This window comes from Tardiphaga sp. OK246 (genome assembly GCF_900188215.1).
Taxonomy (GTDB): domain Bacteria; phylum Pseudomonadota; class Alphaproteobacteria; order Rhizobiales; family Xanthobacteraceae; genus Tardiphaga; species Tardiphaga robiniae.
Window position 1 is genome coordinate 1 of sequence record NZ_FZOX01000011.1, and the last position, 57,671, is coordinate 57,671.

The 57,671-nt window shown below is 61.9% G+C and carries 51 protein-coding genes (1 of these 51 running past the window's edge); 33 read left to right on the forward strand and 18 right to left on the reverse strand.

Annotated features, from left to right (window positions below; genetic code table 11):
• Positions 1–457: 457 nt before the first annotated feature.
• The 3 genes from CHC01_RS30165 to CHC01_RS30175 all read right to left on the reverse strand — a co-directional run bounded on the left by CHC01_RS30165 (position 458) and on the right by CHC01_RS30175 (position 4,018).
• On the reverse strand, positions 458–2,044 hold the full coding sequence (locus tag CHC01_RS30165; RefSeq protein WP_089268035.1) for an MFS transporter: 1,587 nt from the start codon (positions 2,042–2,044) through the stop codon (positions 458–460).
• Entirely contained in the window at positions 2,031–3,212 is a 1,182-nt protein-coding gene (locus tag CHC01_RS30170; protein ID WP_089268096.1) for an HlyD family secretion protein, read from the reverse strand. The genes CHC01_RS30165 and CHC01_RS30170 overlap by 14 nt, the downstream gene beginning before the upstream one ends.
• Before the next feature lie 125 nt (positions 3,213–3,337).
• Positions 3,338–4,018, reverse strand: coding sequence for a MarR family winged helix-turn-helix transcriptional regulator (locus CHC01_RS30175; RefSeq protein ID WP_176454753.1), 681 nt, complete (start codon positions 4,016–4,018; stop codon positions 3,338–3,340).
• Between the two features lie 143 nt (positions 4,019–4,161).
• On the opposite strand from CHC01_RS30175, the gene CHC01_RS30180 reads away from it, so the two are divergent.
• Together CHC01_RS30180 and CHC01_RS30185 are read left to right on the forward strand one after the other, a co-directional pair.
• Positions 4,162–4,743 (forward strand): amino acid synthesis family protein, encoded by a 582-nt coding sequence (locus CHC01_RS30180; protein ID WP_068738529.1) that lies wholly within the window; start codon positions 4,162–4,164, stop codon positions 4,741–4,743.
• Positions 4,744–4,792: 49 nt separating this feature from the next.
• Entirely contained in the window at positions 4,793–5,992 is a 1,200-nt protein-coding gene (locus tag CHC01_RS30185; protein ID WP_089268037.1) for an amidohydrolase family protein, read from the forward strand.
• A gap of 186 nt (positions 5,993–6,178) precedes the next feature.
• On the opposite strand, the gene CHC01_RS30190 is transcribed toward CHC01_RS30185, so the two are convergent.
• A complete protein-coding gene (locus CHC01_RS30190; RefSeq protein ID WP_089268038.1) occupies positions 6,179–7,687 on the reverse strand; it encodes a 4-hydroxyphenylacetate 3-hydroxylase family protein in 1,509 nt (502 codons plus the stop codon).
• Between the two features lie 187 nt (positions 7,688–7,874).
• Here CHC01_RS30190 and CHC01_RS30195 point away from each other — a divergent pair, with 187 nt between their 5' ends.
• The 6 genes from CHC01_RS30195 to CHC01_RS30220 all read left to right on the forward strand — a co-directional run bounded on the left by CHC01_RS30195 (position 7,875) and on the right by CHC01_RS30220 (position 13,539).
• Positions 7,875–8,561, forward strand: a complete 687-nt coding sequence (locus tag CHC01_RS30195; protein ID WP_176454754.1) for a MarR family winged helix-turn-helix transcriptional regulator — start codon at positions 7,875–7,877, stop codon at positions 8,559–8,561.
• 494 nt (positions 8,562–9,055) lie between these two features.
• The gene (locus tag CHC01_RS30200) at positions 9,056–10,288 is read left to right on the forward strand and encodes an ABC transporter substrate-binding protein (protein WP_176454755.1); all 1,233 of its coding nucleotides are present in this window, start codon (positions 9,056–9,058) and stop codon (positions 10,286–10,288) included.
• An 86-nt stretch (positions 10,289–10,374) separates the two neighbouring features.
• A complete protein-coding gene (locus tag CHC01_RS30205) occupies positions 10,375–11,247 on the forward strand; it encodes a branched-chain amino acid ABC transporter permease (protein WP_089268040.1) in 873 nt (290 codons plus the stop codon).
• Complete coding sequence (locus CHC01_RS30210) at positions 11,247–12,083, forward strand: branched-chain amino acid ABC transporter permease (protein WP_089268041.1); 837 nt, start codon at positions 11,247–11,249, stop codon at positions 12,081–12,083. Before CHC01_RS30205 ends, CHC01_RS30210 begins: the two co-directional genes overlap by 1 nt.
• Positions 12,080–12,832: an ABC transporter ATP-binding protein gene (locus tag CHC01_RS30215; protein ID WP_089268042.1), complete on the forward strand. Its 753-nt coding sequence runs from the start codon at positions 12,080–12,082 to the stop codon at positions 12,830–12,832. The genes CHC01_RS30210 and CHC01_RS30215 overlap by 4 nt, the downstream gene beginning before the upstream one ends.
• Positions 12,832–13,539 carry an ABC transporter ATP-binding protein gene (locus tag CHC01_RS30220; RefSeq protein WP_089268043.1) on the forward strand — a complete coding sequence of 236 codons (708 nt, stop codon included), beginning with the start codon at positions 12,832–12,834 and terminating at the stop codon, positions 13,537–13,539. Before CHC01_RS30215 ends, CHC01_RS30220 begins: the two co-directional genes overlap by 1 nt.
• A 153-nt stretch (positions 13,540–13,692) precedes the next feature.
• On the opposite strand, the gene CHC01_RS30225 is transcribed toward CHC01_RS30220, so the two are convergent.
• Entirely contained in the window at positions 13,693–14,808 is a 1,116-nt protein-coding gene (locus tag CHC01_RS30225) for a DSD1 family PLP-dependent enzyme (protein ID WP_089268044.1), read from the reverse strand.
• Positions 14,808–16,274: a dihydropyrimidinase gene (gene hydA / locus CHC01_RS30230; RefSeq protein ID WP_089268045.1), complete on the reverse strand. Its 1,467-nt coding sequence runs from the start codon at positions 16,272–16,274 to the stop codon at positions 14,808–14,810. The genes CHC01_RS30225 and hydA overlap by 1 nt, the downstream gene beginning before the upstream one ends.
• A 99-nt stretch (positions 16,275–16,373) precedes the next feature.
• Between hydA and CHC01_RS30235 the strand changes: the two genes are divergently transcribed.
• Positions 16,374–17,033 carry an aspartate/glutamate racemase family protein gene (locus CHC01_RS30235; RefSeq protein ID WP_170849729.1) on the forward strand — a complete coding sequence of 220 codons (660 nt, stop codon included), beginning with the start codon at positions 16,374–16,376 and terminating at the stop codon, positions 17,031–17,033.
• Between the two features lie 249 nt (positions 17,034–17,282).
• Here the strand turns inward: CHC01_RS30235 and CHC01_RS30240 are convergent, their stop codons facing one another.
• Positions 17,283–18,212 (reverse strand): N-carbamoyl-D-amino-acid hydrolase, encoded by a 930-nt coding sequence (locus CHC01_RS30240; RefSeq protein WP_089268046.1) that lies wholly within the window; start codon positions 18,210–18,212, stop codon positions 17,283–17,285.
• A 212-nt stretch (positions 18,213–18,424) separates the two neighbouring features.
• Here CHC01_RS30240 and CHC01_RS30245 point away from each other — a divergent pair, with 212 nt between their 5' ends.
• From CHC01_RS30245 to CHC01_RS30270, 6 genes are all read left to right on the forward strand, one after another.
• Positions 18,425–18,967 carry a DUF4142 domain-containing protein gene (locus CHC01_RS30245; RefSeq protein WP_089268047.1) on the forward strand — a complete coding sequence of 181 codons (543 nt, stop codon included), beginning with the start codon at positions 18,425–18,427 and terminating at the stop codon, positions 18,965–18,967.
• An 80-nt stretch (positions 18,968–19,047) separates the two neighbouring features.
• A complete protein-coding gene (gene katE / locus CHC01_RS30250) occupies positions 19,048–21,165 on the forward strand; it encodes a catalase (protein WP_089268048.1) in 2,118 nt (705 codons plus the stop codon).
• Positions 21,166–21,391: 226 nt separating this feature from the next.
• Positions 21,392–23,005: an ABC transporter substrate-binding protein gene (locus CHC01_RS30255; protein ID WP_089268099.1), complete on the forward strand. Its 1,614-nt coding sequence runs from the start codon at positions 21,392–21,394 to the stop codon at positions 23,003–23,005.
• Positions 23,006–23,029: 24 nt separating this feature from the next.
• On the forward strand, positions 23,030–24,007 hold the full coding sequence (locus CHC01_RS30260) for an ABC transporter permease (protein WP_089268049.1): 978 nt from the start codon (positions 23,030–23,032) through the stop codon (positions 24,005–24,007).
• A 4-nt stretch (positions 24,008–24,011) separates the two neighbouring features.
• Positions 24,012–24,842, forward strand: a complete 831-nt coding sequence (locus CHC01_RS30265) for an ABC transporter permease (protein WP_068738869.1) — start codon at positions 24,012–24,014, stop codon at positions 24,840–24,842.
• The gene (locus tag CHC01_RS30270) at positions 24,839–26,473 is read left to right on the forward strand and encodes an ABC transporter ATP-binding protein (protein ID WP_089268050.1); all 1,635 of its coding nucleotides are present in this window, start codon (positions 24,839–24,841) and stop codon (positions 26,471–26,473) included. The genes CHC01_RS30265 and CHC01_RS30270 overlap by 4 nt, the downstream gene beginning before the upstream one ends.
• Before the next feature lie 135 nt (positions 26,474–26,608).
• Here CHC01_RS30270 and CHC01_RS30275 read toward each other — a convergent pair whose 3' ends face one another.
• Positions 26,609–27,913, reverse strand: a complete 1,305-nt coding sequence (locus tag CHC01_RS30275) for an NAD(P)/FAD-dependent oxidoreductase (RefSeq protein ID WP_089268100.1) — start codon at positions 27,911–27,913, stop codon at positions 26,609–26,611.
• 124 nt (positions 27,914–28,037) lie between these two features.
• On the opposite strand from CHC01_RS30275, the gene CHC01_RS30280 reads away from it, so the two are divergent.
• Positions 28,038–28,895, forward strand: a complete 858-nt coding sequence (locus tag CHC01_RS30280; RefSeq protein ID WP_089268051.1) for a VOC family protein — start codon at positions 28,038–28,040, stop codon at positions 28,893–28,895.
• Between the two features lie 189 nt (positions 28,896–29,084).
• Here the strand turns inward: CHC01_RS30280 and CHC01_RS30285 are convergent, their stop codons facing one another.
• The 6 genes from CHC01_RS30285 to CHC01_RS30305 all read right to left on the reverse strand — a co-directional run bounded on the left by CHC01_RS30285 (position 29,085) and on the right by CHC01_RS30305 (position 34,076).
• Entirely contained in the window at positions 29,085–30,470 is a 1,386-nt protein-coding gene (locus CHC01_RS30285) for a M20 family metallopeptidase (protein WP_089268052.1), read from the reverse strand.
• Between the two features lies 1 nt (position 30,471).
• On the reverse strand, positions 30,472–31,815 hold the full coding sequence (locus tag CHC01_RS30290; RefSeq protein ID WP_502695692.1) for an aspartate aminotransferase family protein: 1,344 nt from the start codon (positions 31,813–31,815) through the stop codon (positions 30,472–30,474).
• Positions 31,816–31,856: 41 nt separating this feature from the next.
• Positions 31,857–32,855, reverse strand: coding sequence for a phosphotransferase (locus CHC01_RS30295; protein ID WP_210421726.1), 999 nt, complete (start codon positions 32,853–32,855; stop codon positions 31,857–31,859).
• A 349-nt stretch (positions 32,856–33,204) separates the two neighbouring features.
• A complete protein-coding gene (locus CHC01_RS30300) occupies positions 33,205–33,441 on the reverse strand; it encodes a DUF6719 family protein (RefSeq protein WP_089268054.1) in 237 nt (78 codons plus the stop codon).
• Between the two features lie 5 nt (positions 33,442–33,446).
• Positions 33,447–33,587, reverse strand: a complete 141-nt coding sequence (locus tag CHC01_RS32810) for a hypothetical protein (protein ID WP_158596770.1) — start codon at positions 33,585–33,587, stop codon at positions 33,447–33,449.
• Positions 33,588–33,740: 153 nt separating this feature from the next.
• A complete protein-coding gene (locus tag CHC01_RS30305) occupies positions 33,741–34,076 on the reverse strand; it encodes a hypothetical protein (protein WP_139285855.1) in 336 nt (111 codons plus the stop codon).
• Positions 34,077–34,463: 387 nt separating this feature from the next.
• Here CHC01_RS30305 and CHC01_RS30310 point away from each other — a divergent pair, with 387 nt between their 5' ends.
• Complete coding sequence (locus CHC01_RS30310; RefSeq protein ID WP_139285856.1) at positions 34,464–34,718, forward strand: hypothetical protein; 255 nt, start codon at positions 34,464–34,466, stop codon at positions 34,716–34,718.
• Positions 34,719–34,757: 39 nt separating this feature from the next.
• On the opposite strand, the gene CHC01_RS30315 is transcribed toward CHC01_RS30310, so the two are convergent.
• The 3 genes from CHC01_RS30315 to CHC01_RS30325 form a co-directional block, all read right to left on the reverse strand.
• A complete protein-coding gene (locus CHC01_RS30315; RefSeq protein WP_089268057.1) occupies positions 34,758–36,077 on the reverse strand; it encodes a UDP-glucose dehydrogenase family protein in 1,320 nt (439 codons plus the stop codon).
• A gap of 71 nt (positions 36,078–36,148) precedes the next feature.
• A complete protein-coding gene (locus tag CHC01_RS30320) occupies positions 36,149–36,940 on the reverse strand; it encodes an FkbM family methyltransferase (RefSeq protein WP_089268058.1) in 792 nt (263 codons plus the stop codon).
• A gap of 126 nt (positions 36,941–37,066) precedes the next feature.
• Positions 37,067–37,834, reverse strand: coding sequence for a sugar transferase (locus tag CHC01_RS30325; RefSeq protein WP_068738572.1), 768 nt, complete (start codon positions 37,832–37,834; stop codon positions 37,067–37,069).
• Between the two features lie 818 nt (positions 37,835–38,652).
• Here CHC01_RS30325 and CHC01_RS30335 point away from each other — a divergent pair.
• The 9 genes from CHC01_RS30335 to CHC01_RS30375 all read left to right on the forward strand — a co-directional run bounded on the left by CHC01_RS30335 (position 38,653) and on the right by CHC01_RS30375 (position 50,308).
• A complete protein-coding gene (locus CHC01_RS30335) occupies positions 38,653–39,381 on the forward strand; it encodes a metallophosphoesterase (protein WP_089268102.1) in 729 nt (242 codons plus the stop codon).
• Between the two features lie 149 nt (positions 39,382–39,530).
• Positions 39,531–40,112 carry a polysaccharide biosynthesis/export family protein gene (locus CHC01_RS30340; protein ID WP_089268060.1) on the forward strand — a complete coding sequence of 194 codons (582 nt, stop codon included), beginning with the start codon at positions 39,531–39,533 and terminating at the stop codon, positions 40,110–40,112.
• 309 nt (positions 40,113–40,421) lie between these two features.
• The gene (locus tag CHC01_RS30345; protein ID WP_089268061.1) at positions 40,422–41,846 is read left to right on the forward strand and encodes an outer membrane beta-barrel protein; all 1,425 of its coding nucleotides are present in this window, start codon (positions 40,422–40,424) and stop codon (positions 41,844–41,846) included.
• On the forward strand, positions 41,827–44,139 hold the full coding sequence (locus tag CHC01_RS30350; protein WP_089268062.1) for a GumC family protein: 2,313 nt from the start codon (positions 41,827–41,829) through the stop codon (positions 44,137–44,139). The genes CHC01_RS30345 and CHC01_RS30350 overlap by 20 nt, the downstream gene beginning before the upstream one ends.
• Complete coding sequence (locus CHC01_RS30355; protein ID WP_176454756.1) at positions 44,136–45,557, forward strand: VpsF family polysaccharide biosynthesis protein; 1,422 nt, start codon at positions 44,136–44,138, stop codon at positions 45,555–45,557. The genes CHC01_RS30350 and CHC01_RS30355 overlap by 4 nt, the downstream gene beginning before the upstream one ends.
• Entirely contained in the window at positions 45,554–46,636 is a 1,083-nt protein-coding gene (locus CHC01_RS30360; RefSeq protein WP_089268063.1) for a glycosyltransferase family 4 protein, read from the forward strand. The genes CHC01_RS30355 and CHC01_RS30360 overlap by 4 nt, the downstream gene beginning before the upstream one ends.
• 67 nt (positions 46,637–46,703) lie before the next feature.
• Positions 46,704–47,810, forward strand: coding sequence for an acyltransferase family protein (locus CHC01_RS30365; RefSeq protein WP_176454757.1), 1,107 nt, complete (start codon positions 46,704–46,706; stop codon positions 47,808–47,810).
• Positions 47,811–47,835: 25 nt separating this feature from the next.
• Positions 47,836–48,867, forward strand: a complete 1,032-nt coding sequence (locus tag CHC01_RS30370; protein WP_244558576.1) for an acyltransferase family protein — start codon at positions 47,836–47,838, stop codon at positions 48,865–48,867.
• Position 48,868: 1 nt separating this feature from the next.
• The gene (locus CHC01_RS30375; RefSeq protein ID WP_089268065.1) at positions 48,869–50,308 is read left to right on the forward strand and encodes an oligosaccharide flippase family protein; all 1,440 of its coding nucleotides are present in this window, start codon (positions 48,869–48,871) and stop codon (positions 50,306–50,308) included.
• Positions 50,309–50,321: 13 nt separating this feature from the next.
• Here the strand turns inward: CHC01_RS30375 and CHC01_RS30380 are convergent, their stop codons facing one another.
• Positions 50,322–51,518: an endo-1,4-beta-xylanase gene (locus CHC01_RS30380; protein WP_349636636.1), complete on the reverse strand. Its 1,197-nt coding sequence runs from the start codon at positions 51,516–51,518 to the stop codon at positions 50,322–50,324.
• Positions 51,519–51,626: 108 nt separating this feature from the next.
• On the opposite strand from CHC01_RS30380, the gene CHC01_RS30385 reads away from it, so the two are divergent.
• The 7 genes from CHC01_RS30385 to CHC01_RS30415 form a co-directional block, all read left to right on the forward strand.
• Positions 51,627–52,421: a WecB/TagA/CpsF family glycosyltransferase gene (locus CHC01_RS30385; RefSeq protein WP_089268066.1), complete on the forward strand. Its 795-nt coding sequence runs from the start codon at positions 51,627–51,629 to the stop codon at positions 52,419–52,421.
• Positions 52,418–53,698, forward strand: a complete 1,281-nt coding sequence (locus CHC01_RS30390) for a glycosyltransferase (RefSeq protein WP_089268067.1) — start codon at positions 52,418–52,420, stop codon at positions 53,696–53,698. Before CHC01_RS30385 ends, CHC01_RS30390 begins: the two co-directional genes overlap by 4 nt.
• A gap of 8 nt (positions 53,699–53,706) precedes the next feature.
• The gene (locus CHC01_RS30395; RefSeq protein ID WP_089268068.1) at positions 53,707–54,897 is read left to right on the forward strand and encodes a glycosyltransferase family 4 protein; all 1,191 of its coding nucleotides are present in this window, start codon (positions 53,707–53,709) and stop codon (positions 54,895–54,897) included.
• Entirely contained in the window at positions 54,894–55,301 is a 408-nt protein-coding gene (locus CHC01_RS30400; RefSeq protein WP_176454758.1) for a hypothetical protein, read from the forward strand. Before CHC01_RS30395 ends, CHC01_RS30400 begins: the two co-directional genes overlap by 4 nt.
• Before the next feature lie 19 nt (positions 55,302–55,320).
• Positions 55,321–55,716 carry a hypothetical protein gene (locus CHC01_RS30405; RefSeq protein WP_089268069.1) on the forward strand — a complete coding sequence of 132 codons (396 nt, stop codon included), beginning with the start codon at positions 55,321–55,323 and terminating at the stop codon, positions 55,714–55,716.
• Between the two features lie 142 nt (positions 55,717–55,858).
• Positions 55,859–57,127, forward strand: coding sequence for an acyl-CoA dehydrogenase family protein (locus tag CHC01_RS30410; protein ID WP_244558578.1), 1,269 nt, complete (start codon positions 55,859–55,861; stop codon positions 57,125–57,127).
• Between the two features lie 364 nt (positions 57,128–57,491).
• Positions 57,492–57,671, forward strand: partial view of an ABC transporter substrate-binding protein gene (locus CHC01_RS30415; RefSeq protein WP_244558579.1) — the 5' end (the start) only. The gene runs 828 nt beyond the window's last position; the window shows 180 of its 1,008 coding nt (coding positions 1–180); the start codon lies at positions 57,492–57,494; its stop codon lies beyond the right edge, outside the window.

Consider the following 57,671-nt stretch of genomic DNA (forward strand, 5'->3'; position numbering starts at 1 on the left):
TCTTTCCATCCCAAGGTCGGCCGTCTCCTTGCCAGTGGCAGTGCTGGCGCAGATCCGTCCTGCCCGAAGACAGACGTTCCCCCATGAACCGCGTGACGCCGCATCCCACCCCGCGAACGTGACGATCGCGATCGCCCCTCTCGGTGGGGCAGGACGGAGGGGAATATAAACCTGATGAGGATGCTGTCAATGAGAAATAGGAAAAAATGTTTAGGCGCTGTCTTGCGGCCCCAAGCTGTCATTCCGGGGCGGCACCGGCGCCGAAGGCGACGGGACCGAACCCGGAAGCTCGACCTGTTTTGCGCTGAACATGTCGGGATTCCGGGTTCGCATTGCAGCGGCTTCGCCGCTTTCATGCGCCCCGGAATGACGAGCTTGGATCGAGATTCCGAGCTCAGTCCGGCCCCCAGGCACACCAATTGGTGTGCCTGGGGATGACGAGAGAGAAGCTGCCCCCTCACCCCCGCGGCTTTGGCGTGAACGGTCCCTTCGGTGCATTGCCGATCAGCGACACGACGATCAGCGCCGCCATCGCGAACCAGAAGGTGAGCCAAAAGCCGTCGATATAGGCCAGCGTATTGGCCTCGCGCTGCACAAGGCTTGCGAGCGTGCCGATGCCGCGGGCTTGGGCAAGGCCCTCGCCATGGCTGGCGAAGCGGCCGGTGAGTTTGGCAAGAATGCCGACGACATCGGCGTCGCCGCTGGCGACATGCTGGCCGAGCAGATTCGAATGGATCTGCTCGCGCACGCGCAGCCAGGTGCCCATCAGCGCGATGCCGATCTCGGCGCCGCCGAGTCGGAAGACCTGGATATAGGCCGCAAAGGCGGTGGCGCGCGACGGATCGGAATTCGACAGTGCGATGATCACGATCGGCAGCAGCGTGAAGCTTTGCCCAAGCGACTGCAACATCACCATCGGGATGAAATCGCCAAGCGCCCATTCATGGGTGAGCTGCGTGCCCAGGAGGGCGGCGGCGGCGAATGCCGCAAGGCCAATGATCAGCGTCAGCTTCACGTCGTAGTAGCGAATGAGCCAGATCGACAGCGGCACCAGCACGATCATCGGCACGACGGCATAGAGCAGAAACAACATGCCGGACTGCTCCGGCCGCAACAGCGCGATGTTGGTCAGAAAATTCGGCGCCAGCGATGAATTGGACAGGCTGGTCATGGTGTAGAGAATGATCGTCAGCAGCGCGAGACCGATATTGCGCGACAGCAGCACTTCGGCATGGGCCCATGGCCGTTTGACCACCGACTCATTGATGAAGAAGCCGACGGTCAGGACCGTGCCGCCGCCAAGCAGCGCCACCACCGTACCCGAGCCGAGCCAGTCCAGCCGGTTGCCCTGATCGAGCCCGGCATAGATCATGGCCATGCCGGTGCCGAGCAAGAGCATGCCGCCCCAATCCGCCTCGCACAGAACGAACCGGTTGATCGGCTCGCGCGGTGTGCCGAGCCAGACGAACAGCGCCAGCAGCGGCGCGATGATGACATCCTGCCAGAACATCCATTGCCAGCCGATGTGGCTGACATAGAAGCCGACCAGCGCGGTGCCGGAATTGAGCGAGAAGCCGACGCGAATGGAATAGATCGCAATGGCCGGTAGCCACCACTTCATCGGCAGATTGCGAAAGATGATCAGCAGCGTTGCCGGCACGAAGGTGCCGAGCAGCATGCCGTGCACGATGTTCAGCACCAGCAGCAGATTGTAGTCGCGCACCAGCGGGATCACCAGCGAGATCGCCGCATAGACCAGAGCGGGAATGCCGAGCACGCGGCGCAGCCCGAACACGGTGGCCATCCAGGCCACCGCCGGCGCGATGAAGATCTGCGACGCGGTGCCCGCCGTGGAGAGCCACGCGCCTTCGTCGAAACTCAGCCCCAGCGCCCCGCGCAGATCGGCGAGGCCGATGGAGAAAATACGCGTATCGAAATTGGCGAGGAACGCGCCGAGCAGCACCGCGCCGACCGCAAAGATCGGATGGTGCGAAACGCCCCCGGTCGAGACCGGGCCGCTTTCGATGACCTTACTTTCCGCCATTGCCGGCCGCCGGCGCGTCGGTGTTGATGCTGGCGGTCACCGACATGCCCGGCAGCAGCCGGTCCAGCAGCGGCTGCCCCTTGTCGAGCGTGATGCGGACCGGCACGCGCTGCACGACCTTGGTGAAATTGCCGGTAGCGTTATCCGGCGGCAGCAATGCGAATTGCGATCCCGACGCCGGCGAAACCCGCTCGACGCGGCCACGCAGCGTCTCCGCCGAGAACGTGTCGACCACGATATCGACGGGTTGGCCGGGCTTCACGCGGGTAAGCTGCGTTTCCTTGAAATTGGCGATCACATAGACGTCGGGCAGCGGCACGATGCTGATCAGGCTGGAGCCGATATTGACGTAATCGCCCGGCTGCACCTGACGCTCGCTGACCACGCCATCGAAGGGCGCCACGATCTTCGTATAACCGAGGCGTAGTCTGGCGGCATCGAGGGTCGCCTTGGCGCCGAGCAGATCGGCGGCGCGCTGCTTGCGTGTGCCGGCAAGAACTTCGAGCTGATGTTTCTGGGCGGCGATGACCGCACCACTCGCCTTTACATCGGCCTGCGCCTTGGCATAGGCGGCGGTCGCCTGTTCGAAGCGCTGCCGCGTGCCGGCTTCGGTCTGCGTCAGCGAAGCCTGACGTTCCCGCTCCTGCTGCGCCTGCACTTCCATCGCCTGCGCAGACACGCGCTGCGCCTCGGCCTGCGCGATGGTGGCATATTGCAGCTCGACCTGGTTGGCGAGATTGTCCAGCGCCGCCTGCGCACCGGCCACGCCGGCCTCGGCCTGTGCCACCTGCGCCTCGTAATCCGCGGGATCGATCTGGATCAGCAGATCGCCGGCTTTGACGTGCTGGAAGTCGTTCACCGGCACGGCTTTCACGGCACCGGCCACGCGGCTCGACAGCCGCGTTGTCTGCGCGCGGATATAGGCATCGTTGGTGGTTTGCACCGCGCGGTTGCCCATCCAGATGTCCCAGCGGGTGGTGGCCAGAACGATGAAGACAACCGCGGCAGCAACGGCTAGCAGCGGAATCGCAAGACGACGCCACGCCTGCTGTGCTGGCGTCAACGCCGCAGGCTGTGCGGGCGGTTGCGCAGCCGGTTGTGCCGGTGTCGGCGCAACAGGTTGTGACGGCGCCGGTTGCGGCGTTGGGGATGCATCAAGCTGGGACATGTCTTCCTCGCAGCGACTGAGTGACATTATGTCTCATGTCGTCGCACCCCATTCAATCGCCCGATATCGGCAATCCATACCGGTGCCGCAGCATTCGGGTTCGATTCGTACCAAAGACCGCAGATTTATATCTTTTTGCGGCGTGCCGGTTTGTCGCCGCCATCAGATGGCGCCGGATTATCCGGACCACGCGGCTGCAGATAGCGTTGCAGCGCAATGGCGCGCTCGCTGGATTCGACGAGTCGCTCGACGCTCCCCAGCAATTGATGAAATTCGTCCGCGTTGAGACAATCGAACTGCACGTCATTGACCTGACGCTGCGTGGGATTGAGGCTTGCCAGCAGCGCATCGCCGGCCTGCGTCACCGTGAGACGCAGGCGCCGGCGATCGGCGGGATCGACGAGCTTGTCGAGCAATCCCATCTGCTGCAGCTTGTTGGACACCGTGGTGACGAAAGCGCCGCTGAGATGCAGATGCGCTGCGAGTTCGCGCACGCTGACATCGCCTTCAGCGGCCAGATATTTGACCGAGATCAGCACAGTGTATTCGATCCCCGCCAGGCCGATCGCGGCGGCATGCCCCTCACGCACGGTCTCGTGACGCGCGAGGAACGCCAGCAATGTGTGCACGAGTTGCCGGAATGCATGATCGGAACCATCGACCAGCAGCGCCTTGCGCGACGTGGTCAGCGCCGGAGCCGGAAGTTTTGCCTTGAGCGCGGTTTTGGCTCCCGTCTTCACCGCGGGCTTTTCGGATTTACGCAGTGCCGTCGTCTTGGAGAGCGGCGTAACCTTGGAACGAGACATACCGCTTCCCAGTGAACGATCCACTACAGGATTGGCTGGCGCCCCCTGCTTCGTCAAGCGATTCTGCATACCTTCTTAACGAAGCTATTGATCAAATGCATTTACTGGGTCAGGATCGGCGTCAAATCTGACGGGAGAACATCATGAAACTCGATATCAGGCGCCTGCTCTGCTTCACCGACCACAAGGAGGTCGAGGCCGGCCACCGGCACGACCAACCGCTGCGCCGCGTCGCCGCCGTGGCCATCGTCGCCAATCCCTATGCCGGACGCTATGTCGAGGACCTCTCCGAGGCAATTGCCGCCAGCGTCGAAGTCGGCGCCGTGCTGGCGAAGCTCGCCGTCGAGGCGATGGGATCGTACAAGGTCGAGAGCTACGGCAAAGGCGGCGTCGTCGGCCTCGGCGGCGAACTCGAACACGCCAATGCGATGCTGACCACGACTTTCGCCACGCCGCTGCGCGAGGCCGTGGGCGGCGCCGAAGCGTGGATCCCCTCCTTCACCAAGCTCGCCGCCCCCGGCTGCCTGATCGACGTTCCCCTGGCGCACAAGGACGCGCTCTATGTTCGCTCGCATTACGACGGCGTCTCGGTGACGCTGCCACCCGATGCGCCGGCCGCTGACGAAGTTGCGTTGATCGTCTGCCTCGCCAACCGCGGGCGGCTCAATGCGCGGGTCGGCGGGTTGAATGCCAGGGATATCGGCGGCAAGGACGGCTTGCGCTAGGCTGCAGCTTTGTGCGGCCTTGGACGGCCTTGAGATTGCGGAGACGGGTATGAAAACGGCCATCGTCAATATCGGCACCATCGTCACCGGTGATCTCACAGCGCCGTTCACCGCGGGCGACGGGATCCTGATGCAGGACGGCCGCATCAGCGCGATCGGCACGCTGTCCTCGGATCAGGTGTCATCGGCCGATGTGGTGATCGACGCCGCCGGTACGACGGCAATTCCCGGCCTGATCGACAGCCATGTGCACATCACCTTCGGCGATTACACGCCAAGGCAGCGCGTGGTCGGCTATCTCGAAAGCTACGTGCATGGCGGCACGACGACGTCGATCACGGCATCCGAAGTGCACGTCCCCGGCCGTCCCAAGGATCCCGCCGGCGTCAAGGCACTCGCGCTGGCCGCCCGCGCCTGCTTCCTCGACTATCGCCCCGGCGGCATGCGCGTCCATGCTGGCTCGGTCATCCTCGAACCCGGGCTGACCGAGGCCGATCTGGAAGAACTGGTGAAGGCCGGGTTGTGGCTCGCCAAGGCCGGCTTCGGCGCATTCGACACGCCATACGACTATGCGCCCTTGATGCTCGCCGCACGCAAGCTCGGCATGGTCACGACCATGCATACCGGCGGCTCATCGATCCCCGGCTCATCCGGCATCTGGGCCGAGCACGTGCTGAAATCGAATCCGAGCGTCTCATTTCACGTCAATGGCGGGCCGGTGGCGATGCCGGAAGCCGGCTTCGCGCGCCTCGTCAACGAAAGCGACATCGCGCTGCAGCTCTGCACCGCCGGCAATCTGCGCACCGCCCTTCTGACGGCGAAGCTGCTCGACGAGGCCAAACAGCCGGAGCGCCTGCTGATCGCGACGGACACACCGACCGGCAGCGGGATCATGCCACTCGGCATGTTCTACACCATCAGCCATCTCGCCAGCCTGGGCGGCATGCCGCCCGAACAGGCAATCGCCGCGGCGACGGGGAACAATGCGACGGTCTATCGGCTCAACAGTGGGTTCCTAAAGACAGGCAAGGATGCCGACGTGGTGCTGATCGACGCTTGCGCCGGCGGTTCGCAGGATGACGCGCTGTCGGCGCTTGTGAATGGCGACGTGCCGGCGGTGAGCGCCGTGATCACCGACGGCGTGCCGCGCTTCGTCGGCCGCAGCCGCAATACGCCGGCGGGGATGCGGAATGTGCGGGTAGCGGAGACGAAACTGCCGCGGGATTTCTCGGGCGCGGCGGCGCATTGATTTAGCGACCACTCTCAGTTGTCGTCCCCGCCTAGCGCGCGAAGGCGCGCGCGGGGCGGGGACCCATAGCCACGGTCAGCTTAAAAGAGAGACGGCAGAGCCACGACTACGTCGTCTCAACCAGTATTTCAGCGTGTATGGATCCCCGCCTTCGCGGGGATGACAATTGAGGGGCCGTCGTGCCGACTAGTTGCTGCCCTTGAACTCCGGCAAATCATACTTCGCCGTCATCTTCTCGGCCATGCCCGCCGCGCGCTCCCAGTCATAGGTGCGATAGCTGTGACCGCGCGTCACGAACTGGGCGCCGGCATAGAACATCTCATATTGCAGATGGCGCGAGGCGAATTCGGAGCCGACGGCGTCCCAGGTCAGCTTCAGCAGCTTGACGCGATCCTGGCCCGACATCGCCGGCGAAATCTGGGTCAGGCCGATAATGTCCGCGATCTCCGGATTGCTGAAATCATCCACCGAGGACGGCAGCATCAAGAGCGCACCACCGGCGAGCTCGCGGATGGTCGAGATGATCTGCGGATACATCTCCTGCGACTGCACCTGCGCCGCATAGAGCAGATGCTTGTTCGGCAGATAGTAGTTGCCGCGCATCGCGCCGCCGGCTTCCATGCCGAGTACCATGCCCTCGATCAGCGCTGCCTGCGACGCGAGCTTGCCGAGCGTCTCCATGACCGGCGGGAAATTGATCGTGCCGATGGTCTTGGCGATGCCGCGCGCGAGGCCGACCAGGAAGCGCAGCTTCACCGACAGGCGGATCTGCGCCTGGTAGTTCTGGTAGACATGGGCCGGCGTGTCATGGAGCTGGGCGCGGCACATGTCGGTGTTGCGCAGCAGGAACACGCGCTCCCATGGCACTTTCACGTCGTCGAAGAACACCAGCGCGTCGTTCTCGTCATAGCGATAGGCCAGCGGATTGTCGTATTCGTTTGGCGCATGCGCCTCGAAGCTCTTGCGCGACAGCATCTTGAGGCCCTTGGTGCCCATCGGCAGCGCGCAGGAGAACGCCAGATGCTCCTCGCCCGGCCGCAGCGGCTGGCCGGAACCAACGAAGATCTCGTTGGCCATGATGGCGCTAGTGGCGAACAGTTTTGCACCGCGGATGGTGATGCCCGAGGAATCCTCATCGACAATGCGCGCGATCATGTCCTGCGCATTCTTGCCCTGATCGCCGAACGCCTTGGAGCGATCGCCCTGCACGTTGTTGATCACATAGGTCAGGAACAGGTCGCTCTTGCGGGCGTAGTCGTACCAGTCGCGGAACGCCTGCGCGCGTTTCGGATCGTAATTGTCGAACACCTCGATGCCCATCATCATGCCGGACATGGACGAGGCCACGTGATCGGGCGAGCGGCCGAGGAAGCCACCGGACAGTTCGGCCCATTCCACCAGCGCCTTGCGACGCTCGACCAGTTCCGCATAACTTTTCGGCAATTGCCAGGCGCGATTGACCCGGCGTCCACCGCCGACATCGAAGGTCATGCGTTCGATATTGGCGGGGTCGGCCTGATAGTCATACAGCGCGCCGGCCGAGGCGACGGCATGGCGATAGGCCGGATGGGTCGAGACGTCGTCGACCTTCTTGCCGTCGAGATAAACCGCGCGACCGTCGCGCACAGCGGCGACATGCTGTGCGCCGGTCTTGACGCCGGCGATGGCCGCCGCGGATCCAAATGCCTTGTTCATCACTCTTCTCCGTCATCGGACCCGGCATCGCCGTCGGTCATCGCCGTTAATAGCTATCATCCGAAGCTATTTTCAGACTGTTGTCAAGCGGACCTGTGGCATTCGGGGTCCTGCGTCATTCGTCGTGATTGCAATTGCCGCACGAAGCCGCCAAGCTCGGGCAAGTTTTGATACATGGGATCATCACGTGGCCAAATCCGCAGCGCGCTCCACTTCGATCGGCAAATCAGTGATCGGCAAGTCAGTTGGCAAGGAGATCAGCAAGAAGCCTGCCACAGGCCGGCCGGCGCCCCGCGCTGCATTGACAGTCTCCCGTCCGGAACTGCTGGTCGACGGCTCGGATGCCCAGTTCCGCCGCCTCGTGCACAGCCTGTTCGGCTTTCTGGTCCGTCATCAGACCTTGCGCGAAGGCCATGCCGCCGTTATCGGCCTTGCCGGCATCGAATACACGACCCTCATTTCGATCCGGCACCTGTCGGCGCAAGGCGACGTCCATGTGCGCGCCGTCGCCGATCACCTGCATCTCAGCGGCGCCTTCGTCACCACCGTGACCAACAAGCTCGAGACCAAGGGCCTGATCACCAAGACCTCGCACACCGGCGACCGCCGCCGCATCAGCCTCGTGGTGACACCGCATGGCGCCGAATTGCTGGAGCGGCTCGCGCCGACTCAAGCGCAGGTGAACGACGTGCAGTTCGGCTGCCTCGGCACCCGCGAATTCCACCAGTTGCTGGACATGGTGCAGCGGCTCGTCGATTCCAGCGACCGCGCCATTGCGCTGCAGCGCTATCTGGCGGACACCAATGTGAAGCAGCTGTCGCCCGAGGCGCAATCGATCGCGGTTGCCAGGCGCGGCAAGTCGCGCAAGGGCTGAATCCGGCCTGCAATACGCAGCTTGTCAGGGTGCAGGATGGGTAGAGCGTCTTCGCGAAACCCATCATATCTGTGCTCGGAGCAGATGGGTTTCGCAAGGGCTCTACCCATCCTACAGCCCGCGTCGCCATTGCTGCGACAAAACGGCACCGGAAAGCGCAGCCCCCGCCCGCCCAAGCGCGACGCGGGAATCAGCCGCGACGCGCCCGCAACATTCAAACACCCGTGAAACAGGCAATTACGCGCATTCCCGCCCGCCGCAGATTGCTGCATTTCCGGGCTGGACTGGCGCATAAATTAGCTTCTTAAGAGAACTATTTTATAAAGATACTCAGAATGACGATTGTCAAAGCCTGAAATTTATTGGACGATCCGGCCAACGCTGTCATTCGGCTGTCACGGCCGGCAATGGCACATGGCGTGCATGGAAATCTTTATCTGGATTGTGCTGCGGATCACAGCAGCAACAGCATCAACAGAAGAGGACAATCGTCGATGTCGCGGATCAAATCGAATTTGCCACGCGTATTGGGCACAGTTGCAGCCGTCACGCTCTCGGCCATGACCGGTGGCCAGGCCTTCGCGCAGGGCGCCGAGATCGCCATCGGCGCCGTGGTGCCGTCGAGCGGTCCGTTCGCCGAATGGGGCCGCAGCAACACCGTGACGCTGAAGATGCTCGAGAAACAGACCAACGATGCCGGCGGCATCAACGGCGCCAAGGTGAAGATCACCATTCTCGACGACGCCGCCAAGCCGGCGCAGGCCGCAAGCTCGCTGCGCAAGCTGGCCGGCGACGAAAAGGTTCTCGCCGTGGCCGGCCCGCTGACCTCGAGCGCCGCCGAAGTGACCTTCCCGGTCGCCAACGAAATGAAGGTGGTCTCGACCTCGCAGGCCTCCTCGAAGCCGGGCGTGGCGAAGCTCAACCGCCCGTGGGCGTTCCGCAACACCATCGACGAAGGCGTGCTCGCCAAGACCGTGGTGCCGTATTTCAAGAAGAGCTTCAACGTCAAGACCGTCGGCATCATCTTCGATGCCAAGGACGCGACCGCCGGTACCGTCGGCAAGCTGGTGATGCCGGCCGTGCTGAAGGCCAACGAGATTGCCATCGCCAACGAGAGCGATCCGCTGTCGTTCAACACCGGCGACCTCGACGTCTCCGCGCAGGTCACCAAGCTCAAGGCGCTCAACCCGGATGGCGTCGTCATCAGCGCCGACTACAGCCAGGCCATCACGGTGCTGCGCGAAATGAAGCGCCAGGGTTTCATCAAGCCGGTGGTCGGCTCGACGCAGATCATCTCCTCGGCAGTTCTGAAGGCCGCTCCGGAAATCCCGATCATCGCTCCCGCGACCTTCTACGCCACCATGAAGGGCGAGGCGCCGGAGAAATTCACGGCCACGTTGCAGCCGCTGCTGCGCGCCGAGTCCGGGCTGCCGAAGGAGATCGAACCCTCGATGTATGACGCCAACATCTACGAGATCGTCTCGATGTATATCGACGCGATCAAGAAGGCTGGCGTGACCGGCAAGCCGGCCGACCTCGAAGCCGACCGCACCAAGATCCGTGACTACATGGCCAAGCTCGAAGGCTTCAAGGGTCTCGGCGGCCCGATCGGCTTCAATGACGACGGCGATGCGATCAAGGCCTTCTACGTGCTGCAGGGCCAGAACGGTGCCTGGGCCACCAAGGTGAACGGCTGCAGCTCGGCACCCGGCCACCCGGCCTGCTGACCTCTCACATCATCCACGCCGCTGCGGCCGGGAAGTCCTCCCGGCCGCAGTCATGACGACCACCTGATTTAACGATTGCGATCCCCATGCTGATACAGCAACTCGTCAACGGCCTGACGCTCGGAGCGGTCTATACGCTGCTGGCGCTGTCGTTCTCGCTCGTGATGGGCATTCTCGGCATTCTCAATCTCGCGATTGCCGAACTGTTCATGATCGGCGGCTATCTCGGTTTCACATTGATCCAGGCAGGCTTTCCGCTGCCCGTCGCCGTGCTCGCCGGCATGACTGGCGCCGCCGTGATCGCCATCGTGATCGAGAAGGTCGGCTACCAGCCGCTGCGCGATGCGCCGCTGGTGACGCCGATGCTGTCGACGCTGGGCTTCTCGATCATCCTGCAGAACGTCGCCACCAATATCTGGGGCTCGGATCCGCTGCAGCTGCCGATCTACGGCGACCAGTATACGTTCGGCCCCGTCAATATCGGCGAGATGCAGCTGCTGGTGCTCGGTGCCACCGTCGTATTGGTCGCGCTCGTCGCCTATATCGTGCAGAAGACGCCGATGGGCCGCGCGCTGCGCGCCGTCGCCGAGAACCGCGAAGTCGCACGCATCCTGGGCGTCTCGGCAGACCGCCTGACCATGCTCGCCTTCATCCTGTCGGGCTCGCTGGCCGGCGTCGCCGGCGTGCTGATCGCGCTCCACTACGGCGCCATCACGCCCTATCTCGGCGTCGAGATCGGCCTCAAGGCCATCGCCGTGATGGTGATCGGCGGCACGCGCCAGATCTGGGGCGCGCTCGTCGCAGGCCCGCTGATTGGCATCGCTGAAGTGCTGACCGTCGCTTACGGTGGCTCGCAGGTGCGCGACTTCGTCGTCTACGGCTTCATGATTTTGATTTTGTTGCTACGTCCGCAGGGCCTGCTCGGCGGCGCGCGATCCGATCAGGGGCAGCGCGTCTGATGTCGACCTATTACGCAAGCCTGCTCGCCGAGTCCGGCATCCTCCTGCTCGGCGCCCTCAGCGTCTATATCATCCTGGCCACCGGCCAGCTCTCGCTCGGCAACGGCGCCTTCATGGGAATCGGCGCTTACCTGTCGTCCTGGCTCACCGTTGAGCTCCACGTGCCGCTGACGCTGGCCCTTGTGATCTCGGCCGTCGCCGCCGGTATCATCGGCGCCATCGTCGCCTTCCCGGCCTTGCGGTTGAAAGGCATCTATCTCGCGATGGCCACCGTCGGCTTCGGCGAGATGGTGCGTAGCTTCTTCCTGAATTTCGACACCATGGGCGGCTCCGGCGGTTTCCGTGGCATGCAGCACATTTCGGTCGGCTATGTCTGGCTGTGGGCCGGCGGCATCCTGATCGCGGTGATGCTGCTGGAGCGCTCGCGCGTCTGGCTGGAAATGCAGGCGGTGCATGACGACGAAACGGCCGCTGGCCTGATCGGTCTCAACACCGTGGTCACCAAGATCAGCGCCTTCGCAGCCGGCGCTGCCGTTGCCGCCATCTCCGGCGGGCTGTTCGCCCATCACAACGTCTATATCGAACCGGCCAATTTCGGTTTCGAGCGCTCGGTGGACTTCGTGCTCGCGGTAATCCTCGGCGGCTCCACGGTCGCGCCGGGCTCGCTGGTCGGTTCGCTGCTGCTGGTGTTCCTGCCTGAATTCCTGCGTCCGATCGCCGACTGGCGCCTTGCCGCCTTCGGCACGCTGCTGATCGTCGTGCTGCTGGTGCGGCGTCAGGGCATTCTCGATCGTTCGCTAATCCGAACGCTCACCTTCCGGAGGGCCGCGGCATGAGCAACGCGCTGCTTCAACTCACGGGCGTCACCAAGACGTTCGGCGGTATCCATGCGCTGTCCGGCATGGTCTGCGAAGTGCCGGAAGGCAAGATCGTCGGCGTGATCGGCCCGAACGGCGCCGGCAAGACGACCTTGTTCAACACCATCACCGGCGCCTATCGCGCCGATGCCGGCGAAGTCAAACTCAAGGGCGTCGACGTCACGCAGTGGCCGTCCTATCGCATCGTGCGCGAGGGCATCGCCCGCACCTTCCAGAACATCCGGCTGTTCGGCAGCATGACCGTCTGGGAGCATCTGCTGGTAGCGCAGCCGCACAGCGAAAGCGCCTGGCGGCGTCTGCTGCCGATCGCCTGGGCCAATCCGGCGGCGCAGGAACGCGCCGAGGAGGTCATGGCGTTCTTCGGCCTCACCGAACTGCGCGACCGCCCGGCCAAATCCCTGCCCTACGGCATCCAGCGTAAGGTCGAGATGGCACGCGCCGTCACCGCCAGGCCGAAGCTGCTGCTGCTGGATGAACCCGTCGCCGGCATGAACCATGACGAGGCCGAGGAAATCCGCACGCTGATGATCCGGCTGCGCGACACCGGCCTCACCATTCTCCTGATCGAACACGACATGAATTTCGTGATGCGGCTCTGCGACTATCTCTATGTGCTCGATTTCGGCGTGCTGATCGCCGAAGGCAGACCGGAGGAAGTGCGCACCAACCCGGTCGTCCTCGACGCCTATCTCGGAAAGGACGACTGATGCTGACCATCCGAGGCTTGCAGGTCCGCTACGGCGCCATCACCGCGGTGCGCGGCGTCGATCTGGAGATCAAGAAAGGCGAGATCGTGGCACTGCTCGGCGCCAATGGCGCTGGCAAGAGCACCATCGCGCGTTCGATTGCAGGGCTGCTGCCGTTCCAGGGCGACATCACCTATCAGGGCGAGAAGCTCGTGCCGAATGCGGCCGAAAAGAATCTCCGCCGTGGCATCGCGCTGGTGCCGGAAGGCCGCGGCATTCTCGCGCGCATGACGGTCTATGAAAATCTGCTGATGGGCATCTACACCCGCCCGGACAAGGCCGAGGCGATGGCCGATGTCGGCCGGATGCTCGAGCGCTTCCCGATCCTCGGCAAGCGCCGCGACGGTCTCGCTAGTCTGTTGTCGGGCGGCGAACAGCAGATGCTGGCGATCGGGCGTGCACTGCTGTCGAAGCCAAAGCTGCTGCTGCTCGACGAGCCCTCGCTGGGCCTCGCGCCGCTGATGACCGATACGCTGTTCAAGATGATTGCGCAGTTTCGTGACGAAGGCCTCACGGTGCTGCTGGTGGAGCAGAAGGCGCGGCAGACGCTGAAGATCGTGGACAGAGCCTATCTGCTGGAAACTGGCCGCGTGGTGACCTCAGGCACGGCGCAGGCGCTGATCAATGATCCGACGGTGTCGGATGCGTTTTTGGGTGGGCCGCATTAGGTCCTGCACCACCCTCGTCATTCCGGGGCGTGGCCGGCCCTTGCCGGGCACGAACCCGGAATCCCGAGATAGTTGAAACGCCGGGGAGCCAAACACTCCGGGATTCCGGGTTCGCGAACTACGTTCGCGTCCCGGAATGACGAGTGTGGGGCGCTACGCCCCATACCGCGCCAGCACCGGCCAGGTCTCCACGCCATTATTATGCCCGACCACCTGATAGCTCGCATGCAAATTCACCGTGGGATCGCAATGCGTGGTCAGCAGCAACACGCGACTGCCGAGCTTCGGCGCTTCCACACCTGATGGCATGGTGATCATGCCGTGCTCGTCGCCGCCGAAGCGATAGGTCGACCCTTCCGGCACACCCAACATCAGCGACGGCACCGGGCCATTGAAGGCCATCGCCTTGACGCCGGCATCGACGGTGAATTCGCCGGCACGATTGACCGACGTGACCGTCGCGAGAATGAACAGGCTTGGATCGTAAGGCAGCGCACCACCCTCGTGCTCCAACTTGCCGTAGTCGGAATCCATGAAGACATAGGAACCGACCTGCAGCTCCGTATAGGTGCCCGTGACATCATAGGCGCAGGCGCCCGTGCCACTTCCGGTGACGATCTCCGCCTTGATGCAGGCTTCCGTCAGCACATGCAGATGCTCGTCGAGCATGGCCCGCACGCGCGCAGCACCTGCCCTGCGCTCCTGCGAATCGATCATGTGCTGCACATGACCGGCGAAGCCCTGGATGCCGCCGAATGTCATGCCCGGCGTGGCTTCGATCAGTTGCGCCAGCGCGAGCGTCGATACCGTATCGACCACACCGGTGCGGCGCTGGCCGACATCGATATCGATCAGCACCTGCAGCGGACGACTGCCCGCATCGAGCAATTCGTGCAGCACGTGAATCTGGTCGGCGTGATCGACGACGATACTGATATCGGATTGGTCGGCGACAGCGGCGAGACGCGCGAGCTTCGGCCGGTCGGCGACAGGTGTCGTCAGCAGCAGACCCGTGATACCGGCCTGCGCGAAAGCCTCGATCTCGGCCACCGTCGCGCAGGAGATTCCGACAGCGCCGGCCTCGATCTGCAACTGCGCGATACGTGTCGATTTATGAGTCTTGGCATGCGGGCGCAGCGCAACGCCATTCGCTTTGGCGAACTCTGCCATTGCGGTGATGTTGCGCTGAAGAGCAGAGGCGTCCAGCACCAGCGCAGGCGTCTGGATATCTGCGAAGGCCGGCAGATTGGGATCGAGCATGTTTGGCATCACAGCAACTTCGCACCAAAGTTCTTCGCCGGGTCCATTTCGGAAGCGAGCTTGCCCGATGGCGTCGCGGCCCTGCCGCCCTCGCGCAGCATCAAGCGTCCCTCGCCCGGCTTGCTGGTGAACCTGTCGCCATCGACCAGTACACGGCCGCGCAACAGGACCTTCTCGGGCCAGCCTGTGACCGTGCGGCCAGAGAACGGCGAGAAACCGGTGAGATCGTGCATCATCTCATCCGTAAGCGTCACCTTGCGGACGGGATCCCAGATCGCAATGTCGGCATCGTTGCCGATGGCAATGGAGCCCTTCTTCGGCAGATTGTAGATCTGCGCCGGCGCGGTCGATGTCAGCTCGACGAATTTAGACAGGCCGAGGCGCCCCTTCGACACCATGGCGTCGAACAGCAGTGGCAGGCGCACTTCGAGGCCCGGCAGACCGTTGGCGACCTGCTTGAAGGTCGGATTCGGGCCGGCGCGGAGCTTGCCGGTCTCGTCATAGCGATAGGGCGCGTGATCCGACGAGATCAGTTGCAGGTCGCCGAGGGCCAGCGCGTGCCACAGCGCCTCCTGATCGTCCGTGGTGCGCGCCGGCGGGCTGCACATCCACTTCGCGCCTTCGGCGCCGGGCTTGTCCATGTCCTCGGCGGTCAGGAACAGATATTGCGGGCAGGTCTCGGCGAAAATCTTGACGCCGCGGCCGCGCGCCTCGCGGATCACGGCGGCGCCTTCGCGCGTCGAGACGTGGAAGATCATCACCGGCTGGTCGAGCAATTCGCTGAAAGCGATCAGCCGCGTGAAGGCTTCGGATTCCGACACGCGCGCATGGCTGACGGCGTGATATTTCGGCGCGGTGTAGCCCTTGTCGATCAGGCGCTTCACCATCCAGGCGATGACGCCGTGGTTCTCCGCGTGAACGCAGACCAGCGCTTTGGCTTCGCGCGCGGCGGCGAGGATATCCAGCAACTTCTCGTCGTCGACCTTCAGCCGGTCATAGGTCATGAAAATCTTGATCGAGGAATGGCCTTCCTTGACCAGCGCCGGAATATCCTCGGCAATGACCTTGTCGGTGACGTCGGAGACGATGATGTGGAAGGCGTAGTCGATCATCGCGCCCTTCTTCGCCAGCGCCGTATAGTCGGTGACGACCTCGCGCACATCCATCCCGACATGCTGGGCGGCGAAGGAAATCACGCTGGTGGTGCCGCCGAACGCCGCCGAGCGCGTCGCGCTCTCGAAAGTGTCAGCATTCATGATGCCGGCTGCGGAGAGCTGTTCGATATGGGCATGGGCATCGACGCCGCCTGGCAATACCAGCTTGCCTGTTGCATCGATCTCCGTCTTGCCGGCTGCAAGCCCGCTGCCCAGTGCCACGACGGTCTCGCCGGTAATACCGACATCGGCGGCAAATACATCGCTCGATGTGGCGACGGTGCCACCGCGGATTACGAGGTCGTAGACGGGATCGGACAAGGGCAGAACTCCAGGGATGAGATCAGATATGCGAACAATTTACAGGCTTTGACGGTGCGCACTTTCCGGTAATACTGCTGTCATGACAAGGAGCCGAATATGCAGCCCCGCAAGAAGATTCTGGTGGTCAATCCGAACAGCAACCCGCAGGTGACGCGCAACCTCGCAGAGGCGTTGCAACCGGTGATGTTCGAGGCCGGGCCCGAGATCGAATGCGTCACGCTGGCGGAAGGACCATTGGGCGTGCAGACGCAGGCCGATCTCGAAAGCGTCACCATACCGCTGAGCCGGCTGGTGGCCGCCGACAATTCGGCCGATGCCTTCGTCATCGCCTGCTATTCGGATCCCGGCCTGCACGTTTGCCGCGAGGCGACGCAGCGTCCGGTATTCGGGATCGCCGAATCCGGCGTGCTGACGGCACTGTCGCGCGGCGACCGCTTCGGCGTCATCGCGGTGGCGCAGGGCTCGATCGGCCGGCACATGCGTTATCTCCGCCAGATGTGCCTGATGGATCGCTTCGCCGGCGAACGTCCGCTCAACATGAGTGTGGCGGAAGCGGCTTCAGGCGACGACACGCTGGCGCGCATGATCAAGGTCGGCCGCCAGTTGAAGGACGAGGACGGCGCCAACGCCGTGGTGATGGGCTGCGCCGGCATGTCGCGTCATCGCAGCGCGCTCGAGGATGCGCTGGGCATTCCGGTGATCGATCCGACCCAGGCTGCGGTGAGCATGGCCATCGGCACGGTGATGTTTCAGTAAGTTTGAGCTCCGGCAGTGAGCTCCCTCTCCGGGGAGAGGGGTGGGGTGAGGGGCGAGGCACGAACTCAGCCTTAAGCAAGTGAACTGCTCGACGATCGACACGAGAATCCGACACTAACGCGATTGCGGTGAACCGCCCCTCACCCGCCGCGAAGACGCGGCGACCTCTCCCCGCCTAGCGAAGCTTCGCTTCGCCCGGGAGCGGGGAGAGGTTAGGTCAGCGCTTCTCGTCGATTTAAGAGCGTCGTCTTACTCCGGCGGCAGAACCACGCCCGTCTGGCTGGTGATCCGGCCATAGTGCTCGATGCGCCGGTGGCGCTTGAAGTCGAAGATGGTGTCCTTGCCGAACTTCGTGTCATCGAGATCGACGGTGCAAACCAGCAGCTCATCGCCTTCGGTCTTGGCTTCGGCGAGAATGACGCCATTGGGATCGACGATCAGCGAACCGCCGATCAGGGGATGACCGTCTTCATCGCCGGCCTTGGCGACGGCGACCACGAAGGTCGAGTTCTGATAGGCGCCGGCCTGCACCGACAGGCGATTGTGGAACAGGCGCTGCTCCGGGCCCTCGACCGACTTCTGCGAATTCACCGACGGCGTGTTGTAGCCGAGCACGATCATCTCGACGCCCTGCAGGCCCATCACGCGATAGGATTCCGGCCAGCGGCGGTCGTTGCACACCATCATGCCGAAGATGCCGTCCAAAGCGCGGAAGACGGGAAAGCCGAGATCGCCCGGTTCGAAATAGCGCTTTTCCAGATGCTGGAAGGCACGCTCGGTATCGAATTCGACATGGCCGGGCAGATGCACCTTGCGATATTTTCCGACGATCTTGCCGGTCTTGTCGGTGAGGATCTGGGTGTTGAAGTGATGGCCGTCGGGCGTCAATTCGGCGTATCCGATGGACAGCGCAATATTGGCCTTCGCGGCGGCATCGAACAGCGGCTGAGTCGCGGCGTTCGGCATTTCCGACTCGAACCAGGTGTCGACCTCCTTCTGGTCGGTCATGTACCAGCGCGGGAAGAAGGTGGTCAGCGCCAACTCCGGATAGACGATCAGATCGGCGCCCTTCCCCTTGGCTTCGTCCAGCAGCGCCAGCATGCGCTTGACCACGGCCTCGCGGCTTTCGGCTTTCTGAATCGGGCCCAGTTGGGCGGCGGCGACGGTAAGCTTACGCATAAAATTATCCGGGTTCGAGTTGCGTGCGGTTTGTACCAGAACCGAAAGCAATGATCGAGCCAACACGAGGCCCTTCCGGCCCGGCTGTGACCGGGCGGCCCAGACAGGCCTGATCCGGGCCTTCGCCCCCATGACTCATTTGGTCCGGAACACAACACGATTGATCCGGTTGTGCTGACACCTGATGCCCTCGTCCAAACAGTGGAAAAATCATGAAACGCCGCACCCTCATTGCCGCGAGCCTGTTGCTCGTGTCCTCCGCCCTCGCCCCAGCCGTTTACGCACAGTCCGTCGGCGAAAAGACGGGCGTCAATTCCGTTCTCGGTGTCAGCCCGAGCACCCCTGATTTCGTCAAGCAGGTCGCGATCAGCGACATGTTCGAGATCCAGTCCAACACGCTGGCGGAAAGCAAGGGAAATGCCGCCGAGAAATCCTTTGCAGCCATGATGGTGAAAGATCACACCAAGACCAGCACCGAGCTGAAGGCGATGGTCAGCAGCGGCAAGGTTAAGGCCGAACTTCCGGCAGCGCTCGACAGCGCGCATCAAAGCAAGCTCGACAAGTTGAAGGAACAAAGCGGCGCTGACTTCAGCAAGAACTTCAATTCGGTCCAGGTCGACGCCCACAAGGACGCGGTTGATCTGTTCGAGCGCTACGCCAAAAGCGGCGACAATGCCGAATTGAAGGACTGGGCCGAAAAGACGCTGCCGGCGCTGAAGCATCACCTCGAAATGGCGCAGAACCTCGGCAAGTAGCGCCTGCCCAACGCCGAACTCCCTGAGGCCCGCGAACGCAATCGCGGGCCCTTCTCCCGGTAACTTCTGCGAGACATCCCATGGCTAAATCATCGACGCCCAAGAGCAACACCACCAATGTAACGATTCACGATCAGACACTTGTTCGCGGTGAAGGCGGCGAACTCCATCAGATCGCCGGACCAGATGACGCGTTGCTGACGACGGCCCAGGGCGGCCCGGTTTTCGACGATCAAAACTCGCTCAAGGCCGGATCGCGCGGACCGACATTGCTCGAGGATTTTCACTTTCGTGAAAAGATCTTCCATTTCGATCACGAACGGATTCCCGAACGCGTGGTCCATGCACGCGGTTATGCCGCGCATGGCTTCTTCGAAAATTACGGTTCACTGGCCAAGCATACCCGCGCAGATCTGTTTCAGCGCGCAGGCGAGCGAACCCCCGCCTTCGTTCGATTCTCGACGGTCGCGGGCAGCAAAGGGTCGTTCGACCTCGCACGCGACGTGCGCGGCTTTGCCGTCAAAATCTATACCCAAGAGGGCAACTGGGACCTGGTCGGCAACAACATCCCGGTGTTCTTCATCCAGGATGCAATCAAGTTTCCCGATCTGGTCCATGCCGTGAAGGAAGAGCCCGACAGCGCCTTCCCTCAGGCGCAGTCGGCGCATGACAACTTCTGGGATTTCATTTCGCTGACGCCCGAAAGCATGCACATGGTCATGTGGCAGATGTCGGACCGAACGATTCCCCGCTCTTTCCGCTTCATGGAGGGGTTCGGCGTCCATACGTTCCGCTTCGTAAACGCCAAGGACGAATCGACCTTCGTCAAATTCCACTGGAAGCCGAAGCTCGGTCTGCAATCGGTGCTGTGGAACGAGGCCGTCAAGATCAACGGCGCCGATCCGGATTTTCATCGCCGCGACTTGTGGAGCGCTATCCAGTCCGGCGACTATCCCGAATGGGAGCTGCGGGTGCAGCTGTTCAACAACGAGTTTGCTGACAAATTCGATTTCGACGTGCTCGACCCCACCAAGATCATCCCCGAAGAACTCGTGCCCCCGATCGCTATCGGCCGTCTGGTGCTGGACCGCATGCCGGACAATTTCTTTGCTGAGACCGAGCAGGTCGCGTTCATGACGCAGAATGTTCCGCCCGGCATCGACTTCACCAATGACCCGCTGCTGCAAGGCCGCAACTTCTCCTATCTGGATACACAGCTGAAGCGACTCGGCAGTCCGAACTTCACCCATATCCCGATCAATGCTCCGAAATGTCCGTTCGGACATTTCCAGCAGGACGGGCACATGGCCATGCGCAACCCGGTCGGTCGCGTCAACTACCAGCCAAATTCGTTCGGCGTAGGCCCGCGCGAGTCAACCGCCAAAGGCTTCAAGACATTTGCTGACATAGAGCAAGGCGCGAAGCGTCGGCTGCGCGCGGAGAGCTTTGCGGATCACTACAGCCAGGCACGGCAGTTCTTCATTAGCCAGACCAGGGGCGAGCAACACCATATTGCCGCAGCGCTGACTTTCGAATTGAGCAAAGTGAAGACACCGGTGATCCGCGAGCGCATGGTCGCGCATCTCCTGAACATCGATGAAGGACTGGCCAACAGGGTCGGCACCATGCTGGGTCTTCCGACGATGCCGAAGCCTGCTGACGCGACGATGCCCACGCGGCAGGATCTGGCGGAGTCGCCAGCGCTCAGTATTGTCTCAAATGGCCCGCAGCGTTTCGAGGGCCGCAAGCTCGGCATCCTCGTCACCGACGGGGTCGATGCCAAGCTGCTTGCCGCCCTACAAGGCGCGGTGACGGAGGCTGGCGCAACATACGAGATCATTGCGCCAAAGGTGAACGGGGTTGAAGCCAGCGATGGCAGCTTGGTCGCCGCCGACCAGATGATCGATGGTGGCCCGTCCGTTCTCTATGACGCAGTCGCCGTGCTCCCGGCGGAAGCCGGAATCGACGACCTCTTGCAGGAATCAACCGCCCGCGACTTCGTCACCGACGCCTTTGCCCACTGCAAGTTTATCGGACATTCCGAGGCCGCCGAGCGGTTGTTCGCCAAAGTGGGAATCGCGGACGACCTCGATGAAGGCGTCGTTGCGCTGGGCAGCGCCGACGACGTGGCGGGCTTCATGGACAAGCTGGCCAAGCTGCGGCTCTGGAGCCGCGAACCGAGCGTCAAGATGCGCTGAAGCGTGCAGTTGCCCGCCCTGTGTGCGGGCCGGCATAACTTTTGAGCAAAGCTTTCAGGTCGAAGCAATGGCGCGGGATTTTATGGTGCGCCATTGCTATGTCTTGCAAGAATTCTCTGAGCCGCCGCAGCATTAGGGAATGACTTGGCCGCCGGTTATGCCCTAGGTTGCGCGGGCTATGCGCTGGTTCCATCTGCGCAGGCACGACGCAGGAGACTTCGACACCATGACCCGCCTGGAAATGACCCGCCGCACGGCGCTGCTGACCTCCGCCGCCATTGCGGCCAATGTCGCGAACCCGCTGCGCGCCTTCGCGCAGGAAACGCCCCGCAAGGGCGGCGTATTCAATGTCCATTACGGTGCAGAACAGCGTCAGCTCAACCCCAGCATTCAGGCCTCCACCGGCGTCTACATCATCGGCGGCAAGATCCAGGAAGCACTGGTCGATCTCGACGCCAATGGCCAGCCGGTCGGCGTGCTCGCGGAGAGCTGGGAATCCACACCAGACGGCAAGACCATCACCTTCAAGTTGCGCAAGGGCGTGACCTGGCACGACGGCAAGCCGTTCACCTCCGCCGACGTCCAATTCACCGCCATGAACATGTGGAAGAAGATCCTCAATTACGGATCGACCCTGCAGCTGTTCCTGACCGCCGTGGAAACGCCGGACGCGCAGACCGCGATCTTCAAATATGAGCGCCCGATGCCGCTCGGCCTGCTGCTGCGCGCGCTGCCGGACCTCGGCTATATCTCCGCCAAGCACCTCTATGACGGCAGCAGCGACATCCGGCAGAATCCCACCAACCTCGCCCCTGTCGGCACCGGCCCGTTCAAATTCGTCAAATACGAGCGGGGCCAATACATCATCGCGGAGCGCAACGAGAATTACTGGCGCCCGAATGCGCCCTATCTCGACCGCATCGTCTGGAAGGTCGTCACCGACCGCGCTGCCGCTGCCGCCCAGATGGAAGCCGGCGACATCCAGTACAGCCCGTTCACCGGTCTCACGATTTCCGACACGGCACGGCTGAGCAAGGACAAGCGCTTCATCGTCTCCACCAAGGGCAATGAAGGCAACGCGCGCACCAACACCATCGAGTTCAATTTCCGCCGCAAGGAGCTGGCCGATATCCGCGTTCGCCGCGCCATTGCGCATGCGATCAATGTGCCGTTCTTCATCGAGAATTTCCTCGGCGACTTCGCCAAGCTCGGCACCGGCCCGATCCCCTCGGTCTCCACCGACTTCTATCCGGGTCCGGACACGCCGCAATATGCCTATGACAAGAAGAAGGCGATCGCGCTGCTCGACGAGGCCGGCTTCAAGCCCGGCGCCGGCGGCACCCGCTTCTCGCTGCGTCTGCTGCCCGCGCCATGGGGCGAGGACATCTCGCTATGGGCGACCTTCATTCAGCAGTCGCTCGGCGAAGTCGGCATTCCCGTCGAGATCGTCCGCAACGATGGCGGCGGCTTCCTGAAGCAGGTCTATGACGATCACGCCTTCGACCTCTCAACCGGCTGGCACCAGTATCGCAACGATCCCGCCGTCTCGACCACGGTCTGGTATCGCTCCGGCCAGCCGAAGGGCGCGCCCTGGACCAACCAGTGGGACTGGAAGAACGAGGCAATAGACAAGGTGATCGACGACGCGGCCACCGAGATCGATCCGGTCAAGCGCAAGGCGCTCTATGCGACCTTCGTCAAGGACGCCAACACCGAACTGCCGGTGTGGATGCCGATCGAACAGATCTTCGTCACGGTAATCACGGCCAAGGCGCGTAACCATTCCAACACGCCGCGCTGGGGATCGTCGAGCTGGCACGATCTTTGGCTTTCCGCCTGAGCCAAACTTCGCCACAATAGCCAGATGCGCATCCTGAGCCTTGCGGGGCGGCGTCTCGCCGCCTCGATCCCCACTTTGTTTCTGATCCTGATCGGCGTGTTCCTGCTGCTGCAATTCGCACCGGGAGACACGGTCGATGCCATGATGGCGCAGATGGGCGGCGGCGACGCCGCAACCGCCCGCGAGCTGCGCAAGTTCTACGGGCTCGACCTTTCGATCCCGATGCAGCTCGGCAACTATCTGTGGCGACTGATCCGCCTCGATCTCGGCTTCTCCTCGATCTATGGCAAGCCGGTCGCCACCGTGATCCTCGAACGGCTGCCGCCGACGATCCTGCTGATGACCGCGTCGCTGTCCTTTGCGTTTTTCTTCGGCCTGCTGCTTGGCGTCGTCGCCGCGCGCGGCGTCAACAAGTGGCCGGACACGCTAATCTCCACCCTCGGCCTCGTCTTCTACGCGACCCCGTCGTTCTGGTTCGGCCTGATGGCCATCGTGGTGTTCTCGATCTATCTGCAATGGCTGCCCGCTGGCGGCTTCGAGGATATCGGTGCCGCACAGACCGGATTTGGCCGCACCATCGATATCGCGCTGCATCTGATCCTGCCGACACTCACGCTGGGCCTGATCTTCCTCGCCATCTATCTGCGCATCATGCGCGCCTCGATGCTGGAAGTGCTCAATCTCGATTTCGTCCGCACCGCGCGCGCCAAGGGTCTCGACGAGACCCGCGTGGTGGTGAAACACGTGCTACGCAACGCCCTGCTGCCGATGGTAACGCTGATCGGCCTGCAGGCCGGCACCATGCTCGGCGGCTCGGTCGTGGTCGAAAGCGTGTTCTCCCTGCCGGGCCTTGGACGTCTCGCTTACGAGTCCGTCGTGCAGCGCGATCTCAACACGCTGCTCGGCATCGTCTTCGTCTCGGCGCTGCTCGTGATCCTCGTCAATTTCCTCGTCGACCTTCTTTATGCGCGGCTCGATCCGCGCATCCAGGCGGAGGCATGAGATGATGGACGCGGTCAAACGCTATTTCCGCAGCCCGGCCGCCGTCGTCGGCCTGCTGCTCCTGCTGGTGGTCATCGTGATGGCGATCACCGCGAGCTGGATCTATCCGCGCGATCCGCTGGCGCTGGCCGGCCGGCCGCTGATCTGGCCGTTCTCCAATCCGCGCTTCCTATTGGGCACCGATAATTCCGGCCGCGATATCGCGGCGCAGATTTTCTACGGCGCGCGCATCTCGCTGCTGATCGGCGGTGTGGCGACTGTCATCGCCGTCGTCATCGGCGTGCTGATCGGCGCTTTTGCCGGCTATTATGGCGGCTGGGTCGATACGGTCTTGATGCGCATCACCGAGGCGTTCCAGACCCTACCGAATTTCGTGCTGCTGCTGGTGCTGGTCGCCGTGTTCGGCTCGACCATCACCACCGTCACCATCGCCGTGGGCATCGTGTCATGGCCCGCGCCGGCGCGGCTGACGCGCGCCGAATTCATGTCGCTGCGCAGCCGTGAATTTGTGCAGGCCGGACGCACGCTGGGCATGAAAGACATTCAGCTCATTCTGGGCGAGATCCTGCCCAATGCGCTACCGCCGGTCATCGTCTATGCCAGCGTGGTGATGGCGCTGTCGATCCTGCTGGAAAGCGCACTGGCCTTCCTGCGTCTGTCCGATCCCAATGTGGCGTCATGGGGCAACCTCATCGGCCTCGGCCGCGACGTGCTGCGCGTGCAGTGGTATGTCTCTGCGATCCCCGGCATCGCCATCCTGCTCACGGTGCTCGCGGTGTCGCTGGTCGGCCAGGGCCTCAATGACGCGCTCAATCCGAGACTGAAAAGCCGATGAGCGCCGTGGACAATCCGATCCTCACCATCGACGGCCTGAGCGTGAAGCTGCCGAAAGGCGCCGACCGCTCGCACGCGCTTGGCGGCGTCTCCATGGCGATCGCCGCCAACGAGATCGTCTGCGTGGTTGGCGAGTCCGGCTCCGGCAAGTCTGTCATGGCCAATGCCATCATGCGGCTGCTGCCCGGCGAAGTTGCCATCGATGGCGGCCGCGTGCTGTTCGAGGGCAAGGACCTCACCAGCGCGTCGAATACCGAGATGCGCAAGGTGCGCGGCGCCGGCATCGCAATGATCTTCCAGGAGCCGATGACGGCGCTCAATCCGCTGCGCACCATCGGCGACCAGATCGGCGAGATGTTCGAGATCCATACCGAACTCTCCAAGACCGAGATCAAGGCACGCGTGCTGGGGCTGCTGCAGGACGTGCACATTCCCGATCCCGTACAGGCCGCGCGTGCCTATCCGCACGAACTCTCCGGCGGCCAGCGCCAGCGCGCGATGATCGCCATGGCGCTCGCGCTTGATCCGCGGCTGTTGATTGCCGATGAGCCAACCACCGCGCTCGACGTCACCACGCAGGCGCAGATCCTCAAGCTGATCAAGGAATTGCAGACCCGCAGGAATACGGCGGTGCTGTTCATCACCCACGATTTCGGCGTGGTCGCCGAAATCGCCGACCGCGTGGTGGTAATGCAGCATGGCAACGTGGTTGAACAAGGTGCCGTGAAGGATGTGCTGACCAATCCGCAGCATCCCTATACGCAGCAGCTGATCGCCGCGGTGCCACCATTGACGGCGCCGCCGCCGCGCGCACTGTCCGACGACATCATCCTGACGCTCGACAACGTCTCGAAGACCTATCGCAATGGCGGCTTTCTCGGACGCGGCGTGCGTGTGACCCATGCGGTGAAGTCCGTCTCCCTGAAACTGCCACGTGGTGCGACGCTCGGCATTGTCGGCGAGTCAGGTTCGGGCAAATCGACGCTGGCCCGCTGCATCATCAGGCTGATCGATCCCGATGGGGGATCGATCGTGCTGGAAGGCAAGGACTGGGCGAAGCTCACGCGCGACGAGGTGCGCCGCGAGACCAGACACATCCAAATGGTGTTTCAGGACCCGTTCGCCTCGCTGAACCCGCGCCGCAAGGCCGGCGACCTCGTCGCGCAGGGCCCGATCGTGCACGGTACGCCGCGTGCGCAGGCAGTTGCACAGGCGAAGGAGCTGTTTCGGCTGGTCGGCCTCGATCCCTCGGCCATCGATCGCTTCCCGCATGAATTCTCCGGCGGCCAACGCCAGCGCATCGGCCTTGCGCGCGCGCTCGCGCTGAAGCCCGACGTGCTGGTGGCCGACGAGGCTGTCTCGGCGCTCGACGTCTCCGTGCAGGCGCAGGTACTGAAGATGTTGCACGAACTGCGCGAGCGGCTTGGGCTCTCCATCGTCTTCATCACGCACGATCTGCGCGTTGCCGCGCAGATCTGTGATCTCGTCGCTGTGATGAAAGACGGCGAAGTCGTCGAGCACGGACTGGCCGGCGAAGTGTTCGGCAATCCGCAGCATGCCTATACGCAGGCGCTGCTGGCTTCGATCCCCGGCGGCGATTTTGCGCGCAGCAGGAAGCCGGTGGTGGTGTAGCTCCATCCCTCATGGTGAGGAGCGCGCACTTGCGCGCGTCTCGAACCATGAGATGGCTAGGTTCCGAGCTCGCGCCCATCCTTCGAGACGCCGCTGCGCGGCTCCTCAGAATGAGGGCTGAGTGTGTGGCGTACGCTAAGCCATCTCCTTCGCGTCCCTTCGCCGGTACACCAGCAGCATGAACGGCGCGAGCAGGCGCATCAGGCCGTGGGCTGCGATCGGGACTGGCTCGGAGAATGGCAGCGCCAGTTCGCTCTCCGGCACACCGCGCACCACCTTCGAGAATTCATCGCCGAGCGCCACCGACAGCGCCACGCCGCGGCCGTTGCAGCCGGTCCAGCCATAGGCATTCGGCCCGAGCTTGTGCATGCGCGGCAGGAAGTCCGTGGTCATGCCGACATAGCCGTTCCAGACATAGTCGAACTGGACATCGCCGATCTGTGGCCACAGCCGCTTCAGACGTTCCGCGACCATAACTTTCAGCCGCTCCGTCTTGTCGCCGAGCCCGACCACATTGCCGCCGGTGACGAGGCGATTGCGCGCGTCGTAGCGCGCGAAATAGAGCTCACCATGCGTGTCGGACATCGACTGCCGACCGGGGATGATGGTCTTGCGCGCCTCGTCCGACAGCGGCTGCGTCGCCATCTGCCAGGACAGCACCGGCATCACCTCACTCGCGATGCCCGGAGAGAGCTGCTTGGAGAATTCACCGGTATAGGCATTGGTGGCGACGATCAGGCTGCGTGCGCGAACCTCGCCGTTCTTCGTCTTGACGATCCAGCGATCACCCTTGCGCTCATAGCTCTCCACCGGCGAGCGCGCATAGATACGGCCGCCCTGCTCCAGCACCACGCGCGCAAGGCCGCGCGCCAGCGCCAGCGGATTGATATGGCCGCCGGTCTTGTTCCAGAAACCGCCGAACCATGCATCAGAGCCGAGCAGCGTGCGCATCAGCTCTGATGACAGCAGTTCGACCGGCGCGCCATGCTTTGACCACTGCCGCACGCGGCGCTCGGCGATCTTGATGCGGCCCGGCGAATGCACCGGCTGAATCCAGCCATTCTGTTCGGCCTCGGCCTGGATCTGATAACGGCGCGTGAGGTCGAACAGGATCGAGGCGCTGTCGCGGATCAGCCCGACGAGGCGCTCGCCGGCGGCGCCGTAGCGCTTGATGATGTCTTCGGGATCGGGCCGCGACAGCGTCGGGATGACCTGGCCGTTATTGCGCCCCGACGCACCCCAGCCGGGCTCCATCGCCTCGACCACGGCGACATCGACACCGGCTTCTCGCAGATGCAGCGCCGTCGAGAGCCCCGTGAAGCCGCCGCCGATGACGACCACATCGGCATCAACAGCGCCTTTCAGCTCGGGCAAGTCCGGACCCGGAGGCGTGACGCCGGCCCAGAGCGACTTCGGCCAGGGCACAGTTGCGGTATCCATCGTCACGCCTTTCTGCAGCATCAATCATGCATTGCGCCGCGCAAACCGAACATAACCGTTCTCTTGCGGCACCCCTGCATTCTGCATAGTTTACGGCCCTGATCCATTGCAAGGTAATGAGCACGTGACGCTGAAAAACATCGTTGGAATCGACCACGCCGTGGTCGTCGTCAAGGACCTCGACGCTGCTGCTGCGAACTGGAAGAGCCTGGGCTTTACGGTGTCGCCGCGTGGCACCCACAGCGCCAAGATGGGCTCCGGCAATTACACCATGATGCTCGGCCCGGACTATGTGGAGCTCTTGGGCGTGCTCAACGAGACCGAGCACAATGCGCCGACGCGGGCGTTTCTCGCCAAGCGCGGCGACGGCATCGAGCGCATCGCCTTCACCACCACCGACGCCGCCGTCGGCGCCGAGGAAATCCGCGCGCGCGGCTACACGCCGATCGGCCCAACCGATTTCGAACGCCCGGTAACGATGCCGGACGGTAGTCTGAGCGCGGCGAAATTCGCCACCTATCAGTGGCCCTATGAGGAAGCCCCCGGCGGCCTCCGCATCTTCGCCTGCCAGCACAAGACCCGCGAGACCGTCTGGATTCCCGAACTGCGGGTGCATGCCAATACGGCGAAGCGCCTGAAGAAGGTGTTCATCGTCACGCCGGAGCCGGAGAAGGACGCGCAGCACATGGCGAAGCTGATCGACGGCGCTGCGCGCAGCGAAGCCGATGGCGCTGTCATTGTGCCGTCGGGCGGCGACCGCGCCGACTTCGTGTTCGTCACCAAGGATGTATTGGCGAAGCACTTCCCAGGCACATCGTTGGCCGGCATTCCGGAGCGCGGCGGCATTTCACTGGTGTTCGGCGTGGCTGATATTGCAGCGGCCGAAAAGGCCGTCGGTTCAGCCGGCAGCCGCAGCGATGTCGGCGTGGTCGTGCCGCCGAGCAAGGGCAATGGCGTGTTGCTGGCGTTTGTGAAGGATTGATCTTGCTTACCTCGCCCCGCTTGCGGGGAGAGGTCGACTTTCACTTGCGCGAGCAAGTGGAAGTCGGGTGAGGGGGAGCCAGTGTTTCACTCGCTGGCTCCCCCTCACCCGTCTCGAATGACCTTCGGTCATTCGATCCACCCTCTCCCCGCCTAGCGAAGCTTCGCTTCGCCGGGCGGGGCGAGGGACCTACGGCGCCCGGCTCTTCACTTCACCCAAATCCCAGAACAACCCCGCCATGATGTTCAGCGCCTCCTCCGTCACCGGCAGGAGAATGTGTTCATCGGGCGCATGCTGCGAGCAGCCGGGATAGGAATGCGGCACCCACACGGTGGGGAGGCCCAGAATATCCGTGAACACGTCATTCGGCAGCGAGCCACCGAAATTCGGCAGCAGCGCCGGCGCGCTACCCGTGGTCTTGCGAACGGATTCGACGGCCCAGCCAACCCAGGGATTGTCGATATCGGTGCGTGAGGCCGAAAAATATTGCGACTGGCTCACCTTGATGTCGGCAAAACCGTTTGCGGCAAGGTGTTTCTCGATTGCCGGTACGACATTCTCGATGTCGGTGCCGACGACGAAGCGAAGCTGCAGCACCGCGCCGGCCTTGCCGGGAATGGCATTGGCGGGATTGTTGATATTGCCCGCATTGATCGCCAGCACTTCCAGCGTATTCCAGGCATAGAGCCGTTCCGCCGGCGACAATCCGTCTTCGCCCCAATTCTCCGACAGAGCCGGTTCATCGGCCGACGGCGCGACGATCACGTCAGCCAGAGCCGCACGGACCTGATTGGAAATGCGCGGCGGTTTCAATGCGTCCAGCAGGATACGGCCGTTTTTGTCGACCAGCGTCGCTATCGCCGAAGCGAGGATCGTCGCGGGATTAGCGAGCAGCCCGCCCCAGTTGCCGGAGTGATGCGCGCCGTCGCGCAATTCGATATCGAGATGGATGCGGCGGCCGCCACGGCAGCCGAGGAAGATCGTCGGACGCTCGGCCGAGAGACGCGGGCCATCGGAAGCCAGAAACAGATCGGCCTTCAATGCATCGCGATGGGCTTCGCAGACCTTCGGCAGATCGGGGGAGCCGATCTCCTCACCCATCTCGATAATGAACTTGGCATTGAAGCCGAGCTTGCCGCCGCGCGCTTCATGCACGACGCGAAGTGCGGCGATGTTGATGGCGTGCTGGCCTTTATTGTCGGCGGTGCCGCGGCCATAGACGCGCTCGCCGACGGTGGTGCAGCGCCACGGATCGAGCCCGTCGCGCCACTCGCCTTCCATGCCGGGGACCACATCGCCATGGCCATACATCAGCACGGTCGGCAGGTCGTCGCTCTCATGATAGGTCGCGAGCAGATGGGGTCCGCGCCCCGACGGCGACGGGATGATGTCAGTCGTAAAGCCGAGTGCCGTGAAGGCCGGCGTCAGTTCCTGTTCGAGATAGGCGCGCAGATCGTCGGCGCGCTTGTCGCTCTGGCTCTCGGTCTTGTAGCCCACCATGCGGTCGAGCGTGGCGAGGAAATCACCTGACGTGAACTGCGCGTTGACCCGCGCGATGGCATCAATTCGTGTCATCTCAGAGCGACGCCATCACGGCTTCGGCCTCGGTCAGCAGGCGATCGGCATTTGCCTCGGTGAAGACCAGCGGCGGACGAACCTTCAGCACATTGGCATGAGGGCCCGTCGCCGAGATCAGCACGCGACGTGCGCGCAGACCATTGACCACGGCAGATGCCGCAGCGGCATCCGGCTCTTTGGTGCTGCGATCCTTCACGAGTTCGACGCCGACATAGAGGCCGGAGCCACGGACGTCGCCGATCTGCTCATATTTCTTCGCCAGCGCATGGAAGCCGTCGCGCAGGATCTTGCCGACGCGGAGCGAATTCTCGACCAGCTTCTCGTCGCGAATGACGTTCAGCACGGCCTGTGCGGCCGCCATCGCCACGGTATTGCCACCGAACGTGTTGAAATAGCGGTTATCGCGGCCGAATTTCTCGACGATCTCCGGCAGCATGACGGCGGCAGCAACCGGATAGCCGTTGCCCATCGGCTTGCCCATGGTGATGATATCAGGCGTGATGCCGTGGCGCTGATAGCCCCACAGTTTCTCGCCGCTGCGGCCGAAACCGGACTGCACTTCATCGGCGATGAACACGCCGCCAGCCTTGTGCACGACATCGATCACCGGCTTCAGCACGTCCGTTGGATGCGAGAAGATGCCATCGGACGAGAACATCGAATCCGCAATAAAGGCGGCAACGCCGGCACCGCGGCGCTGCAGGTCGACGATCTGCTCGGACACTTTCTCCGCCATCCATGCACCAATCTTCTCCGGCGCGATGCGATAGGAATCCGGCGCGGGGACGCGGCGCACGAAGGTGCCGAGCGGCGAATACGGCCCGAGCGATGGCGAGAAGCCCGCGGTCAGTTCCGAATTGCCGTGATAGGCCTCCTCGGTGATGATGATGCCCTGGTTGCCGGTGTGATGCTTGGCCATGCGGACGGCGAGATCGTTGGCTTCCGATCCGGTACAGGTGAACATCGCATGGCGCTTCGGCCCCTCGAACGTGCCGAGCAGGTCTTCGGCGTAATCGAGAATGCCCTTCTGGATGTAGCGCGTGTGGGTGCAGATGGTCTGTGCCTGCTGGGTGATCGCATCGACCACGCGCGGATGGCAGTGGCCGACCGACACCACGTTATTATAGGCGTCGAGATATTCATTGCCCTCTGAATCATAGAGCAGCACGCCCTTGGCGCGCGCGACCTCGACGGGGTTGCTGTAGAACAGCCGGTAGGCTGGACCGAGCAGATCGCTGCGGCGCTTCACGAGCTCGCGGCTCTCCTCAGTGAGGCCGGTTGCCGTGGCGGGGTCGAAGCCGTTGACCATCTTGCCGCGCGGGGCGCTGGTGACTGCGGTCATGTTGTTGTTTCCTCTGGAAGCAGGGTCGGATGTGGCAAAGATTATCTGGCGAAGTCCATCAACTGATCGGAGATCTCGTCCATCGAGCGGGCGATGAACCAGTCCATCTGCACCCAGGTCTGCTCGTTGTTGCGCAGGACATAGGCGGCGACGGACGGCACCCGGTTGGCCATGGCCGTGGACAGCAGCAGGCGCGTCGCCAGACGCGAGAAGATCAGATGCGGAATGAGGCTGAGTTCTTCCGCGGTGAGGTCAGCGATAGAAAGATAGCCTTTGAGCAAATCGCGGCCATCGGCAAAGACATCGCCGTCCATGACGACCGGCAACTGGTTGAGCATCGCCGTCGAGGCGTCGATGGCAATCGCGGTGCGGACCGTGTCGCCGAAATCGATGATGCCGCTGACAAAACCCGGCAGCGACGCATCGACGACGACATTGGAGCGGGTAAAATCATTATGCAGCACCTGCATGCGGCACTGCTTGAGCCGGGTTTCGATGGCGGCAAAGCGCTCCAGTGCAGCCTCGACCTTGCGGCGCTGTGCGGCATCGGTGATTTCCGCCAGCAGATCGCGCAGCGTCAGCAGGTTCTTGACGTCCCATGCGACAACCCTTGAATCCGACGGATGGCTGAAATCGGCCAGCGCGAGGCGGAGCCGCGCCAGCAATTTGCCGATCTCGGCCCGACCCGACGCCGTGGACGGCACCTCGCTGAGAGGCTGGCCTTCGAGATAGGACATCATCCGCACCTGCCGGCGCTGGCCGGCACGATCCAGATAATTGAAATGCCGCTCGCCCTTGTCGTTGGGAATGACGCGCGGCACCGGCAGATCGGGCGCACGCGCCGCGACGTGATCGAGCACCTGCACCTGCAGATCAATCTCGGGAATGTCCTCGATGGGGTTCGCAACCTTCAGGATAAAGCGCGGCCCGCTTGCCGGCGCGATTCGGAAGGTGTCGTCCTTCTCGGTGGCAAAGCGCGTGGGACGGCCTTCGATGCCAAAACGCTCGCGGGCGAGATCGACGGCCTCATCATCCGTCATATTTATATACGATGCCGCGAGTCCGCCCTGCATTGCACCCGGACGCGCGGAAGGCTCAAATGTCACCTGAACTGATCCATCTCGATTCGGAACCCGGCACGTCGCGGCCGGTACGCGCGACCATAGCAATGCTGTTCCCGCTTGTCAGGGCGTCCGCGCGGATGCGGGCATTTTCGACGAATTAAGCCCGTATTTTCTGCCTTTGCTGCCCATTTGGGCATGGATGCCACGGAAGCCACATCCATCGCATATGCGCGGCATCGATGCGCCGGGCGCCGTCAACGCCTATGGCGTGGGCCGACCGACGATACAGCAGGCGACGGCGTAAGCGCCGTTGCGGTGGCCTTGGCTATTTGCCCTTGGCGGCGCCAGGCCGCACATCGCTGATCGGCACACAGCTCTTCTTGCGACGCTGGTTGTTCGGCGCACCTTGCACCTTCAGCACCTTGCCCGCCGAACACGAACCGTTGTCGACGAACACGGTCGCATACGGATCCATCATCAAAGGTTCGAAGGAGAGAAATTTTTGCGCGAAACACGGCTGGGCGACGGCCGTCAGGAACAGTCCAAGTAGAATAGTACGCACGACGATTATCTCACATAGATGACAAGACCGCCGATGATCACCAGGGCCGCGATAGCAAGAACATGGGCGCATGCAATCGAAACCGCCTCGACGGCGGAACCGACCTTCTGCCTGAGCTTCGACTCCTTGAATCGGAGCATAGGCATGCGAGACGCCACTTGCGCCTTGAAACGAGAGTCAGTCAATGAGCAGTCCCCAAATGCCGGCGCAAGCACTTTGCCGACGAGCAAAGACTTGCGGTCAAATGAGGCGACAGTGAGTCAGGGTAACAGCCGACAATGATCGCCGGGATTCGTCGGTCAGTTGGATTCCATGATCCATGCCCTGCCCGCTTGCGCGACGGACGGCGCAACATCGCGGCCGCAGAACTCCGCAGCGCGTTCGAATTGTTCCTGAATTTCCGATGTTACCACCCCATTTGCGGCATCGAGTTCCCGCAGCGAGATGGTCGATGTGAAGGTTCCGGCAAAACAGCTGCAGAACTTTTTGGAATCGCTCGAAGGTTTGTTCGGCCGCTTGCGAAAGTGGTTCGAACAGCTTGTTTCCAGATTGTTCGCCATCTGATCAATTTCGTTCGCATAGATCGGGGACGCGATCACGGCGGCAAGTGCCAGTATAAATGTAGTTTGTCTCATAGTGCGATCATAACCTCGGTACTCCAGCAACGCATCGTCACTCTGTCGTCATCCTCAGGTTCCACGGGAGAAAGCTCGTGCTCACGCGCCTGTGTTCGGTATTCCGACATTCGGGGTTGAATTGTTGCAATTGTGACGGTTGAACAAATGAGCCGCATTGGCGATGTTCGCGGATGAGGGGATGCCAAAAGTGATTGTGATTCTGCGATCTGCGGTCTGAGCGCCGCATTATTCGCTTATTCAATGGGTTCTCTGCTACGCGACGATCTCGGCATTTCCAGCAGACATGTCAGGTCGATAACGCTACACTGTCCGGGATTGATTGCGCTGTTGCTTGCGCTCGAATTCCTGAGCACCAACTGGACCACGCCGTTGCAGGATAGCGGCATGCCCCATAGGGACGCCTTCATGGACAAGATCGCTCCGCATAAAGTCACGAAGGCCGATATCGTCTTCTCCGTCGGCCGCGGCCTCGTGATGGCCGCAGCCATCATCGGCGCCACATATTTCCTTGGAAGCTGGTATCTCGGCGGCAGCGACCTGGAATCGATCTATCAGACTGAAAGCTATAACGACGCCTCCACGACGCCGCGAAGCGAACATGCGACTGCGCCCGGCACGACGGAGGAAGCGACGCAGTAAGACACTGCGCGCCTCCCCTTATCTGCGCAGATGCGCGAGCTAGTAAGCCACTGCTTGCGGCCGCCCGACGCCGCTATAGAGAAATCCGTTCCGCGTCACTTCATCCGGCGAATAGATGTTGCGGAGATCGATGATCACCGGACAGGCCATGATCGCCGCCATCTCCTTCAGATCGAGCGCGCGGAACTGCTCCCATTCGGTGACGATGACCATGGCGTGACACCCGCGGGCGCATTCATAGGGCCCCTCGCAAAAGGTGACGTTTTCGAACACCTTCTTCGCCTGCTCCATGCCAACGGGATCGTAGACCCGCACCTCGGCGCCCATATCCTGCAGCGCCGTGATCAACGGAATCGACGGCGCATCGCGCATGTCATCGGTGTTGGGCTTGAAGGTCACGCCGAGTATGGCGATGGACTTGCCGCGTAGATTGCCGCCGAAGGCGTGCGCCACCTTGCGTGCCATGGCGCGCTTGCGCTGGTCGTTGACGGCCACCACGGTCTCGACGATGCGCAGCGGCGCTTCGTAATCTTGGCCCGTCTTGATCAGTGCCAGCGTATCCTTCGGAAAACACGAGCCGCCGTAACCCGGTCCGGCGTGCAGGAACTTCAGGCCGATCCGGTTGTCGAGGCCGATGCCCCGCGCGACTTCCTGCACATTGGCACCGACCTTCTCGGCAAGATCGGCGATCTCGTTGATGAAGGCCACCTTGGTCGCCAGGAACGAGTTGGCGGCGTATTTGGTCAGTTCAGCCGTGCGGCGATCCGTATACATGATCGGCGACGAGTTGAGATGCAGCGGCCGGTAGACTTCCGCCATGACATCCTTGGCGCGCTGGTCGCTGGAACCGATGACGATACGGTCGGGATGTTTGAAGTCTCTGATGGCAGCGCCTTCGCGCAGGAATTCCGGATTCGAGACTACCGCGAATTCGGCATCCGGGTTCTCTTCGCGAATGATGCGCTCGACCTCATCACCAGAACCGACCGGCACCGTCGACTTGTTGACCACCACGGTGAACTTCTTGATGGCTTTTGCGATCTCGCGCGCCGCTGCATAGACATAGGACAGGTCCGCATGGCCGTCACCGCGCCGCGACGGCGTGCCGACGGCGATGAAGACCACTTCGGCTGCACCGACGGCGGATGTGACATCGGTGACGAATTTCAGCCGTCCCTGCTTGGCGTTGCTTGCGACCAGCGCATCGAGACCGGGCTCATGGATCGGAATCTCGCCGTTGTTCAGCGCATCGATCTTTCCCTGATCCGTATCGACGCAGGTGACGTGATGGCCAAAGTCCGAAAAGCACGCCCCCGACACGAGCCCCACATAGCCAGCGCCAATCATGGCAATTCGCATTGCATGTCCTGTCTTGTAAACAGTCCGCGGTCAGAACGACCCGGACATCCCCCGAGAATTCCGCATGCGCCTCAGCTGTTGAGGATCAACTCGCCGTCGAGATGCTGCGGAAAGAAAAAGAAGTTGTTGACGTAAGCTTGCCCGGGTTTACGGCCACCATTGGGCAACAGCGCATCGGCGTCCTGCATTTCCCCAGCGTTGAAATGATCGATGGAGATCACCTCGTCGTCCTGAAGGAAGAAGCCGCGATAGGATTTGTCGCGAAAGAAATCGAACACCGAGCGCGTCGCCTCGGCACGGTGACGATCCTCTGCCTCGACAAGGAAGACCGGCTGGCACCGGTCGATCAGGCCGACGGCTCCATGCAAGACGCTCAACTCGTGCCCCTCGACGTCCACCTTCACGAAGGACACGTCCTCGCGCACGACACCATCGAGACGCGCCAATGGAACATGCGTCGTGATCAGTTGCTTCACCGACGGCTCATATTGCTGTTCGAGCGATGCCCGCCCGTAAACAAGGCCATCCTCGCCTTGCGGTGTGTAGAGCTCGGCATCGCCTTCATGATCCGAGAGAGCCACTTCATGAATGCGGACATTGGACGCGGAGGTGCGCCGGAGGAGATCGGCCATCTCATGCGACGGCTCGAACGCATGGACCTGACCGGACAGCCGCGCCAGTTGCTGGGTGTAGAGACCGCAATTGGCGCCGACATCCACCGTGACGGCACCCTGCGGCACGATCTTGTCGAGATAGGCCAATTCACGCTCCGCCGATTTGGGACGCTTCAGGAAGCGCCAGCGCAGATACATCGACGGGAAAGCGTCTTTCAGAAGCTGCTTGGTCCGTTGCGTCGCCGTCATGGCTGTCACCCTTCGTTCGAGGCTGGTTTCAAGGCAAAACAATTCCGGGCGCCGGACGGGGATCCGCCAGCGCAATGTCTGCAATGTGTGATGTGATCGATGCCGCCGCTCAATCGGTCGTGGGCATCAGAAGGCATTACCGGAGAGGAATTCGCGCCGGACCGTCTGCACGATGATCATGATGTCCATACGCATCGACCATTTCTCGATATATTCGAGGTCGTAATCGATGCGCGAGATCGCCCGGGGCGCCTCCACGGTGCTGCCCCGGCAGCCGCTCACCTGGGCCAGACCGGTGATGCCGGGCCGTGCGCTGTGACGCGTAAAGTAATACGGCACAAGATCTTCATAGAGCACGTTGGCGGCCAGCATGCCCGGGACATGGGGCCGCGGCCCAACCAGAGACATATCGCCCTTGAGCACGTTGATCAGCTGCGGAATTTCGTCGAGGCTGGTCTTGCGCAGCAGCTTGCCAATCCGCGTCACCCGGGCGTCGCCTTCGACCGTCTGCTGAATGCCGCGCTTGTCGCCGGCATCGGTGCGCATTGAGCGGAACTTGTAGATCTTGAAGAACCGGTTGCGGTAGCCATAGCGATACTGGGTGAAGAACACCGGTCCCGGCGAGGTCGCCTTGATAATGATTGCGATAGTGATCAGCAGCGGCGCGAGAAACAGCAGGGCTGAGCCCGCGGCCGCAATGTCGAACAATCGCTTGGCAATCGACTCCGACGGCTCGCACCGAGCAACCTGGTTCGTCCGGCGGCTGCGATAGGCGCTGTTCCGATAGGACCCGTGGCCGGCAAACTCGACCGGCCGCACTGAAATGAACTGCCGCTCTTTCCAGAGCGGCGTCACCTTGTTGCGATCAAAACCAACTGAAACTGTAGAGGCCATGCTCTCGCTCCCTGCTGGAACTTTGGTGCGCGATAATCGAACAGAAACATGCCTATGTGGCAGGCATGCGAATTCAGAACCCTTCCCTTCGACGAACATTCGCAATTGCGAAACCCTCTTCGTCGATCAGCAAGAACCTTCATCCCTGAAGATTTCTTAACTGTGCGAACGAATTAGGGCGGCAAAACGGTATTGGCGTGTAACATTACGCAGTCGCAATATTGATATAATTGTGCGGCGCGCAAAAATCTTTGTGCACGGAAGCGCTTAGATCGTTTTGTCCGTCTATTGCGCTGCATCACGCTCACAGCAGCCATGCAAAATAATTACACGACGCAGATCGATGAATTGCATCGCGTCGCTGCGAGATCGGGTGCATGATCTTCGCAATTAACAAATAGCCACCAAGCGGCAATCGATTCGAGCTTGATTTTTCACTCGATACTAAAGCGCGCCCATTATGTTGCGCACTGAGACTGCTCACTCCGCCAGATATTTCGGCATCGCCATGGTCGCTCGACGAACACCTCAGATGACTACAGGGGACATTTCATTTCCCCCGCGCGCGATTGCCGTGGATAAGGCCACTATCTCCAACCCTGTGGATAGTTCTGCCAACGATGTGCGTAACGCATCTGGCCGCAAACTGCGAAACAGACTTCTTCTTATCAATGCGGCCGTCTGGGTCGCTGTGATCGTCGCCGTTCGCATCATTTTCTTCTGAGCTCTTCGCTATCCCCAAAGCTTTATGAGTCCCAAGGCGTTGCGCGGCCGATTGAATTTGACCGCGACGGTTCCCTGATCGTAGCTTGCGCGAAATGCCGCGCTCCCTCTCCAGGTCAGATTCGAACAAGGCGGCACTGCCGCCCGATACGCGCATCTATGCCATCGGTGATATTCACGGACGCGCCGACCTGCTGCAGGAAACCATCGCGCGCATCGATGAGGACATCCGACGTCGCCCGATCACCTATGCGGCGGAAGTCTATATCGGCGATTACATCGATCGTGGCGCGGATTCGAAAGGTGTGATCGATTTGCTGGCAGTCCGCATGGTGCACAACCATGCAATCTGCCTACGCGGCAATCACGAAGCCATCATGGAAGACTTCCTGGAGGATGCCAGCGTGCTTGAGCACTGGCGCCAACTGGGCGGACTTCAGACTCTCGCGTCCTATGGCGTTTCTCCATCGCGCACGGCAACGGCGCGCGATGTACAGAACGCCTTTCGCGCCGCATTCCCTCCGGCGCACGACGCTTTCTTGCGTTGCCTGCGGAACAATATCAGATGCGGCGACTTTTTGTTCGTTCACGCGGGCATTCGTCCCAATGTACCGCTGTCATCTCAAGATCCACATGATCTGATGTGGATCAGGGACGAGTTTTTGGATTCCAAGCGCGATCATGGCGTCTATGTGGTGCACGGACACACACCGGTTCCCCATGCAGATATTAGAGATAACCGTGTGAATATTGACACAGGTGCGTGGCGCAGCGGCATCCTCACGTGCATTGCCATCGAAGGCACAGAGATTCTGGTTCTCTAAGAAGACATTAGTACGCAATCTGCGCACTCTCTGAGTACGCCACATTCTTTCGCCGTTTTTTGCCGGACACTCTCGCGCAATTGTCGTCTGCATCAATTGTCATCGAATTGATGCAGATGATCACATTGATGTTGTGTTGGGGGTCTACCATGTTGCGAACGAACCGATGCGCCGGCATTTTGATAGTACCGGTGCTTTCATTTTTCCTTGCTGGCGTCGCTCCGTCGATCTCGCTCGCACAGGACCAGCGGGTTTCTGCGGCTTCGCCGTCAGGCACCTATCTTCTTGGACCAACTGACAGGATTCGTCTGAAGGTCTATGGCGAAGCTGATATCACCGGTGAATATGAAGTCGACAGCAACGGATTTGTATCGATTCCCCTTGCGGGCCACGTGAAGGCCGCTGGACTGACCACACGGCAATTAGAGAAGGGCATCTCGTCCGCGTTGGCCAAGGGAATCGTGCGAGACCCACGCGTGAATGTGGAAATCGCGCTGTATCGACCCTTCTATATCCTCGGCGAAGTGAAGAAGAGCGGCGAATACCCTTATCGCATGGGCCTGACCGTGATGGATGCCGTCGCGACCGCAGGCGGGTTCACCTACCGTGCCAATGAGAACAAAGTGTATTTGCGGCGGTCGGGCTCAACCGTCGAAGAGATCTATGCGCTCGATTCACCGGTGCTGATATTTCCCGGCGACAATGTGCGTGTCCCAGAACGATACTTCTGAACTCATCATTTTTGATTTTGTCTGATGTGTAGTGACCGATGCGCGCCTTCATGTCGCGCGTCGCCATAGTCTCGACTTTTTGCGGTGCGTATTCTTGTGCAGTGCGACGAACTTTACTTCGTACTTCGCATTGTGGGCAGCAAAGAGAAGGGCGTTTCATCAGACGAGTGTTGAGTGCGCTAGTGGGGGCGCGACATTCATCACGGGCTTGCTGAGTTTGTAAGCGCCGGGATGAATTTCTAAGCGGCAATCAAGTCTCGACGACAATTCGATAGCGGAGGAATGCATGTCCTTCGCAAGGGATGAGTGATGAAATGTACGTTTGTATCAGCAGGATCGGATGCGATCGGCGAAGGACCGGAGGGGCTGCGGCCGATTCCCGTCACGCGCCGCGCTCTCCGTATCGCGCCATGGCCGGTCACGGCGATTCTGCTTGGTATTGCATCACCCGCCAATGCTCAGGCGATCCCGGCAACCAGCGACGAGCTCGCGCCACCCTGGAATGCGCAACGGATTTTCGAACCGTCCGCGTTGCCCGATCTGGTCGACCGGGATAACCGCGAAGCAATAGCGCCAGAGGACATGCCAGTAAAAAAGCGACAGCAACCTGGTTATGAACCCGTCGGCATCCGCCAGGGATCCTGGATGTTCAACCCGTCGCTGATGACGGGCGCGCTCTATGACAGCAATGTGTTTGCCTCGAACACCCAGAAGCGCGGCGACGTCGCAGCGGTGATCGAACCCAGCCTGCGTGCGCACACGCTGTGGGAGCGACACGGCATCGACATCAAGCTCAATTCACGAACCACGGCCTATAATGAAAATTCGAGCCTCGACCAGACCGATGTGAGCCTGAAGGGCGCCGGCTGGATCGATATCGCCAACGACATGGTCGTGCTGGGCAGTTTCCAGATCGCGCATCTCAATGAGGGTGTGGGTTCGCTGAGCTCGCCTTCCAATGCCGTGACACCGACGCCTTATAATCTGATGTCCGGCGACCTGACCGTCCGCAAGGAATTCAACCGGCTGGCGACATCGATCGGCGCACGCGTCGACTCGTACGATTACGGCACGGCGCGCGCGCAGGATGGCAGTCTGATCGACCAGAGCAGCCGCGACGGCCAGATCTATGCGCTTCACGGCCGCGTCGATTATGCGTTCTCGCCTGTGCTCGGCTGGTTCGGCGGCGTCGAAGGCAACCAGCGCAACATCCGCGGCGTGCCCGGCCAGACGCTGGACTCCACCGGCTATCGCGCGTTGTCGGGCTTGACCGTCGGTTTCGGCAATCTGCTCCGCGGCGAGTTCGGCGGCGGCTATGTCGAACAGCGCTTCGACAATCCTCTGATCGGCACCGTCGACGGACCGTCCTATCGCGCCAAGCTCACATGGAGCCCGACGCGATTGATGGACATCCACGTCAAGGCCGAACAACTGGTCACGCAGACATCCGATACCAGCTCGACCGGCGTGTTGGCCAATGCCGTGCAGGTCGGCGTCGACTACGAGCTGCGTCGCAACGTCATCCTGTCGCTGGCGGGCGCCTATGAGATCGATCGCTTCTTCGGCCAGGCCCGCAAGGACCGCGTGACCACGACCAATGCCAGCGTGAAGTATTTGATGAACCGCTTCAGCGCGATCTCGGCCTATCACCGCTACACATCGCGCGACAGCGATATACCCACCTTCAGTTACGACAAACATCAGGTAGGGCTCAATGTTACAGCGCAATTTTGACCAGCCTTATCCGGCGGCACCGGAACCGGTTCCGACCGCCGTTGCCGGTTGGCAGGCGCCGACCGTCGATCTCCGGGAAATGGCGCGCATCCTGCGCCGGCGCTGGCGCGCAGTCGTGCTGCCTGCCGCCGTGCTCGGCGGTATCGCCCTCGCTTATGTGGCGACGGCGACCACACTCTATACTGCGAACTCCACCGTACTGGTCGATCCCCGGCGCGCCAATGTGGTCGAAACCAATCAATCGGTGCTGACCAATTTCGGCACGGACGATGCGACCATCGAGAGCCAGACGCTGCTGATCCAGTCGCTCTCGATCCTGCAGCGCGTGGTCGACAAGTTGAAGCTGACGCAGGATCTCGAGTTCATGCCAAAGCCCGGCCTGCTCGATCCGATCCGCAATCTGTTCCGCAGCAGCAGCCCGGTCGATGGCGTGAGCCCCGAAGACGCCGCGCGTGCATACTCTATATATCTGCTCCAGCGCCGCATGAAGGTGACACGACAAGGCACGACATTCCTGGTCGATATCGCCGTCAGCTCGGAATCGCCGCAGAAAGCCGCGACCATCGCCAATGCGGTGGCTGACGCCTATTTCGAGGAACAGGTCCGCGCCAAATTCGACGCGACGCGCATCGCAGCCAAATGGCTCGGCGGCCAGATCGATGCGCTGAAGAACCGCGTCGTCACCTCCGAACAGGCCGTCGCGGACTATCGTTCCGCCAATAACCTCGCGGTCTCGCAGGGCGTGACGGTCAACGACCAGCAGATCACCGATCTCAACAGCAAGCTGATTGCTGCCCGGGTGCAGACCGCCGAGGCGCGTGCCAAGTTCGATCAGGTGCAACAATTGGCGAAAACCGGCGGCGATCCCGGCGGGCTCAATGCCGCCGTCTCCTCGGAGATGGTGACCAAGCTGCGCGCGCAATATGCCGATATCGCCAAGAACGAAGCCGACCTGACCAGCAAATATGGTCCGCGGCATCCGCAGGTCGCCAATGTGCGGGCGCAGCTCAAGGACACGCAGCGGCTGATCAACGAGGAAATCGGGCGCATCGTGCAGGGCACGGCGCATGATTATGACGTTGCGAAATCGCGCGAGGCGTCGCTGCAGGACAGTTTCGACAAGCTGCAGGGCGTCTCCAGCACGTCCGGTCAGGCCGTGGTCCGGCTGCATGAGCTGCAGCGCGAGGCCGAGGCCAACCGCACGCTCTATGAGTCATATCTGGCGCGCTCGAAGGAGACGACGGCGCAGGAAAGCCTGGAGATGCCGGACTCCCGCATCGTCAGCTTTGCCAGCATCCCGCTCAAGCCTTCCGCGCCGAAGACGATGCTTATTCTAGGCTTTGCGATCCTGCTCGGCCTCGGCGGCGGCACCGTGCTGGCATTCCTGACCGACTATCTCGACGGGCGGATCAAGACGTTGGAACAGGCCGAAGAGATATCGGGCGTCCCCGCTCTGGCCGCTCTACCCTCGATCAGCAGTCGCGAACTCGCCGGGCGTGCCAAACGCGGCCGCACCGAACTCGGCAGTTACGATCCGCGCACCATGCGGCTGCTGCCGGCTGCATTGCAGCCACCACTGATGCGCTATGCCATCGAGGAGCCCGGCACATTCTTCGCCGAAGCGATTCGTGCCGTGCGTCTGGCGATTCAGCGTGCGCGCAAGATCGACACGGTCAAGGTCGTGCTGGTGACGTCGGGCCTCGAAAGTGAAGGCAAGACAACCTTCGCCGGCAATCTCGCTTTGTCCTTCGCCACGCTGGGCATCAAGACACTCCTGATCGACGGCGATCTGCGCAATCCCGGTCTGACCCGCGCCGTCAGCCCCAATGCCGATGCCGGCCTCCTGCAGGTGGCGACCGGCGAAGTGTCGCTGGAGCGCGCCATCCTGCTCGATCGCAGCACCGGCCTCTCGATCCTGCCCTCGCCCGCTATCAAGGATGTCGATGCCATCACCGAGTTGATGTTCTCCGAGCAGATCGTCGAAATCCTCGACCGCCTGAAGTCACATTATGAACTGATCATCATCGACTCGCCGCCGCTGATTCCGCTGGTCGACGGCCGCGCGCTGGCCGAACTCGCCGACCGAATTTTGCTGGCCATGGCCTGGAATCAGACACCGCGCGAAGTCGTCGCCCACACGATGGAGCTGCTGGCTCCGGTGCATGATCGCATTCTCGGCACCGTGCTGACCCAGGTCGATCTCAGCAAGATCCGCTTCTACGACTATTATCGCAGCTCGGCTTATCTGAAGCCCTATGGCGTCGCCGCCGCCAGTGCGGGAGCTGCGCGTTGACATTGGCCCGGACCGCGCCGCTCAGGCTGCATCGCAACGGCGCCGTCGCCGCGGCGGGCTCGCGTGCACGCGTTCCGCAACGACGCCAGATCGTCAACACCGCCCAACTCATTAATTTAATGATCGTCAGCGTGCTGCTGGGCGCCATCGTCGCGATCTTCACGCTGTCCGGCGGCGTTCTGACCAATCTCAAGATCCATTACCTGACACCCGGCGGCAATTTTCTCGAGAAATTGCACCCCGGCACCTATGCGACATTCATCGCGACGCTTTTGCTGCTGATGCGCGACGGCGACCCGATCGGTGAGATCAACCGTGCCTTCACGGACGCCAAGCTTTTGCTGGTGCACCTGTTCTGCTGGTTCGTCCTGCTGATCCAGATGTTCGTGCTGGAACGCCCGTTCACGGTCATCATCGACACGTTCCTGCTGCCGGTCCTGCTGTGCCTGCTGATCTGGCGGCTGACGCCGGCGCAGCGGCGGCCGCTGGTCTGGGCCATCCATGCGACACTGCTGCTCAACATCCTGATTGGCTATTACGAATATTTCTCCGGCCATCGCATCATTCCGCTGACGCTCGGCAGCGTGCTGGTAGTCGGTGAATGGCGCTCGGCTGCGCTCCTCGGCCATCCGCTGACGGCCTCGGGCATCGTCGGCGCCTATATCATGGCGCTGGTGCTGCGACCGGCCATCTGCCCGCCGATCATGATCCGCGTGCCACTGATCGCCTTCAGTCTGGGCTCACTGATGGCCTTCGGCGGCCGTACCGCGCTGATGACAGTATTGTTCGTGTTGGCTTGCCTCGGTCTGCTTGAGACGATCCGGCTGATCCGCGGCAAGCGCGTGCCGCTGCTGTTCGCTGTCGGCGCAATCTGCTTTCTTTTTGCGGCGGCAGGCGTCGTGTTTGCTGCGCTCTATCTCGGCATCTTCGACAAGATGCTGCTGCGCTTCTCATCGGATAAAGGCAGCGCCCTGGCTCGCTTTGCGACCTTCGACATGCTCAATCATTTCCAGTGGAGCGAACTGATCCTCGGACCCAATCCGGTTCGCGTGAACGCGCTGCAGTCGCAGCTCGGTTTGAATTATGGCATCGAGAATTTCTGGGTGTCCTGCATCGTGCAATTCGGCCTGATCCACACGATCCTGATCACGCTGGGCCTGACCTGCTTCTTCATCGAACTGCTGCGCCGGTCGGACCGCGCAGCCTTCGCGATCTTGCTGCTGATCCTGATGATTGCGGCAAGCTCGGTGAGCTTCTCGTCGAAGAACATCCAGCTGGCGCAACTCGTTCTGCTCATCGCACTGCTGTTGCCGCGCGAACGCGCGCCGGCCGTGGCGCCACCCCGCCATGTCCATCAGCGACCGCCGATGGCGGCTCCGCATGTCCGCGCCGTCCCCCGGGATCAGGAGTTTGCATGACTATCTATGTCGATCACACCCATCTCGGACGCCATGTGACCGGGCTCGAACGGATCACACTGGAGCTGTTTTCGCAGCAGGCGCTGGCGCCGCTCGATGTCGTGCCCATCACCTCGCGCGGCACCGGCCAGATGGTGGCGACGCAGACTTTCGGTCTGCCGATGCGCCTGGCGTCTCCCTCGTCGTTCCTGCTGTGCCCCGGCTTTCCGCCAAGCCCGCTACTGCGGATGTTTTCATCACGTGTGCTGCCCTATATGCACGACGACTTCCTGCTGACGCGACAGGCCGACCTCAATGCCCGCGCGCGACTCTATATGGCAGCACCCTTCAAGATCGCGCTGAAGAACTATCCGCGCTTCCTGACCAATTCGCGCGACACCCAGCGCAAGCTCGCCGAGCATTGTCGCCCGAACGCAGAGATCACGCTGTATCGCCCGCCGGTGCGCAACGTGTTCAAGCTGGAATCCGCCGAGCGCGCCGAGGGCGAACCCGAGACGTCGCCGCTGCGCGTCGTGGCCCTCGGCACCGTGGAGCCACGCAAGAACTTCATCGCCGCGGCCAATATCGTACGTGAATTGCGCCAGCACGGTTTTCCCGGCGCCACCCTCGACATCGTCGGCCGCAAGGGCTGGGGCGATGACTGGAAGACACTGGAACGCATGTCGTGCGTGACCTTGCACGGCTACCAGTCTTCCGAGAACGTGACGCGCATTCTCAATAAGGCCGATATTTTCCTGTGCACCTCGCATGACGAAGGTCTCGGCTTGCCACTGCTTGAAGCCCAATATGCCGGCCTGCCGATCGTGGCGCCGAATGCCCCCGTCTTCCACGAAGTGCTGGGCACATCCGGCATCTTCATCGATCCGTCGGACCACGGCACCGCAGCGTCGCAGATCGGCGGGGCTATCGCGGCTTCTCAGTGGCGCAGGCGGTATGTTGCGGCAGCTACCGAGAACCTCGCGCGCTGGAACGCGCTGGCAGCGAGCGACCACGACATCGTCATCGACCTGATCGCCGAACTCGCTGGCGGGCAGCTGGCCGGCCATCGTTCGGCGGCGAAGCCCAACGCCGCGCATTAGGACCGTGACGCCGGCACCCATGCCGGATCGGGGCCGCGCTTGGTCCATTCAACAGGGATATGGCTTCTTGCAGGATATCGACACCAGCACACGACATCTGGACGGGCTGCGCATCGTTGCGGCCAGCGCCGTCGTGATCCTGCACTATTCGGATTACATCAAGGAACTGCCAATTGGTCGCTTCATGGTGGACCACACCTGGCACTTCAATCTGTTCGTCGACCTGTTCTTCGTCATCTCCGGCTTCGTCATTGCCAGCCAGTATCTGGCGAAAGTTGGCTCACCCGCCGCGGTCGGCCGCTTCCTGTGGCGGCGCCTCGCGCGGATCTATCCTCTGCATCTGGCAACGCTGGCTTTCTATATCCTGATCGCACTGGCGCTTCATGCCGGCATCGCCAAGACCGACAACCCGGCGCGCTATCCGTTCTCAGACCTGCCGGCGCAGTTCCTGCTGCTGCACGCCATCGATGGCGACCGGCTGACCTTCAATTTTCCGAGCTGGTCGCTGTCGGCCGAGTTCTTCTGCTACGTGCTGTTTCCGCTGATGGTGCTAATGATCGCGCGGAGCAGGACGGTGATTGTGGCCCTCGTCGTGCTGCCGCTGCTGGCCAACAGCATCTATGCCGTTGCCATGGGCACCGAGCCCTGGCCGGACTGGATCAACAAGGGCGGCGCCTTCCGCGCTTTGCCTGCCTTCAATCTCGGCATTGCCTGCTGGCTGTTTCGCGACCGGATTGCCCGGCTTCCGGCGATGCCGGGCCTGCTGACCATGGCCCTCGTCCTGTTCCTGATCTTCGGCGCGCAGCTTCCGATCATGGCAGCCCTCGCAGTGATCTATCTCATCGCGGTGCTCGCCATCCATCACGACATCTCCGGCCAGACCACCCTGTTCTCGCGGCTCGGCTTCGAGCGCTGGTCGTCGCTGACCTATTCCTCCTACATGCTGCATATTCCGGTCGCGACCGTCGTCCTGACCCTGGCCGCACGCTTTCTTGCTCCCGTCATTCCCGGTGGCAAGCTGACCCTGGTGCCGCTGGCCATCGCCGTTCTTGCCGCTGCCAGCATTCTGTCCCTGCGCTATTTCGAGACGCCCATGCGGCGCGCGCTCAATGACGCTTATGATCGCCATTTCAGCACGCGAATTGCCGCGGCGACGGTGCCAAGGCAGACGTGACCTGATGGTGGATGCAACACAGACAATGTCCGGGACGGCGCGGCCGCTGGCTCAAACGAGGACGGCCAGCCGGGATGTGGCCATCGACAGCATGCGCGGCCTCGCCATTCTGATGGTGATCGGCATCCATTCGCTGCAGCAACCGCTCGATGCATCGTGGAAGACCATGCTCGACGCGGCGTTGCGCCCCTGTGTGCCGATCTTCCTGTTCGCATCCGGCTATCTGACCGCCCTGTCGGGCCGCGTTCCACTCGGCAAGCGCGTCATGGCCGCATTGATCCCCTACGCCATCGCTTTCGCTGCGGCCTATCTCTACATGGCGCTGCAGAACCCGGCGATGGATCACCGCCCAACGACAACGGCTGCCCGTTTCGTGCTCGCTTACGTGTTCGTGTATTATTATGTCTTCGTCTATCTCGGCTGTACGCTCATGCTCTGGCTGACCCTGTGGTTTGCCCATCGTGAGCCGACCCAAGCCAATGAGCGACTGCGCGTCGTCCTGATGCTCGCCCTCGTCTTCGGCCTGATCATCGGCAGCTATCTCGATCCCCTGCTGATCCAGCGCGGACTATCCGATGGACTGATCGAAGAAGTGCGCATGCGTGATATCCCGTTCTGGTTCAGCTTCGTGGCTCTGGGAATGCTGGTCGCCGGATCGACGGCGCGGCCGGCCCTTCCACGGATGCGCCTGATGCTGACTGCGGCGGCACTGCTGGCCTATGTGATCTATGCGGCGGCGAGACTGCTCAAGATCGGCGACGCTGCGGATTATGATTCGATGGCGTTCTTCGGCTACGCAGCCGCACTCTGCGTGCTGTTGCTCGCACTCGGCATCCGCGCGCCGGTCCTGGCCATGCTCGGGTCCGGCAGCTACTTCATCTATCTCTGGCATATTTTCATTGTCATGGCCTTGCGCGATCATGGCGGACTGCGCCAGTTCGGCCCGGTTGCGGGGACATTTCTGATGTATGCGATCACCGTCGCCCTGAGCCTCGTCGCGTTGCTCGCCGTGCAACGATGGGCGCCGCCGCGCGCGGCCCGCTGGCTCGGAGCCTGACATGCTACTGAAGCGCACCATCCTTTATCTTCCGGCCCAGATCGTCGGGCCGATGTTCCAGCTGATCGCGATGATCGTGTGGACCCATGTGGTCAACGAGCATACGCTGGGTGTGATCACGCTGATCACGGCAACGCATGAGCTGCTGCAGATCGCATTCCTGGCCTGGTGGTCGCAATATGCGCTGCGCTTCTTCGGTCGCTATCAGGATGGCGAACAGGCCGAACGATTCTATCGTACGGAGAATGTCGTCATTCTTGTTTCGCTGGTGCTGCAGAGCGCCGCCGTGATCGGTGTGCTCTATACGGTGATTGCGACTGACACCAACCCGGCGCTGCTCGGCGCTACCGTCGCTTATGTCATCAGCCGCTCGCTCAATCTCTATATCGCCGAACGCGCCCGGGTCCGGCACCAGATCGGCGTCTATTCGATCCAGCAGATCGTCGGACCGTCGATCGGCTTCATTCTCGGCCTGGTACTCATCAAGCTGATCGGCCCGTCGCCGGAATGGCCGCTGCTGGGCTATGCCGCCGCGCAGCTCATTGCCGCTTTGGTCGTCCTGCCCCACATCGGCTACAGCCGCCGCCTGTGGCCGATCGATCGCGAGATCATTCGCCATGCGGTGAGCTACGGCATTCCGCTGATTATCGGTGGTGCGCTGGGCTGGGTCGGCCTCAATGCGTCGCGCTTTATCGTCAATGACATGCTCGGCGTCGCCGCCGCCGGCCTTTTTGCCGTTGGTTATGGTCTGGGCCAGCGCGCCGCCGCGGTGGCTGCGATGCTGGTGACGGCAGCGGCATTTCCGCTGGCGGTCAAGAGCATGGAGCAAGGCGGCAGCAAGGCTGCGATGCGCCAGCTCGCCGACAACAGTGCACTGCTGATCGGCATTCTGGCGCCGAGCATTGCGGGCATCTTCCTGCTCCGCGCCGAGATCGTGCACCTGCTGATCGCCACGCCGTTTCAGCAGGTGACGCTGGCGATTCTCCCTCTCTCGGCCCTGGCCGGTTCGATCCGCAACATCCGCGCCCATTTCGGCGACCAGGTGTTTCTCCTGCACAGCAAGACCCAGCTGATGATCGTGGTCTCCAGCATCGACGCGCTGGTGACGATCGTGGCGAGCTTCATCTGTATCCACTATTGGGGACTTGTCGGCGCGGCCGGCGCGACAGTGCTGTCCGCCATTGCCGCAGCGCTGGTCAGTTTCATCATCGGTTTTTCGAAATTCGGCCTGACCCTGCCCTGGGCGCATCTCGCCCGCATCGTCCTCGCAACCGGGGCCATGGCGGCACTGCTGACGCAACTGCCGGAAGCGCCCAACCATGTCCTGCTGGCGGCACATGTCGCCGCAGGCGCGGCGATCTACATGTTGGTCCTTGCCATCCTTTACGGGCCGACGTTGCTTCGGATGCTGCGCCGGCAGCCGCAACTCTCGGAGCTCTAATGTCGTGAAATCGTCACGACCGTTTGGCGGTCTCCAGCGCACGGGCCATTGCGTACCACAGCGGCTTTTTCTGCATGTTCTCATCGAACGGCAGCGGCCGTGGCAGTCGTTCTGCGAGAGGATTCTTCTTTCTCGCGGCGTCCGTATAGAATGAATAGTGATCGGACAGCTGCCACGCGATCACGGCCTTGACCGCCGGGACCTGTAGCACCGTCTCGAGGAATTTCCCGCCGGTCTCCGCAATCATCTTGTCGCGCGTGGCTACATCATCAGGGAACGTATCGTCGCGGACATCGAATTCGGTGATGTAGATGTCGACCTTGCGTTCGGCGAGCGCGTGGACGAATTCCAGAAACCGCTGGGGATCATGCGGATAGCGCGGCTGCAAGTGGCCCTGCAGGCCGACGACATCAAGCCGGACGCCGGCATGCTGCAATTCATCGACCAAACGCAACAGTCCGGTGCGTACCGCGAGACCGACATCGTCATCGCGTTCCGCCTGTGCCTCATTGAGCACAAGTTTAGTCTTCTTATCCACAGCACCGGCCCGCGCGAAGGCGCGCCTGATATAATCAGTGCCAAAGGCATCGTACCACGGGCCAAGGCGATAGCCGCCGGGTGCCTTGTGACCGGGCCAGAACGGCTCATTCACGACGTCCCATGACTGCAATTGGCCGGCATAGCGCCCGGCGACTTCATCGATATAACTATCGAAGAAAGCTTGTCGCTCGGAATTGCTCATGGACTTGATCCATTGCGGAACCCATTCGTTCCAGATCAGACAATGACCGCGCATGGGAATGCGATTGCTCGCACAAAATTGTAGCAATCGATCGGCGCTCTCGAATCGCTTCGGACCCGCCATCGGCGCAAGCGTGCCCATTTTCAGAGCGATATCCGTCGTTATAATTTTCGTCTGTGTTGTGTAAAGCTCACGATATCCGACATCCTTGTCGATCACCGGCCCTGCAGCCGCGCCAAACATCAAACCATTTTTTGCCGCAATTGTACCAAGGCTCTGCATTTGAGTCGCGCCGAGTGCATGTTGTTGCATAGCGACTGTCGCACCGGCGATGACTGCGAGCGACTTTCTCCTTGAACATTCGAACATATCCACTCTCCATCGATTCAAAATCGTGACTGCTATCTTTTCCATATTGCGCGACAGCATCGCCATCGTTGCGTCGCAATAGTTCGTTTTGATGTCCATGACGTCGGGGAGATGATTTTCGACTCACTTTTCTTTGCTGCATCGGCAGCAAGCAGGTGTGCACTTCGTTCAAGCGTACCTCGGCTACATCGTCATCAGGGGACCGACATGTCGAAGACGCAGGCGCCACACGCCAAAAATCTCACCGTTGACGGAGTCACCGTGAACGTTTCATCGCTCGATGAAGCCGTTTTATCGATCGTAGAAGCGGCCGAACGCGGCGATAACTTCAGCGTATGCACGCTCAATCTCGATCATGTCGTACATCTGCAACAAAAGCCCGACTTTCGCGCAGCCTATCGGCGCGCACGCTTCGTGACTGCGGATGGCTTTCCGATCGTCGTTCTCAGTCATCTGCTCGGCAAACCTATTTCACGAACAACCGGCGCTGATCTTGCCGCTCCCTTGTGCGAAGCTGCGGGCAAGAAGGGGCTTCCCATCTTTCTGTTCGGTTCCGACAGGCCAACGCTGGACAAGACTGCAGCAGAATTGCGCAAGCGATATCAGGGCTTGCAGATCGTCGGCACCTTCGCGCCTGGTCGCAACTTCGAGGCCTATTCAGCGGAAGCCGATACAGCGATTGCACAGATCCGCGCATCCGGTGCAAAGCTCTGCTTCCTCGCGCTGGGCGCGCCACGACAGGAAGTGTTTGCTTCGCGCTGTATCGATGAGTTGGACGGGACGGGCTGCCTGTGTTTCGGCGCGGCGCTGGACTTCATCGCAGGTACACAGGTTCGCGCACCGATGTTCACCCAACGTGCCGGTCTCGAATGGGCCTGGCGCATGTTGCGGGATCCGCGCCGCCTTGCGCCCCGTTACGCACGCTGCGCTGCCGCCGTGCCACGTTTGATCGCCAGTACGCTTCCACAAATCCTGAACGCTCGCATGAGGAAAGCCGCATGACCTCGACACTCACTCTGGGTCTTCGCGCCCGGAACGCCGCGCCGGCCAAGCAACGCTACCAGATCTGCCTCATCCACCCGTTCGATCCGCGCGGCCAGAAGGTGGGTGGGCTAGAAACCTATATCCGCGACTTCATCACCTTCCATCCCACGGACACGGATATCCTGTTCGTTGGCGTGGATTCGATCGGCGACCTCAAGCTCGGCGAAGTGCGACGGCTGACTTTCCGCGGGCGCGACTTCGACTTTCTCCCGATCCTGCACTATTCCGACCAGCAGGCCCGAGAGGCCGCGCGCACCATCCGCTCATCACTCACCGGCCAGTTCTTCATGGCGTTGCTGCGCTATTTCGGACCGGTGTCGCGCTTGATCCGCGAGCGCGGCTGCACGGTTGATCTGCGCCGCGTCGAATTTTCCTGGCTGCCGACGCTGCTGCGCCGCCCCTTCATCCAGATGCTGCATGGCGAGGGCGCGCCGAAGCTGCAGATGGATTCGCTCCTCAAGAAGTATTCGTTCGTGCACAATATCGGCGAGCGTTTCGCGGTCACGACCAGCGCAAAATTTCTGTGCGTGAATCCGTTCATCACCGAACGGCTGCAAAAGACCTATCCCGGCCAGAGCGGCAAGATCGATACGCTGTGGACCTGGGTCAACACCGACATCTTCAAGCCACAACCATTTCCGGCGATGACCGAGCCGTTCCGAATCATCTTCGCGGGACGCCTTGACGAGTTCAAGGATCCGCCGTTGATGTTCAGCACCATCGCCCGCCTGCGCGAGCGGCTGCATGGCCATCTCGAATTCCATTATATCGGGACCAGCGATCCGCATCGCTTTGCCGAATTCGCGGCGATCGAAGACATCACGATCCGGCACGGCTTCAAGGACGCTGTCGGCATGGCCGCAACACTGGCCAATGCCCACGCAGGCATCTTGACGTCGGAATTCGAAGGCATGCCGCGCTGCGTGCTCGAGACGCTTGCGGTCGGCCGCCCGGTCGTCGCGGTGCACCTGCCGCAACTGGAATCAGTAATTCATGATGGCGAGAGCGGCTATCTCATTTCCCGCAGCCCATCTCGCGACGAGATGATCGAGAACTTGGCCCAACGTTTCCTCGATACCCGCGATGCGATCGGCACCGGCGAGATCAACCCGGTGCAGGTTGCCAGCGCGATCGATAATTTCACACCGGCGACACAGTTGGCGCGCGTCTTTACCTATCACCAGGACATCCAGAACGCGCGCAACATGACGATGACGCCCTCCGCGGCACACTGAGGCTATCTGTGAATATCCTGTTGCTATCGAGCGAATATGCTCCCGCACGCGGCGGGATAGGTACCTACGCCCACGAGATCGCATTGGCTGCAACGCAGCTCGGCGCGCGGGTGACGCTGGTCGCTCCCGATTACGCACAGGATATGTCAGCCGACGATCGCGCCATGCCCTTCGCAATCCACCGCTTCAGCGGCGGATTGCATTCGGCGCGCGATCTGCCTGCCAAGATCATGCTGGCGCGCAGCCGCATTGGTACGGCCCCGTTCGATGTGGTGCATGCCGCCGACTGGCCCTTCTTCATTCCGGTCGCACTCGCGCGCGGCCGCACGCCGGCCCGAATGCTGATGACCGTGCACGGTACAGAGATCAATGAGACTCAGACGCCACTGAAGCGACTGGCGATCCGCTTCAGTGGCGTGTTCGGGCCGCGCACCGAGGTCGCTGCCAATAGCAACTTCACACGCGAGCTGTTCCGCAAAAGATTCACGATCGACGAACGGCGCATCCATGCCATTCGCCTTGGCGTCTCCGATTTCTGGTCCGGCCGGCGCAGCGACCGCGCTGCCACGCGCGCGATCTATGACATTGCGCCCGACCGGATCGTCATGGTCACTGTGGCGCGGCTCACGCGGCGCAAGGGACATCACCTCACGCTCGCCGCCCTCGCGCAGCTTCCTGACGAATTACGTCAGCGCATCACATGGCTGGTCATCGGTCCGCAGGGAGAGGCTGACTATGTCGATGAGCTTCGCGGCATGATCGCGGCGTCGGACTGCGACATCAGGCTACTTGGCGCGCTATCGAATGAAGAAATTCGCGACATCTACGGTGCGGCGGACTTCTTTTGTCTGACCGGTGTGCCGGATTCGTCCGGCCGCGTCGAAGGCTTCGGTCTCGTCTATCTCGAGGCCGGTGCCACGGGCCTGCCGAGCGTCGCGAGCAATATCGGAGGCGTGCCCGATGCGGTGCTCGCCGGCCAGTCTGGCCTTCTGGTCGCCCCCCGCGTCGACATGATCACCCATGTGATCCGGCAACTGGCCGAGGACGATGAGCTGCGGGCGCGCCTCGGCGCTGGCGCCGCCGCACATGCGCGTGATCTGTCGTGGGAACGCTGCGCCGCAGAAACCTATGGTTTGAAGCGGCCATCGCCATCGGAGGATGCCTTGCAGACCGGATCGGAGCTGAGGGCATCGGCATGAAACAACTCGCTGCCATCGTCACACTGCTCGTGCTCACCGCAGGCGCCGCGCAGGCCGACAACTGCAACAAGAGCCGGGAGTATCTGCTCGGCGGCCTTGCAGGCGATCTCACCATGCCGCCACAGGCCTATGAAGGCCTGTTCAAGGTCTGCACCGCGACGGCGACGATGCCGAACGTCAAAGATGCCTACATCCTGAAGGATGGGGCCATCGCGGTGATTCCGAAACAGGACACGGTGGCCGCCACCGCGGCGACGCTGTCGCGATTCTGCGACGCCAACCCCAGAGCCACGCTACGCTTCATCTCCGCCAAGGAGCTCGTGCTAACGAAATCGACATCGGGCATTGTGCAGATGTCGTCAGGTTCAGCAACATCGTGTAAGAAGATCAAGGGTCTCACCTGAGCCAGAGGGAAATGCCGCCATGCTGAAGCGCATCTTTCGCTCCTCGTCCGAGACATTCCGGACACGCTCGCCGGAACGCGATCGCATCACCGATGAACGGCTGGTTCTTGCCATTGCGGCGACCATCGACTCCGGCCTGCGCAGCGCAGAATACGAGCACGACGGCCTGAAGCGTCGACTGGAAGACGTCATCTCCATCGCCGCAATTGTCGGCGGTAACGAGATCGAGGACGTCAACAGCCAGTCGGACCCACGGGCGGAACTCCTGCAGAAATCGGACGACGAGATTCGCATCGGCGAAGCACGGCTGCGGACGCTCGAAAACAATATCGAGCATTTCAGATCGCTGAAACGGGACCTGAAGCGGCGTTTCCCGGGCATCAATCTCGATGCCGCCGAGCCGGCGCCGAAATAGCGGTTTTCCACCGGTCAAGACCAGCCGATCAAGATTCGGCCGACCAGCACGCCATGCGCGGGTCAGTGACGCCACGACACGCTTCACGGTGATCGATGCCTCGTAGCCGAGTTCGATGCGATCGGGCATACTGATCGTGTAAATGCTATCCCTCACCTCGTCGCCGGCCACCACCCGTACCGTGATCGGCCCCGCCTGCCTCAATCCCGCCCAGGGCTTCGCCCAAGGGGCGACCGGAGTATCTGCTTCCATGACTGATCGCGCCGACGCCATTGCCGCCAGGATCGAGACCTTCATCCGCGCCGAAGTCATCCCCTATGAGAAAGATCCGCGGACAGGTGCTCACGGCCCGAGCGACGAACTGGTGCAGGAACTGCGCGACAAGGCCCGCAAGGCCGGCGTTTTGACCCCGCACATTCTTGCGGATGGATCGCACCTCACGCAGCGCGAGACGGCGAAAGCCCTGATCAAATCGGGCCTTTCGCCTCTGGGGCCGCTGGCTTGCAACACGATGGCACCCGACGAGGGCAATATGTATCTCCTCGGCAAGGTTGGCACCGCCGAACAGAAGACGCGCTTTCTGGAGCCGCTGGTGTCGGGGAAAGCGCGTTCGGCATTCTTCATGACCGAACCGGCAGATGAAGGCGGCGCAGGCTCCGATCCGTCGATGATGCAAACCACCTGCAGGCTCGATGGCAATCACTGGGTGATCAACGGACGGAAGAAGTTCATCACCGGCGCGGAAGGCGCCAAGGTCGGGATCGTCATGGCGAAGTCCGAGGATGGCGCCTGCATGTTTCTCGTCGACCTGCCCGATCCTGCGATCCGCACCCTGCGTGTGCTGGATACGATCGACAATTCGATGCCCGGCGGCCATGCGGAGATCGAGATCGATAACCTGCGTGTGCCTGCAGACCAGATGCTTGGCGCGTCAGGCGATGGTTTCAAATACGCGCAAATCCGCCTCAGCCCGGCGCGCCTGTCGCATTGCATGCGTTGGCTGGGTCTTGCGATCCGCGCCAACGAGATCGCGACCGACTATGCCTGTCGCCGCCATGCCTTCGGAAAGGCCCTGATCGATCACGAAGGCGTCGGCTTCATGCTGGCGGAGAACCTGATCGATATCAAACAGTCGGAACTGATGATCGACTGGTGCGCGGACGTGCTCGACACCGGCTCGCTCGGAACGGCCGAAAGCTCGATGGCCAAGGTCGCCGTATCGGAAGCGCTGATGCGGATCGCCGACCGTTGCGTGCAAGTGATGGGCGGCACCGGCGTTTCCGGTGAAACAATCGTCGAACAGGCCTTCCGCGAAATCCGCGCCTTCCGCATCTATGACGGCCCGACCGAAGTCCACAAATGGTCGCTCGCCAAGAAGATCAAGCGCGACTGGAAGACGGAACAGCAATGACGCGCGCGGCGAAAGCCGTCGCTGTTTGATTGAGCGCTGCGACCATTCAGCGATGGCGTCAGGAGGTCGATCGGCATCCGGAGGCGGCGCGCGGGTGCCGAAATTACCAGACGTCTCGCTTGGGACAGCCCCCAATCAGCAACCCTGCCCTGAAACTGCTGGCCGACAGGTCAACGACGTTCTCTCGGACAAGCAATTCCGAGAAAAACTCTCCTACATTCACCGTCGTGCCAGCAGGCTTCTTCCGAACATGGTGCCATCGCATCTGCACGCTGGACCATTTTGCTGATTTCCTGAAGTGTAATTGCGAATTGTTGAAACCGCGACACTTGGCTCGCACAAGCCGGTATTGAAGAAACACACCATGAAGACAGCAAAATTTCTGCACGTCGGCGCGCTCGCATTGGGCTTTGTCGCGGCGACTATGCAAGGCGTTCGGGCCGAGACGGCCCAACTCCGCATCGCGCAGCAATTCGGCATCGCCTATCTCCCGCTCATCGTCGCCAGCGAACGAGGCTTGATCGAGGACGAAGCCAAGGCGCTT

What these genes read in the sequence shown, in the direction of transcription:
- CHC01_RS30185 (WP_089268037.1), top strand. Translation starts at nt 4,793, where the DNA reads ATGAAAACGGCCATCGTCAATATCGGCACCATCGTCACCGGTGATCTC.
- CHC01_RS30375 (WP_089268065.1), top strand. Translation starts at nt 48,869, where the DNA reads ATGCTACTGAAGCGCACCATCCTTTATCTTCCGGCCCAGATCGTCGGG.
- CHC01_RS30215 (WP_089268042.1), top strand. Translation starts at nt 12,080, where the DNA reads ATGAGCAACGCGCTGCTTCAACTCACGGGCGTCACCAAGACGTTCGGC.
- CHC01_RS30175 (WP_176454753.1), bottom strand. Translation starts at nt 4,018, where the DNA reads ATGTCTCGTTCCAAGGTTACGCCGCTCTCCAAGACGACGGCACTGCGT.
- CHC01_RS30315 (WP_089268057.1), bottom strand. Translation starts at nt 36,077, where the DNA reads ATGCGAATTGCCATGATTGGCGCTGGCTATGTGGGGCTCGTGTCGGGG.
- CHC01_RS30240 (WP_089268046.1), bottom strand. Translation starts at nt 18,212, where the DNA reads ATGCGTAAGCTTACCGTCGCCGCCGCCCAACTGGGCCCGATTCAGAAA.
- CHC01_RS30180 (WP_068738529.1), top strand. Translation starts at nt 4,162, where the DNA reads ATGAAACTCGATATCAGGCGCCTGCTCTGCTTCACCGACCACAAGGAG.
- CHC01_RS32810 (WP_158596770.1), bottom strand. Translation starts at nt 33,587, where the DNA reads ATGCCTATGCTCCGATTCAAGGAGTCGAAGCTCAGGCAGAAGGTCGGT.
- CHC01_RS30350 (WP_089268062.1), top strand. Translation starts at nt 41,827, where the DNA reads ATGTTACAGCGCAATTTTGACCAGCCTTATCCGGCGGCACCGGAACCG.
- CHC01_RS30405 (WP_089268069.1), top strand. Translation starts at nt 55,321, where the DNA reads ATGCTGAAGCGCATCTTTCGCTCCTCGTCCGAGACATTCCGGACACGC.
- CHC01_RS30225 (WP_089268044.1), bottom strand. Translation starts at nt 14,808, where the DNA reads ATGCCAAACATGCTCGATCCCAATCTGCCGGCCTTCGCAGATATCCAG.
- CHC01_RS30370 (WP_244558576.1), top strand. Translation starts at nt 47,836, where the DNA reads ATGTCCGGGACGGCGCGGCCGCTGGCTCAAACGAGGACGGCCAGCCGG.
- CHC01_RS30390 (WP_089268067.1), top strand. Translation starts at nt 52,418, where the DNA reads ATGACCTCGACACTCACTCTGGGTCTTCGCGCCCGGAACGCCGCGCCG.
- CHC01_RS30200 (WP_176454755.1), top strand. Translation starts at nt 9,056, where the DNA reads ATGTCGCGGATCAAATCGAATTTGCCACGCGTATTGGGCACAGTTGCA.
- CHC01_RS30275 (WP_089268100.1), bottom strand. Translation starts at nt 27,913, where the DNA reads ATGGATACCGCAACTGTGCCCTGGCCGAAGTCGCTCTGGGCCGGCGTC.
- katE (WP_089268048.1), top strand. Translation starts at nt 19,048, where the DNA reads ATGGCTAAATCATCGACGCCCAAGAGCAACACCACCAATGTAACGATT.
- CHC01_RS30285 (WP_089268052.1), bottom strand. Translation starts at nt 30,470, where the DNA reads ATGACACGAATTGATGCCATCGCGCGGGTCAACGCGCAGTTCACGTCA.
- CHC01_RS30205 (WP_089268040.1), top strand. Translation starts at nt 10,375, where the DNA reads ATGCTGATACAGCAACTCGTCAACGGCCTGACGCTCGGAGCGGTCTAT.
- CHC01_RS30260 (WP_089268049.1), top strand. Translation starts at nt 23,030, where the DNA reads ATGCGCATCCTGAGCCTTGCGGGGCGGCGTCTCGCCGCCTCGATCCCC.
- CHC01_RS30265 (WP_068738869.1), top strand. Translation starts at nt 24,012, where the DNA reads ATGGACGCGGTCAAACGCTATTTCCGCAGCCCGGCCGCCGTCGTCGGC.
- CHC01_RS30340 (WP_089268060.1), top strand. Translation starts at nt 39,531, where the DNA reads ATGTTGCGAACGAACCGATGCGCCGGCATTTTGATAGTACCGGTGCTT.
- CHC01_RS30235 (WP_170849729.1), top strand. Translation starts at nt 16,374, where the DNA reads ATGCAGCCCCGCAAGAAGATTCTGGTGGTCAATCCGAACAGCAACCCG.
- CHC01_RS30210 (WP_089268041.1), top strand. Translation starts at nt 11,247, where the DNA reads ATGTCGACCTATTACGCAAGCCTGCTCGCCGAGTCCGGCATCCTCCTG.
- CHC01_RS30380 (WP_349636636.1), bottom strand. Translation starts at nt 51,518, where the DNA reads ATGGACATCAAAACGAACTATTGCGACGCAACGATGGCGATGCTGTCG.
- CHC01_RS30345 (WP_089268061.1), top strand. Translation starts at nt 40,422, where the DNA reads ATGAAATGTACGTTTGTATCAGCAGGATCGGATGCGATCGGCGAAGGA.
- CHC01_RS30165 (WP_089268035.1), bottom strand. Translation starts at nt 2,044, where the DNA reads ATGGCGGAAAGTAAGGTCATCGAAAGCGGCCCGGTCTCGACCGGGGGC.
- CHC01_RS30385 (WP_089268066.1), top strand. Translation starts at nt 51,627, where the DNA reads ATGTCGAAGACGCAGGCGCCACACGCCAAAAATCTCACCGTTGACGGA.
- CHC01_RS30400 (WP_176454758.1), top strand. Translation starts at nt 54,894, where the DNA reads ATGAAACAACTCGCTGCCATCGTCACACTGCTCGTGCTCACCGCAGGC.
- CHC01_RS30190 (WP_089268038.1), bottom strand. Translation starts at nt 7,687, where the DNA reads ATGAACAAGGCATTTGGATCCGCGGCGGCCATCGCCGGCGTCAAGACC.
- CHC01_RS30310 (WP_139285856.1), top strand. Translation starts at nt 34,464, where the DNA reads ATGCCCCATAGGGACGCCTTCATGGACAAGATCGCTCCGCATAAAGTC.
- CHC01_RS30255 (WP_089268099.1), top strand. Translation starts at nt 21,392, where the DNA reads ATGACCCGCCTGGAAATGACCCGCCGCACGGCGCTGCTGACCTCCGCC.
- CHC01_RS30245 (WP_089268047.1), top strand. Translation starts at nt 18,425, where the DNA reads ATGAAACGCCGCACCCTCATTGCCGCGAGCCTGTTGCTCGTGTCCTCC.
- CHC01_RS30410 (WP_244558578.1), top strand. Translation starts at nt 55,859, where the DNA reads ATGCTATCCCTCACCTCGTCGCCGGCCACCACCCGTACCGTGATCGGC.
- CHC01_RS30305 (WP_139285855.1), bottom strand. Translation starts at nt 34,076, where the DNA reads ATGAGACAAACTACATTTATACTGGCACTTGCCGCCGTGATCGCGTCC.
- CHC01_RS30295 (WP_210421726.1), bottom strand. Translation starts at nt 32,855, where the DNA reads ATGACGGATGATGAGGCCGTCGATCTCGCCCGCGAGCGTTTTGGCATC.
- CHC01_RS30320 (WP_089268058.1), bottom strand. Translation starts at nt 36,940, where the DNA reads ATGACGGCGACGCAACGGACCAAGCAGCTTCTGAAAGACGCTTTCCCG.
- CHC01_RS30220 (WP_089268043.1), top strand. Translation starts at nt 12,832, where the DNA reads ATGCTGACCATCCGAGGCTTGCAGGTCCGCTACGGCGCCATCACCGCG.
- CHC01_RS30270 (WP_089268050.1), top strand. Translation starts at nt 24,839, where the DNA reads ATGAGCGCCGTGGACAATCCGATCCTCACCATCGACGGCCTGAGCGTG.
- CHC01_RS30290 (WP_502695692.1), bottom strand. Translation starts at nt 31,815, where the DNA reads ATGACCGCAGTCACCAGCGCCCCGCGCGGCAAGATGGTCAACGGCTTC.
- CHC01_RS30170 (WP_089268096.1), bottom strand. Translation starts at nt 3,212, where the DNA reads ATGTCCCAGCTTGATGCATCCCCAACGCCGCAACCGGCGCCGTCACAA.
- CHC01_RS30360 (WP_089268063.1), top strand. Translation starts at nt 45,554, where the DNA reads ATGACTATCTATGTCGATCACACCCATCTCGGACGCCATGTGACCGGG.
- CHC01_RS30335 (WP_089268102.1), top strand. Translation starts at nt 38,653, where the DNA reads ATGCCGCGCTCCCTCTCCAGGTCAGATTCGAACAAGGCGGCACTGCCG.
- CHC01_RS30325 (WP_068738572.1), bottom strand. Translation starts at nt 37,834, where the DNA reads ATGGCCTCTACAGTTTCAGTTGGTTTTGATCGCAACAAGGTGACGCCG.